We start from the raw sequence: 56,800 nt of genomic DNA on the forward strand, positions 1-56,800 counted from the left end.
CGCGCTAGGCGACGCCGCGTCGCGACCTTTCCCGGAGGCAGCGCCGCATCGTTATCCGCACAGTCGCGGATGATTCCGTCGGCATTAGACCACTAGCGCGCATTCGCCTGCGGTCGCCGTCAGCCTCCCAACGACGTCGCTGTCGAGGGTACCCATGGTTTCGGGTCGACTAGATACGACGACCGAGCTGTTCAACGAGGCGCTCCGCCGCGACCAGCGCGGACGCGCCGTCCGCCGCCGTGGCGTCCGCACCCGATCCGTCCGCTAGCGCGGGATTCTCGCTGAAAATTTGCCCGCCGACCATCACCCCGACAGCGGGATTCTGCGACGCTCCACGCAGCGCGCGGATCAAATCCGGCATATTCGCGACATGTTCCACGTTGCTGACCGTTAGGCCGATAAGTTCGAACCACTGCCGACCGACGATCGCCTTCAGAGCGGCCAGTCCCGCGTCGGGCGCACTCCACGTACGCCATCCAGCGCGCCGGAAGAACTCCTCGATCATCACCAAGCCGAAACTGTGCTGGTCGCCTGGCGGCACGGTGAACAGCACGCGCCGGTCGGCGCGGGTGCGCACACTCGGACATGATGCGCGCACAACCATCTCGTGGACGACCTGCTGCAAGCGCCATAGTCCCATCGTCACGTCGACGAAGTCGCACATATCGTTGTCCCACCACGACCCAAGCGTGCGCGCCGCTGGCGCGAGCAGATCGAGGTAGATTGAGTCGATCGAAACGCCACGTTCGAGAAAGCGCTCGGCATAAGCAACCAGTTCGAAGACTTCCACCATCAGGGTCATGCCGGCAATCGTTTCGGCATCAGCGCGACTGATCGTGGCGGGCACGGTCAATGGCCGCAGTGGCGTCGCTGCGTCGTTTCGGTGCGCAAGCAGGAGGCGTGGAATGATCTCCCCTTCAATCAGCCGCGCCATGCGCATCGGCGAGGCTTCTCGCGCATACGACTGGAAGCCAGAAGGTGTGACTCGCGACGTTTCGTGCACTGACGCCATGTGCGATCGTCCCCTGTTGCGCGGCCCGAGTGCGCCTCTGCTGGCGATCTTCTCCAAGCCAATAAGAGGCTATGAGCATCGCAGCCATTGCGCAACGCGTATGACATCGGAGGGCGTAGATCGACCTCGGCTACCCTGCCAATGCCTTCAGGGGCGAAGCGAAACTACAGACACTTGCCGACATGCTCACACATGCGCTGGCAGGGGGCTCGGCGGCGTCGCTTGGCCGCTTCCGCCCAATTCTCGCCGTCCGGTGGCCAACGATTCTCTCGGCGCCGCCCCGATCGGGCAGCCAAGGATCTCTGCAGGCTATAAAAACCCCGACCCTGCATGATCGCGAAACAGCTCTTGGTTGCGGACATAGTCCGACAGAACCTCCATCGACTTATGGCGACTGACTTCACGCATTTTGAACACGGTGGCCCCCTGTCGAGCAGCCTGAGGCCATCGCATTGAATGCCCCGTAAACAACGCTAGCCGAGAACATTCCACAAACGCAGCCAAGGTCACGCCGCAAGTTGTTGGCGAGACATATTGAGCGGTCGACGTCCGCCACCGGACCCAGCAGCGCAATCCCACAGGAAATCGCCCGAGAACGCGATGTGACTCCATCCTACGGGGGAGATATGGGCCAGCAAGTCATCGGGCACCGGTTCGCCGATTGCGCGGAGGTGGGCGACCGCATCGGCGATATATGTCGAGTTCCAGTAGACGATCGCGGCGATAACGAGGTTCAGTCCCGACGCGCGGAACTGCTGCGCTTCGTGGGTCCGATCGGCAATGCGGCCCTTATTGAACGTGCAGATCGCGCCGGTGAAGGCGTGACGTTGCTCGTCGGCTTGCGCCTTTGCTTTGGCGCGGGCGGCAGAAACGGCTCGATAAACCGCCACTCCTCGTCCGTCAGGTCCGTCGGGCAGCGCTTCGCTCGCTGCTCAAATCCAGCCATCCGACCACGGCTCGCTCGGGTCCCCATCCCAAGCTTGAATCACGCCCGCGCCGCCGCTTCAACCTTTCTCAAACGGTCTCGAAGCAAGTCAATGACGTTCCCGATCAAAATAATTGGTAATCCACCGGCCAAGCCATGTCGTCCTACCATCTCCTGATACAGTAGGCACTACCGAAAGGTGAAGGCCGACTCGCAACGGCAATCAACCACAACTCAGGCGTTAATGCCTCCAGTCGCACTCGCTGAGCGATGCTCATTTTACTTGTCGTTGAATTCGTTAGTAATATTCGTTAACAAAGAATTTGATTTCATAGTTGCGTTCGGTTAGAACACCCAGACACAATAAGGGAGGTAATTATGACAAGGCTCGTTCTCACAACCATGGCGGCGTTGTTGGCTACGGCGGCATCGGCGCAGACGGTGCCGAGCAACACTTCGGGCTCGTACAACACGAACAGGCCGGTCAACGATTCGACCAATGGGTCGTACAACCCTGTCACCAACCAGACAGCGACCGACAACTCAAACAGCGCGAGCGGCTATAACGACAACGCGAACAGTGCCAGCGGCTATAACACCGCGAACACGACGACTGCGACCGATCAGTCGAACCGTGCCAGCGGCTACAACACGACGACCAACACGGACGGGTCAAACCGCGCCAGCGGCTACAACACGACGTCGACCAACACCGACGCGTCGAACCGCTCGCAGAACGGGTTCAACACAACGACCGATGCTTCGAACCGCGCCAGCGGCTACAACAACAATGCCAGCGGCTATAACACCGACAATTCAAATCGTTCGGTGAACACGACGACTAACCGGACGACGAACAACACCGACGCGTCAAATCGGGCGAGCGGCTACAACACCGCGACCGACAACTCGAACCGGGCCAGCGGTTACAACACTGACAACTCGAACAACGCCAGCGGCTACAACACCGATAACAGCAACCGCTCGGTCAGCACGACGAAGACGAGCACGGACGCTTCGAACCGTGCGAGCGGCTACAACACGGCGACCGACAATTCGAACCATCAGAGCGGCTTCAATACCACGACTGATGCTTCAAACCGTGCCAGTGGTTACAACACTGACAACTCTAACCGCCAGACGGGGTTCAATACCACGACTGACAACTCGAACCGAGCCAGCGGTTACAATACCACTGACAACTCGGACCATTCGACCAAAACCAGTCTTTCGAACAGTGGCCGTGGGTCGACCGCCAATGGCGGTTCGGCGAGCTATGTAGACTCGTCGATGACGGGCGGCCAGGCGACGACCAACGCCGCCGGTTCAGCAGCAACGTCGAACCAGTTCGGCGGGGGCTCGGTGGTCGCTTCTTCGACCCTGGCGAGCTATGTGACGGGAAACACCGTCACGTACGGGCTCGGCGGCGGTGAAGGTGGCACAGCCACTCCGGGGACGACCGGCTTCAGCAGCACGGGTACGCCTGGCAGCAGCACGGCCGCAGGCGGCAGTGGAGCCTACGTCAACAACAGCGTCAATTTCTCGGGATCGTCCTTCTCCGGTTTCGCCGGCATCCAGGGCCTGAACGTGAACACTGGCGCAAACGCCTCGCAGAGCGCGGCAGTCAACGTATCGCCGTCGATCGGCACGCTGACCATTCGCTAAGCGCGATGCCTTGGCGGGCGGAGTGGGCAATGGTCCACTCCGCCCGTCGCTACCGCGAGGATCCTTAATATGGTCACGTTGAGACTGATTCTGTTGGCGGGCCTTGGTCTGACCGCGCCCGCGATGGCGCAATTGGGACCGCCTGTTTCAGATGCCGAACTCGGCAAGGTCGCCGGCAAGACCGATATCGCGCAGGCAATCCGCGCGACCAATGCTACGACACTGACCGACAACCAGGTCAACGGCAACTCGATTACCGGCGTTATCTCAATTAGCGATAACGCGCTGTCGAACTTTAATGGCTTGGCGATCATCAGCGCCAACACGGGCAACAACGTCGCGATCAGCTCATCGCTTAACGTCAATGTTTCGGTTCATCCGTAGGTCAACCCTTATTGCCGTGGCAGCGCTGCTCCCGGGCTGCGCCGCCGAGGTCAATTCGGGCGGTACGGCGATGACCTATGGTGGCCAAATCGAGGCGGGGTATCCCGTCCATTCGATGCTCGAGCAGAAATTCACGACCGTCGTTCGGCAGCAATATGATTTTAGCTGTGGGTCGGCGGCGTTGGCAACTCTGCTGCGCTACCACTATGACGAGTCCGTCGACGAGAAAATCGCGTTCGCCGGGATGTGGCGCGACGGCGACAAAGACCAGATCCGCAAGCTCGGCTTCTCGTTGCTCGACATGAAGCGGTTTCTCGCCAGTGTCCACATGAGCGCCGATGGCTACAAGGTGACGCTGGCGCAGGTGGCACACGCGCGGTTGCCCGGCATCGCGTTGATAGATGTCTTTGGTTACAAACATTTCGTCGTGCTCAAGGGGATCGATGGGGCCGCAGTGCTGCTTGGCGACCCCGCCGTGGGTTTGCGGCGAATGTCCGTGGCCGAATTCGCCAAGCACTGGAACGGAGTGCTGTTTGTGATTAACGGTCGCGACGACCTAGCCCACGCCTCGTTCAGTCGCGCGTCTGAACTTGCCTTATCTCCTGGTGGGCGGAATACTCTGTCGATGGAGCCAATCAGCCAGGCAGCACTTGCGCTGACAAGACCGGGACCCGGTGCCATATGAAGCGCGCTGTCTTACTTATTGCGACCCTCTTTGGCGGCACGAGCGCGGAAGCGTATCCGCTTGGCGCGACTATCACCGATTACGAGTTGGCGACGATGCGCGGCGGCATCCGACTTCCCGACGGCACCGATGTTGCGATCGGGGTGGCGATCGAAACACAGGTCAATGGCGTAGTCGCGCTCCGTACTCAGTTCTCGACAAGCCAGCCCGGGGTGCAAGTTTACGCTGGCGGGCTCCCAGCGACGTCCACCGGTGCGGTCGCAGCCGATAGCAGGAGCACCGCGCCCGTCGTCGACTACAGCCGCAATGCCGCGGGTACGCTGATCACGGTGGCTCCAGCGCCGACGTCAGCCGTGCTCAACGTTGGTACCGGCGGCTCGTTGCCGCCGACGGTGGGCACTGCGCTCGCGGTCCAGCCCAATGGTACGCCGGTGACCACGGCGCTTGGCAGCGTCGCGTTGCGCCAGACCAGTGGTGGGTTTACCTCAGAACTTATGGGCAATAACTTCGATGTGCAGCAAATGATCGGGCAGACGACCGGCGCTGTCATTCAAAACACCGGCAACAATCAAGCAATCAGCACCACGACCTGGATCAGTGTCGATTTGCGCGGCATCCCGGTGCCGTCAAACTTGGCATCGACGCTGACCAGTGCCGCTCGCGCCATTGTGGTTCATTAACATGTATCGTCTTCTTATCCCCGCCCTGCTCGCTGGCAGTGCTGCGGGAGCCCAGACCGTTTCCTCTAGCTTAGCGGCGCCGTCGCTTGTTGAGATCCAGGCACTCGAAGCTCAAGTCGACCGTCAGGAGGCCGATCTAGCCTCAACAAAAGCAAGGCTCCATGCACTCGAGGACCAGGTCCTCGGCACCCAGCGTGCACGCGGTGCAGAGGCGCAGCTTGATCCGCCCAAACCTATCCCTGGGGCACCGACGCAAGGCACGGCTTCGCCGCAGCAAACCGCGCAGACCGCGCCTGCGCCCGATCAGTCGCAGCCGGTTGGCCAGGCCCCGGCACCGCGTGAGCGCCAAGCCGAGGTGGCGGTGCTTTCCGAGCAGGGCGGCATCATCACCCGGCGCGGGCGATTCACCGTTGAGCCCGCGTTGGAATACGCTCGCTCAGATCGCAATACGGTCATATTTCGGGGGATCGAAGTACCGACCTCAGTTCTTGTCGGTGTGTTCGACATCAATGAGACGCGCTCCGATATCGTCACTGCGTCGATCGCAGCGCGTTACGGGTTGTCATCGCGCCTTGAGCTGAACGTCCGCGCCCCGTTCGTTTACCGGGCCGACTCGTCGGTCTTGGCTCCTGTTACCACCGGAGGTGGTGGAACCAATGCCGTAACGACCCCGAATGTTGCGGCCCGGGGCCACGACATCGGCGATATCGAGTTTGGTGCGCGTTATCAGATTACAAGCGGGACACGCGGTTTCCCGATCTTGATCGGTGGCCTGCAGGTCGTGTCGCCGACTGGAACCAATCCGTTCACGACACCGCGCGACCCCGGCACTGGCGTCGCGCTCGCCTCGGCAACCGGTGGCGGTTTTTGGGGCGTAACTCCAACGATCACAGCGCTATTGCCGTCGGATCCCGCGGTGCTGTTTGGATCGCTTGGATACACCCATAACTTTGGGCGCGGCTTTGATGGCGTCCAGCTGGCGAACGACGTGTTGGTCGATTATGTTAAGCCGGGCGATGCGGTTCAAGGCAGCGCCGGTATTGGCATCTCGTTAAATCCGCGGGTGGCTGTGTCATTTGGCTATGCCCAAAGTTGGTCGTTTGGCACGCGCACCCAGGGCCGCATTCTCCAGACTAGCTTCAGCACTGGAGCTGTGACTGGCTCGACACCCTACAACCAGACGACGCGCGATCTTCAAATCGGGCGGTTCTTATTCGGCGTCAGCTACCGAACGGCAGCGGCGACAACGATCAACTGGAACGTCGAAGTGGGTGCCACACGCGACGCAGCCGACGTAAGAACGACGCTACGGCTGCCAATTACCTTCGGAAACTGACGCGCTGGTGTCGATCATGCACCCAGAAGCAGCTCGAGCTGGCATTTTGCTCTAGCAAGGACAACGTCAACGTCGGACCGGCTTGTGGCCAAACTTGGTTCTGCAGACGCCCAGTGAGTAAGATAGCTGGCAGGTTGGAGCGATCGGAAATGATCCAACCTGCCAGTCTTGAATCAGGCAGTAACCGCTGTGGAGCGACGCCGTGTGGCAGCGCCGACCATGCCGAAGCCTAGCAGCATCATGGCCCAGGTTGCTGGCTCAGGAACAGCTCCGACTGAAAGGTTGTCGAGTTCAAGAGCCAACTGGCCCGAGCTGAAGCCTACGCGAGTAATCCCGAGATTGCGGTTAAAATCGAGGGTGACGTTACGATTAGTATCTGCTGCACTCTGATCGCCGTTTGCGGGCGGGAACATGCTCCCGGTGATCGTCTGAACGAGAGTGTTTCCGGCGTAGAACGTCAACGTGTTGTAGCTGTCGATCGAACCCCAGTCGGCGTTCAAACGGGTCAATACGCTGCCACCGCCAAGTGCGCCGACGTTGAGGAAGGCGCTGCCCGAAGAACCGGTTCCAGGCACAGCCAGATACTTGGTTTCGTCGCGCACGCCATTGATGACTGGCGCGGCTGCCGTCGCGTCCGTTCCCGACGTGACCTTGTAATTACCGGAAAACCCGGGGGCCGATCCGTTATTGAAGTCGATTAACGTCGTCGACGCGCCTGCTTGCGCGGCCGTGAGTGTGATTGAAGCAACACACGCGGCATAAATAAGACGGTTCATGGCGATGCTATCCCCTTTATGTTTGTCTATCGAGGAATAGCATATCTTAAGGTCACATGAAATAACGCTAACATACGTTAACCAATTAAGATTAGCGCTCGCTCGACCTCGTTGAGGCTCAAGATGATCGACACTATTAAGGGTTTCCGTACCGAAATCCCTCAGAGTAGCGGTAGGGATTTGCCGATTATATCAGTAGTTTAGCAGTCTTCGCGCCTGTGCATTATTGGGACACAGATATACGCTAGCGCCGTCGAAGTCACGCTGCGGGTAACCGAAGCGGCATAAGACCCGTCGCGATCCAGCATCGTGGCGTCCGACCAGACATAGTCGCCGGTGAGATTGATGTGGTCCCATCCCAGCGGCGAGAGCTGCGGGATCAGCGTTTCGTCGATGGCTTGTGGGCGCGGCAACGGTCGGGTTTTCTTAATCTGAGGTGGGCAACTCAAGACGTGATACCACCCGACCATTCAAGTGCGCAACGCGGGTGCGCGATCGAACGTCCGCTTTTCAGACTCAGACACCAGAAGCGGTCGGACTGCTTTCGGCCCCATCAAACGGCCGGGCCGCATATGAAACGTTACAGGACATCTTGGCACAAAGCTTTAGTGTGTTAGATCGCTATTATAGCTAACTCACGCGTCGGTACCCGTCGCTGTCGCGAATACGCGAATGCCGCGGTTCCGGTGGGGAACCGCGGCACTGCATTCAGACCTCAGATTGCAAATTAGGCGAGAACGACCTTCGTCGCGCGACGACGCATAACCGTGCCGATGCCACCGAAGCCGGCGATCATCATCGCCCACGATGCCGGCTCCGGCACTGCACCTCCGACGACCAAATTGTCGATGCGTGCATAGCTATTGAGCGTATTGTTGGCAGTCTCACCGGGTAAAAAGCTGAAGGCAACGCTGGTGACAGCGGCCATGCCGAATGTGAAGGTCTGCAAAGCGCCTGTCATCGGGATTGCGAGCGCGGTGGGCGTGCCGCCGTCAAAGGCAATTCGCAGAGTGCCGCCGAAAATGTCATTGTTAACGTTGCCGAGATCGAGCGAAGTAAAATTGAAGGTGCCGCCGCCATCCTTGGTCAAGGTGTAGGTCGGCCCTTTGTAATTGAAGGTGAGCGTACCGTCGTTGGCGTAGGTGCTATATGCCCATCCGTCCGACTGCGGAAACTCAAATCCTGTGCCGGTGAGCGTAAAGCCTCTCTCCGAGTAGGTCGGGCCAAACAGCATATTTTGTGGTGCCGAATTGAAATCGATTGTGGCGGCGGTGGCGGCAGCAGGCATCGCGGCGATAGCGATGAGGAGGATCAAACGGCTCATATGCGACTTCCTTTTTGTTTCCCCGCCGCCGCACAATCCGCCCATTTTGCGACTGTCCGCTACGCCCGAAGGGTTAGGATCCATTAATAATAGACTCGCCATGTTCCGAAGCCGCTCTATCAAAAGATCACAAGATGAAGCTGAACACTTATCGCCATCGAAGATCTACTAGGCCGAAAACTCTGTAAAATATGTCGGGATTCTTTACACTTATTGTGTGATCATTAAAACCTTGGCAGCCTTAACAACGCCTTAAGATCTGGCACGAAGCTTGCTTGGTCCAACGTGGGGTATCATCCCCGCCGTTTATGAAAAGGTGTGTTATGCGTAAATATCTCGCCACCACCGCACTACTCGTCGTTGCCGGCAGCGCCAATGCAATGACCCTGGTTTCATCGACCAACGGTCCTGACATGGGCCCGGCTGCTAACCAGCATATTATCGCGGACTTTAGCTCTGCCGCTGGGTTGACCGGGTCGTATACACTCGCGACCGGCTCCGTCTCGAGTCAATATGCTGCGCCACTCGGCGATTCGACGCAGTATCTGGCAGTCCTCGCTGGTCAGGTCGCCTCGTTGGCGATCTCGCCCGCTGTGAAGACATTGAGCTTCTATTGGGGATCGATCGACAATTATAATGCGGTGAAATTCTTCTCTGGCGGCACCGAGGTCGGATCGTTCACCGGCAGCCAGGTCCCTCCGGCTCCGGCGGATGGTAGTCAGGGGAATCCCCTGAACAATCGGCGGGTGTTCTTCAGCTTCGACGGTGCCAAGGTCGACACGGTCCAGTTCAGCTCGTCGCAGAACGCCTTCGAACTCGACAACGTCGCTGCTGCGGTTCCCGAACCAGCGACATGGGCTCTCCTAGCTGTCGGATTTGGGCTGGTTGGCGCATCGGTTCGCCGTCGTCACTCGACTGTCGTCGCTGCATGAACAAATACGGGTGCGATTCAGCCGGGTCGCAACCGTATTTTCACCGACGACGCCAGTTTCACGGTCCGCTTAAGGACTGGGAAACGGCGGCGCTTGGGTCTTTGCCGCGAAATATCAGAGTGCGCGACCATCAGAGCAGAAGCGGGTGAAAAAGACTGTTAGCTCTCGCGTTAAGCAATCTGGACAGCAGGGCTTCCACTTTTGCCCGGCTAGCTCAGACCGCTGGTATGAAAACCCAAGGTATTTGAAGCTCTTGTTGTTATTAGGGGATATCTTATGAGTACCTCACCGGTTCCACTGCTCGTCGGCGTTATAGTATTTTTAACCGCAACTGTGGCAACGGCTGCACCAATCAGCTACAATGTCAATCAGATCATCGGTCTTGGCAGCGTTGTCGGGACGATCGAGACGAACGGTTCGTTCGGCACACTGACGCAGTCAGACATCGTGGGGTTCGACCTCGTCGTCAGCGGTCCGGGTGCGTCGGTCGAGTTGACGCAAGCCGATAGCGTTGTTCGTACGACGGGCAGCGACTTCGGTGCCAGCGCCAGCAACCTGTTCTTCGACTATAGCGGCGCTTCTGGCTACTTGTTGTTCCAGCAAAGCAGCTTTGGAACCGGCATGAAATATTATTGCAACGCGAGCGTATTCGACACCTGCTTCGAGGGGGCGAGTGCGGTTCCGGAGGCCTTCAATAACGCATCGGCGCAGGTCGAGCCGCGCACCGGCAACCAAGTGATTGCCAGTGCAGCAGGCATGGTCCCCGAGCCCGCAAGCTGGACGCTTATGATCGGAGGCTTCGGCATGGTCGGCGGGTGCATGCGTCGCCGGTCGACCGCGATCGGCGTCGCCCCCTAAACTGGCAATCGGACAGGTTGCCATAGGGCCGTGGCTGCTATTGGCCGGCGCCACTGTAGTGATCGCATGCCGAGGTCAATGGATCATTATACGCGCGCAATCGTACAAGGTGTCCAATCTCAGAGTGGACTCGGCCGTGTCTGACAGTGGAAGATACCCAGGACACCTTACCGGCGACCGTTCGGCGGCCTCGACACCGCAGGCGCTCGCCGATCGTCGCGAACTTACGTTCATCGCGGTCGAGCGCACACGGATGCCGATGGTTATTGTTGACCCTCGGCAGACCGATAGCCCGATTGTGATGGCAAATGCTGCGTTTCTTGCGACCACGGGTTATCCGATCGATGAGGTGATTGGGCATAATTGCCGCTTCCTCCAGGGGCGCGATACGGATCCAAAAGCGGTCGATGAAATTCGCCGTGCCATTGCGGATCAGTGCACTTTAAGCATCGAGCTGCTGAACTACCGAAAGGACGGATCAAGTTTTTGGAACGAGCTATTTCTCAGCCCCGTTCACGATGATGATGGTCAGCTAATCTACTTCTTTGCCTCACAGCTGGACGTCAGCGAGCGACATCATATGCAAGAACTGCAGGCTAATAAACGCCTCATGCTCCGTGAGATTGAACATCGGGCCAAGAATGCGTTAGCGTTGGTGCAAGGCATCGTCCGCTTAAGCCAAGCCGATACCGTCGAAGAGTTTTCTAATCGGGTTCAGGGCAGGGTAGACGCTTTGTCTAAGGCGCATACCGTTTTGGCGGAAGCGCGCTGGCGCGACGTTCCGCTCGATCGCCTTATTCGTGCTGAAATCGAGCTATTTAGCGCTGGTCAAGTAATCCTCCACGGGCCAGAGATCGCCATTCCGGCGGCACAAGTGCAGCCGCTCGCCCTCGTACTGCATGAAGTCGTATCGAATGCCGCCCATCATGGCGCTCTCTCGACCGACGTCGGAACTTTGTCCATTCGGTGGCAGTCGGATCAAGGTTGGACGTGCATCGAACTCCGTGAAAGCGGAGGGCCTCCCCCGGCGAATGACCGGACGTTTGGCTTCGGTATGAAGATTATGGATAATATTGTGCGGCGTCAGCTCCGCGGCAGCGTCGCCTTCGATTGGCAGCCGGACGGCCTCACCAGCGTGCTGAAACTCCCTGAAATGATGACACCCTGACGATTCCGGTCCGGCCTCCGGTCGGGCTACGCCCTCCCTTCAGCCCGACCCCGGCAAGCCGTCCTCATCCTGATTGACGCGCGTTCTCACCGTAATTGTCACGCAGCATGCCGCAGACACCGACGGGGATCGGGCGTTTGCAATAGGGCCATCTAACTGCGACAAGATTGTGCGATTGGAATAGCGTCGCCGAAATGATCTGCTAAAACAATCGTATGGGCCCCGGTACATTATTGGGACACAGATATACGGTAGCGCCTCAGATTCGCAGGTTCTCAACGCCCAGTTCCCGCCACAGCCAGGCGAAATCGTATGTAGCCATCGGGTCTGCCGGGTCAGCTTTATCGGCTGAGCGATTTTCGAGGAACTTCAACCAGGTGACGAGCCGCCTCCGTCCCGCGGCGGTCCGTGCGGCGGCACGCGGGGTCAAGTCACCAAGCATGCTGACGGGTTCGTCGAGCGTAGCGCGGTAGCTTTTGTCGAGCATGGCATGGACCAGCGCGGTCGTTTCGGCGAGCGGGAACGATGGTAGCCGCGGCGCATCCGGATCATGGTTCGCGCGCATTTGGTCGACGGTCTCGATCTCTGTCAGTGGCACGCCGACAAGGTCGTCGAGCGCGGCCTGGATAAGCGCCGTGCCCCGATCGGCGCGCGACGCCGAGTTGACCGAGAGGATCAACGAGCGGCCTTTCAGCTCGATGTTGCCGAGCACGGTGCGGCCATCGTCCATCGTCACAGACCAAGCGACAGCGTTCTCGGGCTTGCCCTTGAGCGGTCGCTTCGGCGGCAACTCGCCGAGCCAGTTCCAGAATCGAGTGTTTTCTTTCTGGAGTTCGGACGCTGCTTCAAGACGAGCGGCGATATCTTTCTGCGTGATCGACGAGGCGAATGGAAAGCTGACGCGGTGGAACATCACAAGTTCGCCGTCACTGTTGTGAAGGGTTGGCTGCATTTCGCCCATCGCTTTGGGCAAAACGTCGAGCAGCCAGGCGCTTGTGAACAGCGGCGCGAGCCCACGCAGAGTTTCATCGTCGATCGCCAGCTTGGCCTTGGGGCGCTTGCCGGCAGCCTGGGTGAGGGTCGCCAAAAGCGAATCCGACACATCAACCGTGAAAGGCAGGACTGTCCCCGATAACAGGTGCTTGCTACCGTGTGGAACGATCCTGGCAGCGATCCGGTCCCATTGCCTTAGTGACTGAGTGGCGCTGCGCTCGCTGACAAGTACAGGTTCGCCGCCGCGGACTAGGTCGCGCGCGAGCAGCGCCTGGCCGGGCACGACATTGCTGACCTCGTAAAGGCTCATCACTGACGTCTTCAGTGTCCGGATGTAAATCTTGGTCGGTCCCTTCTCTGCCCAACCCCGCCGCTTGAGATAGTCGTCAGCGAGATTGCGATCGCCGGGCGGCAGGGTTCGGGTCAGCAGGTCTTCGAAGGCACAACCGAACAGCGTCATGGACCAATGCTCGCCGAGGATGTCTCCGATGTCCTCGATTTCGACTTCGAACTCCTCCATGGCCACGCCGAAGTGCTCGCTGAGCACCTCGGTCAAATCAGGGTTCCACTCGTCGCGGGCGGCGTATTTCATGATTCCGCTGAGATCATGACCACCCTTCACGCTTTTGCCTCCTGCTCCTGCCGCCGTGCGGCGATGATACGCGACACCGTTGGTTGCGAGACACCGTATAGTCGGGCCATCTCGGCTGCGGACTTTCGCCCAGACATCACGCTGTCGGCGATCTCGGCGCGTTGTTTTTCAGCGAGGATGCGTCGGCGCCCACCAATGCGGCCCTCGGCGCGCGCCTGCGCCAGCCCGGCGCTGGTCCGCTCGCGGATCATCGCGCGTTCGAACTCGGCGAAGCTGCCGACCATCTGCATCATCATGCGGCCAGCGGGTGTCGTCGTGTCGATCGCCTCGGTCAGCGAGCGGAAACCGGCACCGGCAAGCTCGATGCGCTCGATAAGATGCAGCAGGTCCTTGAGCGAACGCGTCAACCGGTCGAGCTTCCACACGACGACGATGTCGCCGGCACGCAGCTGGCTCAGCATTTCGTGCAAGACTGGACGATCCCAGCGACCCCCAGATGCCGCCTCCTCGAAGATACGCCGGCAGCCGGCAGCGGCCAGCGACCGTGCCTGGGCGACGTTCGATTGCTCGTCACCCTTCGACACCCGGGCGTAGCCAATCAGATATGGTTCGGTCATCACACAGGCTCAAGTCGAAGATGCGGTCCGACAGGCTGCTCAACATAAACGTGATCGCCAGTGGTCACGGTGCCACCGGTACAAACAATCGCCATGACACCGGCCTTGCGAACAAGCCGGCCCTCCTCGTCACGATCGAGCATCGCGCTCATCAATCCTGTCGCGAACGCGTCGAGCTGTGCGCACGGATTTCGTAGGCCAGTCACCTCGATGACCGCATCTGGACCAAGCCGAAGGCGCGTGCCTCGCGACATCCGCAGTAGATCGATGCCTTGCGTCGTGATATTCTCACCGATGTCGCCGGGGCGGATCTTGAACCCCAACACCGCTAATTCGTCGAACAGTTCTCGATGAACCAGATGGACTTGGCGCAGATTAGCTTGCGTCGGATCGGCGCGAACTCGCGAGCGATGTTTCACGGTGACGCCGGCATGAGCGTCACCATCCACTCCAATACCGGCAACTAATGTGATCGACCCAGACACGGACTTCGAGAAGCGATGATCGGCTGACCGGGCTACGGCCTCAATCCTACCTTCGATCACCCCGAGCCCCTTTCACAAACGAACGTCTACGCAAGGCCGCAGCCCTAGCAGTCCTCTCGAACTGCCGACCCTTTCATAATCCTCTTTCATAGCGATACCGTAAGGCAAGAGGTTTTTGGAGGGTAAGCGATGCCGGCGCGTGTTTCGATGACCGAACGGCAGCGCACAGCGCTGCTGGCATTGCCCGACACCGAAGTCGATGTCGTTCGCTATCATTCATTGAGTGCCGATGACCTCGCCGCCATCGCCGAGGCCCGGACCCCACAAACCCGTCTAGGCTATGCGCTGCAGCTTTGCTGCCTACGTTACCCCGGTCGCTACCTTCGCCGCGGCGAGCTGCTGCCAGCGGTAATGCTCGATCATATCTCCGAACAGATCGACGTCGATGCCGATGCCATCGCATCGTTCGCGCGGCGCGCGCCGACGCGCTATGAGCAGCTGGCCACGATCAAGCGTCGGCATGATTATCGTGAGCTGACCCGCCCGGTTCGCGCGGCGCTCGCCGCGGATTTGCTGAACGACGCAATCGGCCTGATCGACGGCCGCGTCCTTATCGATCGGCTTGTCTTAAAACTGCGGGCCGAGCGTATCGTTATTCCTGGCGTCACCGTGATCGAACGCATGGCGGCCGAGGCGATGCACGCCGCCAGTCTCATCGTGATCAACGATATCGCCGGCCGCCTTTCGAGCGAACAGCGCAGCGGTCTCGACGCCCTGCTGTCGGAAAAGGAGAACGCCCGCAAAAGCCGACTGTCGTGGCTGCGCGAGCCGTCGGCACGGGTCGGCAGCCGTTCGCTCGCCGAGATCCTCGACAAGCTCGACCTCGTGCGCACAAGCAATGTCGGCACGCTCGACCTGCCGAACAGATACCATCCTCGCCTAGCGCTAATGGCCCGAGAGGGCGTGCGTTATACGGCCCAAGCTTTCCAGCAAATGGGCTCGTCGCGCCGATATGCGGCGCTGGTAGCTACCCTCCATGAACTCGAGGCGGTGCTGACCGACGCCGCGATCATGATGTTCCGCTCGCTCGTCGCCCGCGCCAATCTCAACGCGCGCAAGCGGCTCGAGGCGACAATCGCCGCCTCGGCCGATGGCGGGCGTGCGCGGCTGCTTCGCATCGCTGACGTGCTGGAGACGATGACGAAGGCAGCAAGGACAGGCACCGATATTATCACTGCCGTGACCGCAGTGGCGGCCCTCGACATTATCGACGCCGATGCCGCGCTCATCCGACGGACGATAAAGCCGGGGCGCGTCGACGTAGTCGGCGAACTGGGTGCGGAATACCGGGTGTTCAAGCAAGCCGGCGCACGGTTCGTGGCGAACTTCGTCTTCGAAGGCCGCGCCACGACCTTTACTCTTCGAACCGCTGTCGCTGTGCTAGCCGACCTGGGTGGAGATTGGCGCAAAGCGATGCCGTCGACGGCACCGCTTGGGCACATTGAACGGCGATGGCATCGCTACGTCGTCGATGGCGGCGGCGTCGACCGGGCATACTGGGAACTCGCGACCTATTTCGCGCTGGCGGATGCTCTCACCGCTGGCGACGTCTGGGTACCGACCTCCCGGCTGCATCGCTCGCTCGATGTTCTGCTCGCCGCGCCGGCAGTATTGCCGACACCGGCACGGTTGCCACCGGTGCTGTCCGTGAGTGCCGGCGAGTGGATTGCCGGTGCTGAGGCCGAGCTAGACGCAGCGCTGCTCGAACTCGCAGGCGAACTGTCGAACACTGATCCAGCGCTGTTCGCCGGCGACCGGCTGCGATTCCCGAAAGAGAGCCGCGACGTCGACGATGATCGCGCTAAACAACTGGCGGTCCGCTCGTATGGTCTGATGCCGACGATGCGGATCACCGACGTCCTCGCTAGTGTCAACCGCTGGACCGGATTCGTCAGCCATTTCGGGCATGTCTCTTCGGGGTTGCCGCCGGCAGAGGAGCGTCCATTCCTGGCCGCGATGATCGCCGAGGCAACGAACCTCGGGCTGTCGCGCATGGCGGAGGTCTGTGACGCCGGCTCAAGACGCGCGCTCCTCCGGATGCAGACGTGGCACATGCGCGAGGAGACGTTCCGCGCCGGGCTCGGCTGTCTGACCGACGCCATTCATGCCGAGCCGCTGGCCGCATGGTTTGGCAGTGGTGTTCGCGCGTCGGCCGATGGACAGGCCTTCTACCTCGGCGGCCCCGGCGAAGCGGGCGGTCTGGTCAATGCCCATTATGGCCGCGACCCGATCGTCAAGATCTATACCACGATCACCGATCGCTATGCGCCGCTGCATCAGACCATCATTGCTGGCACTGCCGGCGAAGCGATGCATACTCTCGACGGCCTTTGCGGGCACGCGAGCAGCGTCGATGTCGGCGCGCTGCATGTCGACGGCGGTGGCGTCTCCGACATCGTGTTCGCGGTCATGCACCTGCTCGGCGTCGAGTTCGAGCCGCGCATTCCGCGCCTGTCCGACCGCCGCCTCTATGCGTTCGAGCCACGCGCGCGGTACGGACGCCTCGCCCCGCTGTTCGGCCAGCGGCTCGATCGCAAACTGATCTACGATCACTGGGACGAGATTGCCCCTATCATCGCCGCGATGCGCAACCGGATCGTGACCCCGTCGCTGATCCTCAAGAAGCTGTCGGCATACCGCCAGCAAAATGGCCTGGCTGCGGCGCTGCGTGAGATCGGGCGGGTCCGCCGGACATTGTTCACGCTGCGCTGGTTCGCCGATCCGGCGTTGCGGCGGCTCGTTACCGCCGAACTCAACAAAGGCGAGGCCCGCAATAGCCTCGCGCGCGCGGTCGCTTTCCATCGGCTTGGCCGGTTCTACGACCGGGGCCACGAGAATCAGCAGACTCGAGCTGCAGCACTCAACCTCGTGACGGCGGCGATCATACTGTTCAACTGCCGCTATCTCGACCGCGCTCTCGGCGAGCTGCGATCGCGCGGCCAGACAATCGACGAGACGCTGATCCCGCAGCTCTCGCCGCTGGGATGGGACCACATCAATCTCACCGGCGATTACGTCTGGTCCGATGCCACGATGCTGGACCGCGACGGGTTCATGCCGCTTCGGTCACAAGTAGCGTGACCTCGGACGTCGCTACCGTATATCTGTGTCCCAGTAATGCACAGGGGCGACCTCGTCCATATTGGCTGGGCGTACCGCATGGCGGGGCGCGAGGACCCGACAGCGGCGCCGCTGGTTCGCTTCGAGCACAAGGCAGCGCGCAAGATCCTGGGTGTCCGTCAGCGCCAGGCGCGCGCGATCCGGTTCAAGGGCGACGTCACCGACCTCGACGGGCCGCCGGCGGGGGTGTGCCTCGCGACGCTGCTCAAGGCGTGCCGCAAGGACATGCTCGGCGCGCGCGATCAGGCGTTGCTACTGCTGGCCTACGACACCGGCTGCCGACGCTCGGAACTGGTGGCGATCGAGGTCGACCACATCGATGGGCCCGATGGCGAGGGGGCGGGGACGCTGTTGATCCCGCGGAGCAAGACAGATCGGGAGGGGGAGGGGGCGCTCGCCTATCTGTCGCCGGCGGCGATGAAGGCGATCAAACGCTGGCGCGAGCTGGGGCGTATCGATCGCGGCGCGCTGTTCCGGCGAGTCGAGACCTACTTCGACGGCGGGGTGCGAACCATAGGGGAGGGGGCGCTCCACCCCGGCACGATCGCGATCATCTACAAGCGGCTGGTCCGCGCGGCGTTCGACAAGAAGTTGCTTGGGAGCATAAGCGAGGCCGAGCTCGAGCGCTGGGTCAAGGCGGTCTCGAGCCACTCGATCAGGGTCGGGGTCGCACAGGACAATTTCGCGGCAGGGGAGGGGCTGCCCGCAATCATGCAAGCGTACCGCTGGCGCGATGCCAAGACAGTGATGCGCTACGGCGCGAAACTCGCCGCCAAGAGTGGGGCGAGCGCGCGGCTGGCGAAGCGGTTCTCGGCCGAGTAGTCGCTCTTCTGGACCAACGCGCCGTCAAACTGTCCGACACACCCGCAATGTCATTTTAAAGCGGGGGGCGACATGGCCGCGATGTTCAGTTTTAGACATGTCGAACGGATTTGCTCGCGGCCAAATCGAGTACCCGACCCCACCCATCAGGCGATGTCCGACTAGAACGACGCGATCCTCTTGTCAGAGGACGTTTCTAGGTGCGGGGGGAGCGGGTTTTCTTTGCGCCGCCGGCCCGTGCGGCAGATGCGCGCTGCGCGATTGAGTTCATTCGCCCGAGCCCGATCTTCAAAGCCAAGTTGCGACGCTTTTCGGCATATGCGGGGGCGACCATCGGGTAATTTGCAGGCAGGTTCCACTTGGCGCGGTACGCGTCCGGCGTCATACCGTAGGCATTCATCAGATGTCGTTTAAGCATCTTCAGCTTTCTGCCGTCCTCAAGACAGACAAGATGGTCGGGCTTGATCGACGCGCGGATCGAAACAGCCGGTGTCTGCTGAACGGGTAGCGGTTCGACTTGGGCGCCGAGGCGAGCGAGCGCCGCATAGACGTTCGCGATCATCCCTGGAAGGTCGGAAAGCGCGACATAATTATTGGCGACATGCGCGCTGACGATGCCGGCGGTCAAGGGGAGCAGTTTATTCTTTGAATCAAGATTAATCATGCAAAACTCCTTATTTGAGGCCGACTGCTTGTTAGATGGTGCCAGAACACTATCCTTAGATCATCGCGCGTAAAATATCTAATTTTATGGTCTGCGACTTCTATCAATCATGGAGATTGGTAAGGGGAAATATACTTCCTGATTAATTTACAGCGATTTGGGAGGCGATCGGTCGGTTCTGGCGGAATTCTGGGGAGAACGCCACGCGGGTTTAGAACGCCGAAGAGCATAGCTACCGTTTGTTCGGCCTCGCTGGTCAACAGCTATGCACCCCACCTTTGACCATTTTCCACTTTAATTGGCTGTACGCGCCATCGAGTCAGGCGGCCCGATAAGTCTTTCCTGATTGGCGGTGAAACTCGTCGCATCGGCTTTGCCAGCGAGCGTCACAATGCCCGCTGAGGGGATCGCTGCGGCCGGCGTGACCTTTGAGTTCGGTTCCGCGGTGCGAGGTCGCTACCTATGCTGAAAGTTTGATGGCACAGCGCGCGACGAGCTCGCCCTGATGACGCGCCCGCCAGATCGATCGCGCTGGGCTGACGTTCACCGCGGTCGCCGGCTATCATTGTCGCGCGGCCCGGTTCGGGGTCAGCATGTCGAGTGCGATCCGGTGCATGCGCGGGCGCAGCGTGCGGACACATTTGATCCGGGTCGGAGAGGCGCAGGACAATTTTGCGGCCGGGGAGGGGCTGCCGACAATAATGCATGCGTACAGCTGGCGCGATGCCAAAACGGTGATGCGCTACGAGGCGAAGCTCGCGACGAAAGCGGTGCGAGCGCGCGACTGGCGAAGCGATTTGCGGCCGACAAAGCAGCGCCACCGCGCGACACAATCCTCTTGTGACATCGCCCGGCACTTTTATATATGGCCTATATAGATATCAACCGAGGCAGGCATGGCATCTTCGGCAGCAACGACGAGCCCGACGCGGACGTCGGGTTTCCTGATAAACGTCGATCGCGACGAAAAAAGCCGGTGGAAGCAAGCTGCCGATGCGGCCGGTCTCACCATGGCGGAGTATGTCCGCCGCGCCGTGCGTCAGGCCGACGAGGCGCCTACCGCCGATGAGATTGCAGCGGTCCGCCAGTTGGTGGTCCAGGTGAACGCCGCGGCCGACCGCATCGGAGCACGGCTCGACCGAACGATCGCTCGAGTCGACGATCTTATAGATCCCGCGCGCGAACAGGCCCGCCGCGACGAGATCACGGCTCGTCTCGAGGCAGCTGGCACCTACCTCGATCTCGATGCGCTCGCAGATACGGTTCTATGACCTGGATGGGTGATCTCCTCGACGCAGTCGGCAAAGTGATCAAGCTCGAGGATCGCGTTACCCGGCTCGACGCGTCGGTCGAGAGTTTGACCGGCAAGGTATCGGACACGCGCGATCGGGTAATCCGGCTCGAAGGTTTGATCGAAGGCGCATTGCGCACCCGCACGACCTCTGCAGAGCGGCAACGACTGCCCAAACCGGGCCGCTGATCGATCATTGCCTCCTCCAGTCAGCGAACTGTCCAAGCGCGCGGCAGTGTCGTTCGTTCAGTTGACGGTACGGTCTTGTGAAGTCTAGCGGTGTTTTGGACACCGGCCTGCAGACCGTAGACTGATTGATGGAGATGAGAATGCCTTTGAAGGATTATCTCGACGTTATCGACAATGCCCTCAAGCATGTGTTCGACCGCAAGGCAGTTGATCCGACGAAGGCCCGCCGACCACTGCTCCGCGGGATCGATCGCACACTGGCGCAACTCAAGACTGGCTCGACCGGAACGCCGACCGGCTGGTACCGCGTCAGGAATGGCGTCGTCGCACTGACGGTCAAGGTCGCCGGCGACACGCTCGAGATCAACGGCGAGGCGACCAACCACCTGCCGGCCGAGCACTTCGAGGCATTCCTCGGGAGCATGCGTGCGGCCGTCGAGGCAGGCGAGTTTGACAAGGAGCTGACCAGCAAGGGCCACGGCGACGCCGAGGTACAAATCCCCAAGCGCACACCGGGATCGATCTCGCCCGAAGCCGCGAAGCTGCGCGGGGTCAAGGCAGCGGCCACCCGCAAGGCGAACCGCGAGAAGAAGAAGCCCGTTACATAACGAAAGCCAGCGGCCGCCGGGCCGCGGGTTTGCACAGAACCAGCGCCATCGATAAGCGTATCCATTATGCCCATCGATAAACTGTTCGAGCAGGCGCGTGCGATCGCGGCAATGCTGATCGCGAAGAATCAGACGATCGCCATCGCGGAATCGTCGAGCGGTGGACTAATCTCAGCGGCGCTGCTCGCGGTCCCGGGAGCGTCGGCCTATTATCTCGGCGGCGGCGTGATTTACACGCCGCGAGCACGGCATCGCCTGCTCGACCTCACGCGCGAAGATATGTGCGGCCTGCAGTCAGCAACCGAACCTTATGCTGTATTGCTGGCCGAAACCGTCCGCCAGCAGTTCAGTGCGAGCTGGGGCATCGCGGAGACCGGTGCGGCCGGACCGACCGGAAACCCCTACGGCAATGCCGCCGGCCATTGTTGCTTCGCCGTCGCTGGTGTCACCACCGTGTCGCAGACCCTCGAAACCAGGCGCAGCGACCGACTCAAGAACATGGTCGCCTTCGCCGGTGCGGCGCTCACATTGCTGGAGCAAAGGATGGCGTCGAGCTGATAACGCGAGGATCTTTATACGGCGTGTCAACGTCGCTCGATGAACTCGAGGCTACCATCGCAGACCCCGGTGAGCCGAAGACGGTGACCCGAAGTCACAGACCGTAGAGCGAATTGCCGCCCGCCAGCGGCATGCCTGCGGTCTTTAATCGGTCACCGCCCGCATTTGCAATTCTCAGGCCACGACGACGACCGAGCTGACACGGCGACGCATCGCTGCACCAACAACGCCGAAACCGACGAGCATCAGCGCCCACGCCGCTGGCTCGGGAACGGGTGTACCAACGTTGGTGAACACGAACTGCTCGTCGCCGTAATTGAAGTCGCTTCTGCCCTTCGGGAGATCCTCAAAAGCAACATAAGTGCCAGCCGGGCTGCCGTAGTCACCTCCGGCGTACGGGGCTGAGTAGACATGGTTGGCCCCGTCGCTGTTTCGCGACTTCTGCGAATAAAATGTAGCACCCGTGGTCTGTATGTTGATCAGGAACGTCAGCGCGTCGCCAGCGGTCACATCACCGAAGCTCAGCGCAATACCGAGTGGCGTGGTGTGGTTCTGCAAACCGGAGATGCCTGTATCGACGCCATTGACGAGCAAACCAAGGGTCTCGTTGTACGATGCTCCCGAGCCGGCAAAATACGCTGACAGGTTGTCGCTCGAGGCGGCGGTAAACGTGTAGAGGATCGGGTTCTCGACCCCTGGGGTCGGGTAGACCGGAATAACCGCTTGAGCGGCGGTGGCGACGAAGGCGAGCGCGGCACCGGCAACCACTTGGCAATCAACGACATGACCAACTCCTCGAGCTGCGGACCAGTTCTAGTTCACATTTCGAGGAGCAAAAAACATGCCAGTCAGTGACACCCTTCGACGACCGTCTGCAATCGTCACACCGTGGTTAATAAGTGTAAAATAATCCGACACTTTCAGAGATTATTTATTTAGCGATCGAGTTACGGACTCGATTGATAATGGTGCCCATGGCCGGCCGCCGCCGATGCGTCCGAAACTTTTGGGTTCCGGACGTATCGAATGCAGGAGCCCAATTCGTTGGCCCGCGCGTCAAAGCCGAGCGCGTCAGGCGGTGTTCGGACCTCCTAAGCCGGCTGTGCGTCGAACGACGGCGCAAGCTTGGCGCGGGGGGATCGGGGCTTCTTTGCCGGAACGGCCTCGACCGTTGGAGCGGGCGGGGCCTTGCGACCGAGCCCGATCTTTATCGCCAGGCTGCGACGCTGCTCGGCATACGCCGGCGCGACCATCGGATAGTCTGCGGGCAGGTTCCACTTGGCGCGATAGTCGTCCGGCGTCATCCCATAGCTGGTCAGAAGGTGTCGCTTGAGCATCTTCAGCTTTTTGCCGTCCTCGAGACAGACAATGTAGTCGGGCTTGATGGAAGAACGGATCGAAACCACCGGTTCCTGCCGGATCTTCTCCGGCTCGACCTGTGCTCCAAGGCGAGCCAGCGCTGCATAGACGTTGCCGATCAGCCCCGGGACGTCAGAAAGCGCAACTGAGTTATTGGCGACGTGAGAGCTGACTATGTCGGCCGTCAGGGTCAAAAGTTCATTATTAGACGCAAGATCGTTCACACCAAGTTCCTTGTTTGAGGCCGGCCGCACGTTTCAGCTTACCGGTAATTCGTACTTAGTCTGCCAGTTGCCACATTACCAGATGCTTGACCAAGATCTTCGATCTTACTTGAAAATTATGTCGAGGCAGTTTTGCCCGAGTGCGCTGGCTACTATCGCTGTAGCGAAAGGTCCCGTGGACCAAGGGTGACTGGAGGCTTCGGGTTGGGTCGGTATTCTCACGCCTTGTGAATTGCTCGGAGTGGATTCGTTTGCGTTGACCGACTCGACCGGTTGTCTGTTTGTCCAGCCATGCGGCAAAATCCAGCGTCAGGCGAAGCTATTCGCAGTCGTGGATCAGCGATGGCGCGTATTGCCCTAGGTCAATATGCGTCGACGACTTGACCGTCGGGATGGCCTTACGCCGAGTTAGCGCCAGGCGCGCTGCAATCGATGAAAGCCCCCTTCGCCTCACGGCAGCGCGAAGAAGGAAAAGCGACGATCGGCGGGCACTTAATGGACCTGCCGCTGCGTTAAGACGACCGAGGCGGCGGGAACGGATTGCCCCGCCGCCTCTGAGGATCTGAGAATTACGAGCAGGCTTTACCGTGATCGGCGTGGTCACCGGCGGCCTTTGCAGCGGTCTCGCTCATGTAGGAGCCGGCCTTAGTCTTACCGTAATAGCGGGTCCCCGGGCAGTGGTAGACCTTGGAGCTGGTATTGACCCAGACCTGTCCAGTGCCGCCCCCGGCCGCAGTGGTCATCGTTGTCGTCGTCGATCGCGTCATCGGGGCTGCAGGCGCTGCTGCATTCGCAACTGGGGCGGGAGTTGCAGCGGTCGCCCCCTTGCATGCTGTCTTGTTCGCGTTCCCCGCCTTCGTGCAATCATAATGTCGTACCGTGGTGGCGGCGGTCGTCGTGGTTGCAGGTGCCATCGGCGCAGGTGTGGCCGCCGGCGCTGCAATCGCTGGGGCTGGCACCGAAGCAGTCGCAGCCGGATCTTTGCACACGGCTTTATTGGCGTTGCCGGCCTTCGTGCAGTCGTAGTTGCGCGCCGAGGCCGACGCCCCATGCAGAGCTGCGACTGCAATCAAAGTCGAAGCCAGATATTTCAGATATGGCATCACCTCACTCCCCATGTTGCCGCGCTGTCGAATACGGCAATCGAAGCGTATGGCCCGGACACGCGCAACGTCAATAAGCCGCTAGCATCGAGCGGCACAGCAGCGATCTTGACATTATCCTGCCGTGGAAGGGCATGAAAAAAGGGGCGAGGACTTTTCTTCGCCCCTCTCGAGCGCGGACATTAGCGTCAGGCGGCGACACCGCGCGCGCGACGGCGGGCGGAAAAGCCCACTAAACCGAAGCCGGCAATCATCAGCAACCAAGCCGAAGGCTCGGGTGCTCCGGCTACGACTGAAACGCCGTCAAGCGCGGCGATCGGCGGGAGCCCGTTCGGGGTTCCGATCGAGAGAAACGAAAGCACTTGGCTCGCGCCTCCGGCAGTGAAGGAAAACTTTTCATTGAACCAGCCGCGGAAGCCCTCACTCGGGACCGCAACGACCTCCGTCGCCTGGGTTGCCGAGCCGAAGCCGACAAGCAGTTGCTCGGTGGTCGCACCGGTTCGGTTGCGGAGCTGCGACGCCGCCCACGAGAACGTCACGTCGTATTTCTTGCCGGCGGTCAGTCCGTTGAGGGTCTGGCTTATCTGACCGCGATAGTCGCTGTCGCCGTCAAGAGCGACGAAGTTGCCGCCATTCGGGCTCAGCGTGCTGAAGTTTGGACGAAAATAGCCTTGCGGATCGCCGAACTGGTTGACGGCATTGGTCGTCGTCTGAGTCCCTCCCACGAAATAGAACTGTAGCTGATTGCCGCCAGCGCCCGTCCATCCGGTAACGCCCTGCCCACCGAAACCAGCACCAAACTGAGTGTTGGACGTGTAGCTCGAAGACTCAAATCCGCCATTGGTGACAAGGTTGACCGCCGCGGCGGGCGCTACCGCAGAAGCGGCTATCAAGAGCGCAACAAGATATTTCATAGTTATCCTCCCATCATTCCCATCTTTTGAGTTAATTAGTAAGCAAGGATTATGCCGGACTATTAACCTTTTGGAAACATTTACGTTGGCAACGGGCATCCTCTTTAAAGTGTAAAATTATCCGACACTTTTGGCTCAGGAGTGCCATTCAATGTGCATCGGCTGCTGCGTCTGCAGCGGCACCGTCCGCCGCGCCCGCGCTAAACCATGTCGCCATACAGGCAAGCGATCCGCCCACAGCACTGGACTTCTACACGCGGGTGCTGGGCCAGTGCGAAATGCCCGCGTCGTTTTTCACCACCGCGCCCGCGGGCTGTTGCTGGGCAGCGGCAGGACGCTGCACATCGTGGCGAACGGCATGCCAGGCGCGCCGCTCAATTACCTGGATCATGTCGCTCTGGCCTGCGCCGATTTCGACGCGATGATCGCGCAGCTGGACGCGCGTAGGCGGCGCGGGCCAACATGGACGGCCACCGAGCCCCGCAGGCCCGCCAGACCATGTCAGCCAGATCTTCGACCACGATCCCGACGGCCAAGTAATTGAGCTTAATAACGCGAGGATCGCACACGTACTGGTTGCGATCACCTTCGGCTGCTCTGCGCCCATTTCCGGCCGATCGAGACCGCCGTCGCCCTGCCGAAAAGCGGTCGTTCATTCAGGTGGCTCAGCCGACTTGATGGGGGGAAGCGGTCGGGGTGCTTTAGGGCCCCGATCGCCAGATGCAGACGCTCGTCCAGGTGCCGGGAAAGGGCGCGTGATCGCTTGCTCGGGTCGGAAAGAAGCCCGACCGCTTCGGGTAGTGCTTGGCCCAATCGGACCTTCGTTCATCTGGCTGGGCAGGGTGACTGAATGTCGATTGCTAATGAAAACCGGCGGCGCTTGCGCAAAAGGCGGAAAAGACGATCGGCCTCGTCACCATTGTGGGCGGCGTGCTGATGCAGTTTAGGCTCAACAAAAGACACGCGCGGCTTTGACCGTCACCGGCGATAAAGGGCTCTCGGCCGAGGATGCCGTTGGCCACATTCTCCTGCTTCGTGGCCCGGACTGAGTACGAGATGCATGCCGGGAGTTCGGGTAGCGTGGCCGCGTCAGCCAGCAGCAACGCCGGCGTCGCGAACGTGCATCTCTACGCGCAAGCCCGCCGTAGCGGCCATATTGACCAAGGCGTCGAGGCCGAATAGGTCGGCCTTGCCACGGGTGAGGTCCGAGATCCGCGGCTGGGTCACGCCAAAGACTTTGGCCGCTTGAGACTGGCTTAGATGCGCGCGGGAAATATGCTCCTTGAGCGCCGTCATAAGCGCCGCGCGTAAGTTTGCACTCTCGTTCAGCGCCGGGCTCGCCTCGGCTGGTGCTGACAGCTCCATATCCTTCACCGGGCCTGCTGAAGATTCGCTATTCGCACCGATTTTCAGCGAGAATTGCTCGTGGGCGATCCTGGCGATCTTCGCGGCAAGGCCGATCTTCTCTTCTGCCTTTGCGCGAGCATGATCCGACATGAAAGCGACAAGGCGCTCCAGGCCGTCCTTGTCCGAAATGGTGACAAAATCCTTGTTCTTGTTCACGAAGACTACCGACTTCTTCTTTTCTCTAAGAAGCTCGATGACATTGCTGAGCGTGCCGGTGCTTTTGCAATCCCAGACCATGAGGCCATAGTCGCTGTCGCGCGCCATCTCCAGGTCTTTGGCGGTGAAATAGGCGCGTGTACCCGCTTTAGCCTTCGAGACAACTCTGTGGACCGGCCATTCTGCGACATTGTTCCGGGGCGAGTCGCCGGTGCAATAAACGGTCACCTTTCCCGCCCGGTGCCGCTGTAGGCATTCCTGAATTGAGGTATCGGCGCCATCGGCGTCTCCGACCACGACGTTGAAGTCTGAGGACACGATCTTGTTGATCCTGTCCGCAACTTTCTCATCCAGGCGGCTGATGGATATTGATCCGGCGATGAAGACAGTGGTCATGGCATTACTTCCAAGTGATCGAACCGGCGTAAATGTGATTGATTTTCTTGTACGTGCGCAGCGTTTTGCAGACGGCGTCCATCGTGGCACCCGTGTCGAAAAGATCGTCAAGGAGAAGCGCGTTCCAACACCCTTCGTTAGTGATTGACGGGTTGAGGCTGAATCGTCCCCCCAATGCGGCGTCCTTCGCCTCGCGGCCATGCAGGTTCTTGAGCTGCGGGCTGCCTTCGGGCGCGGGCGCCTTGACGATGATGTCGTCGAACACCGGCGTGTTCGTCAGTTTGCCGAGTTCGTTGGCGATCTCATTGACCGGCTGGCGCGCCCGTACCGTGGAGGCGGGCATTGGGATAATCAGGCCGATCTTGCCGAACACCGGCAGCAAGGTTTGCTGCACTTGGGCCGCGAGCGGCTGAACCTGTTTCCAATCGGCTCGATATTTAAGCTGGTATAGCGCCTCGCCAGGCTCCGAGCGCGTCGTGTCAAATCGAGGGTGGCCGTTTTCGTCGTCGCCCAAATAGACGCTCGACAGCGTATGCTTGTGGAGTGCGTAACCGAGATCCCAACTGCCTTCGAGTTTTCTAATCTGAACCTGCATGACGAAGAGTGTTCCTGAAGGCCTTCAAAGCGCCGTCCACGAGGCCATCCCAGATATATACAAAATCTTGTATAAGGCGCAAGCGTCTCATCGCGGCGTCATTAACGGCATCTGAGGCGATCACATCGCCCTAGTCCCAGCCAGAAGCTTGACCGAATGCATAATGTTGCATAGGGTTGCTTAATTTCACACAATGATGCCCCCGATTTCCTAACTTTGGCCGAGGCCGCCGAGTATGTTGGGGTCTCGAAGGATACGCTTCGACGGTGGGATGCCTCCGACAAGCTCAAGCCGGTGCGCCGGCCGGGAAGCGGCTATCGCTTCTATCGCCGGCCCGACCTTGAGCCCTTCCGCCTCGAGTATCGGCGCGCCGAACAGGCCGTCGACGAGCCCGACCATATGTTTCAGACGCTGACTTCGGACATTGAGGCGAACCCCAAGATCCGCGAGCCGCAGCAGGGCGCCCACCGGGCAGTGCGGACCCACTTCGAAGCCTCGAACGAGCCGGTGATCCTGCAGATTCCTGTCGGCTGCGGAAAGACCGGCGTCATTGCGACATTGCCCTTCGGCGTCGCCAAAGGGCGCGCGCTCGTTATCACACCGAATTTGATGATCCGGTCGGGCGTCGCGGAATCGCTCGACATCAGCAATCCAAAGAATTTCTGGCGGCGGACGGGCGCGCTCCACGACTTTTCCGCAGGGCCGTTTCGTGCCGTCCTGGATGGCGTCGACGCCAATCTCCACGACTGCAACGCGAGCCAGTTCGTCGTGACCAACATCCACCAATTGGCCAGCTCGGCCGATCGCTGGCTCCCGCAGTTTCCGCCGAACTATTTCGACATGATCATGATTGACGAGGGCCACCACAACGTGGCCCCTAGCTGGGCGAAGGTCTTTGATCGTTTCCCGAACGCCAAAGTCGTCAGCCTGACGGCGACGCCGTTCCGGGGTGACGGAACCCGTCCCGTCGGCAAGGTGATCTATCGCTACCCGTTCACCCGGGCGATGGTGAAGGGGTACATCAAGCAAATCCACTCCCGGAATGTCGCGCCGTCAGAGCTTTCCTTCACCTACCGCGACGACACGAAACGGCACACCCTGGAAGAGGTGATGGCGTTGCGGGAACATGCCTGGTTCCGGCGGGGTGTCGCGTTGGCGCCCGAGTGTAACCGCCACATCGTCGATGCCAGCATCAAATATCTGCGGGAGCTGCGAGAGCGCAGTGGTTTCCGCCACCAGATCATCGCCGTCGCGTGTTCTGTCGACCATGCCCGCCAAGTGCGCGGTCTGTATGAGGAACGGGGCCTGAAGGCGGCCGAAATCTACGGTGAAATGGGTCGAGACAAGCAGGACGCCGTTCTTTCCGATCTGCGCAGCGGCAAGCTCGATTGCATCGTGCAGGTGCAGATGCTCGGCGAAGGCTTCGATCATCCGCCCCTGGGCGTCGCGGCCATCTTCCGGCCGTTCGCAAGCTTGTCGCCTTACATCCAGTTCGTCGGGCGCGTGATGCGCGTCGTTCATGAGGCGAAGCCAGACCATCCGGACAACCACGCCTTTCTGGTTGGGCGAACAAACGACCCGTCCGGCCACGGTTGGCGCTGCCGGGAGGTTCCCGAGCGGTTTGGCCATATGTCCCGATTGCCTGGACCGTCGAGGGTCGCGAGATGCTCGTTCTCGAGGTGCTGGTTGGCGGAGCCGCGAACGGCGTACTTGATGCCTTCCACGAAATATCTCCGGCCAAATGGGGCGAGCTGTATGAAGGACATGTCGAGTTTATGGAGGACTACATCGCCATGGCTGGTAGCGTGAAGGCGATCTCAGGAATTAGCTGACGCTCGAAACGCTTACATCGTACAGATCGGAAGGCAGGGTGTCCAGCGACAACAGGTCTGCGGCGTCAGCACCGATGGGACAGATTGAGGCTTTTCGTTAGCGGAGGATTCTGATCTCGTCGCCATGACTGTGAATAGGCGTCGAACCTGGGCCCCACCAATTCTCCGTAAGCAATTGTAGTTGGGCACTTTCTCCTCGTAGAGGGGGTCCCGATCGGCGCCGATCTTGACCCTTCAGTTATAGCGTTTTCCGACATGACCTCAAAGGGTTACGCATTGGAATAAGGGGGGTCATGCTTCGACGCCTATTTACACTAGCCGCGTGAGCTTCTGCTTCCTAGTTCGTCGATAAGCCGCTTTGACACGTCCCAGAGCCTGTCAGCATTGCTCGGGTCGAGCGCGTAGGCAGCATAACCACCGGTGAAGTCCGTCGGACGTCTGGTAACCTGCTCGGCTTCGTTGCAATCCTCGAAGTAGCGGCCGCTAATTCCTTCGAGCAATGGCGATGCCGCCAGCAAGACGGTTGTTGCCGCTCCCTGTTCGGGCGTTTTGCGAAGCGCGAGGGGCGTCCTCAGTCCGCCGGTGTGCTTCTGGAGACCGGTCGCGATTGCGCCGGGATTGAGCGCGTTCGACACGATACCGTCGCTCGCCCACTGACGAGTGATGCCGACAGCCAGCAGCGCCGCAGCCGACTTCGATTGTCCGTAGGCTCCGATCGGCGTGTAGGGCACGAAATCAAAGTCGAGGTCGTCGAAAAGAACCGGTGAGAACAGGTGTCCGCTTGAACTCACGGAGACGACGCGAGCGCCGTTTGCTGCTGCTAGCGAGCGGCGCAGTCCGAGTGCAAGTGCGAAATGCCCGAGATAGTTCGTGCCGAACTGAAGCTCGAAACCCTGCGGCGTACGCTCTAGTTCCGGCACGGCCATGATCCCGGCATTATTGATCATGACGTGGAGCGCGCCGCTCCACTCGTCGACGAACGTAGCCACCGAGCAAAGGTCCGCAACATCGAGCTGCCTGATCTCTATAGCCGGGTTGCCGGTCGACCGGCGCAGATCGTCGACAGCCACACGCGCCATTTCTGGGCGGCGGACCGCGAGCGTGATTTCCGCCCCGGCACTGGCCAAGACGCGGGCGGTCACAAGTCCTATACCGGCCGCGCCGCCGGTGATAACGATCCGCTTTCCGGACGGATCGACTCCGCGCGCCAGCTCCGCGGCGGTTGAGTCAAAGCCGAACGGGGTTTGCAGACGCAGCATGACTTGCTCCTGACGCAACATTGTAGTGGCGGATAGACTTGGCGCCCTGGCCGCTCACACTGCGAGCTTGATGGCATACCGCGCGACGAGTTCGCCTTGGTGCCGCGCGCCGGCGAGATCGATCGCGCTCGGCTGGCGTTCGCCACGGCCGCCGGCGATCGTCGTTGCACCATACGGCGAGCCGCCGACGACCTCGTCGAGCGTCAGCTGGCCCTGATGGCTGTAGGGCAGGCCGACGATGACCATGCCGAAGTGCAGCAAGTTGGTCAGGATCGAGAACAGCGTGGTCTCATTGCCACCGTGCTGCGAGGCGCTGGAGGTGAACGCTGCACCGACCTTGCCGTGCAGTGCGCCACTCAGCCAGAGGCCGCCGGCCTGATCGAGAAACGCCGCCATCTGCGCCGGCATCCGCCCGAAGCGGGTTGGCGCGCCGACGATGATTGCGTCGTATCCGGGCAGATCCTCGATCGTCGCGACCGGAGCCCATTGATCGAGCTTGAAGTGCGCTTCCGCTGCTACGTCGGACGGGATGGTCTCGGGCACGCGCTTAATATGAACGTGTGCACCGGCGTCGCGCGCGCCGCCCGCGACGGCCTCCGCCATGGCCTCGATGTGGCCATAGCTCGAGTAATACAGGACGAGTACCTTGATCATGAGAGATGCTCCTTGTCAGATTGTGAGACCAATTCAGTCGATGCGTCCCCGGCACTGAGTTTGCCGGACCGGTCTTTCACGACCGTGCCTTCGAGGTGACCGACCGCGCGAGCGTCATTCACCGCCAGCTGATGCGTTGATTCTCGCCTCGTCGACACTACTCTGCGGCGGCGCGCTCGATCAGCTTCGCCACCTCGCGCGGGTGCGAGAGCATGACCACATGCGACGCGCCCTCGACCCTGATGCTGGCTTTGGCGCCCGCCCGCTGCGCCATGAAAGCATGAAGAGCGGACGGGATGTTGCGGTCGAGTGAGCCGTAAATGAACCAGGAAGGGATCGTCCGCCACGCCGGTCGGCTTGCCGCCTCTGCGAGGGCAGCGGCGGTGACCGGGCGCTGCGTCGCCGCCATTTGAATCGCCGCCGCCTTCGGTACGTCGGCGGCGAACTGTGCCCGGTACTTGGCCTGGTCGATGTAGAGGTCCTGATCGCCATTGGCCTGCGCGACCGGGTTGGCCATCGCCTGGCTCAAGGTTCCAGTGGGGAACCGCGCGCCGAGACTGGCAGCACTCTCGCCGACGTCGGGAGCGAGCCCCGAGACGAACACCAGACCCGTGACGTTGGCGGTGCCGGCGGCCGCCTCCGAGATGACTTCGCCGCCGTAGGAATGGCCGACGAGGACTACCGGGCCCGCGATCGACTTGGCGATCCGCGCGACGTAGTCTGCGTCACCTGCGAGGCTGCGCAGCGGGTTCGCTACGGCGATGACCCGGTAGCCGTCGGCTTCGAGGTCGGTGATCACCGGGTTCCAGCTCGACGACCCGGCGAATGCGCCGTGAACGAGGACGATGGTCGGCCTGGCCGCCGCGTCCTTGGCGATCGCTGGGGCTGTCGCGTACATCACGCCGCAGAGCAGGGCGGCGGCAATCGAGCCTGTCGTCTTCAAGGTAAAAATCCTGTTTGAGCAGCTATCTAGGGTGATTGACGCAGGGCTTCGGCAAATCCTCACGGGCGCGAGCCGAATATTGCGGTGGGCGGTGCGTAGCCCTGTCCGGCTAGGTTCCTACCGAACGCCGCCTTCCACTAATTGACGAATGTATGGCGCGCCGCAGAGTTGTCGGTTGATCGGCAGTTACCTCGATGGTGCCTCGCTAGCCCCCTCGGCTAGCATGCTCGCGGGGACGGTGATGTCGGCGGTCGCGACGGGTCGCTTGCGGACTTCCTGTTGAGGTCGGGTGCCGCTACCTGAGCCAGGTCCGTCAAGGGCGGTGTCGCCATGGCGGGCTCGACGCCGGCGCTGGCAACCTCATCGTCCAGTCCGCTGCCGGAACTGTAGAAGCCGGTCGCCATCAGGCCGCCGCCAAGGACGATCGATACGAACACGCCGAAGGTCACGGCGAAGGCCATGGTAGCGGTGATCGGACCGTAGCTCGCGAGATAGGCGAGCGCCGCCGGGACGCTGACGACGCCGGCGACGACGAGGTACGCTATCTGACGTCTGAACCGCTTGGCTGCGGATAGTGCGGGGGTCGGCATGGCGCGATCCTCTCGTGTTCGATTAAGTGCTGAGGTTTCGGAGCTCGCCTCGCGCGAGGCCGATCAATGTCCGGAGCGCGAGGCCGGCGATAACAATCGACGCCAGCGCCAGCACTCCGGCCGCGATGAGGTCCGTCGCCAGACCCGGATTGGTGCCGTCAAACCGGATTGCCGCAGTCGCCGAGGCGGCAAGCGGGAAGCTGACCGCCCACCATGAAACCTTGAAGGGGCAGCTTCCGACAAGATTCCGCAGGCGCCCCAACAGGACGGCGAGCATGAACAGGGTCAGCGCAAACAGTGCCTCGGCGAACAGGTCGATGCTCCCGGTCGTCGCGTAATAAGCCGAGAAGCCGACCGCAAACGGGGCGACGAGGATGAGCAGCATCGGATGAAGCGCGCCGGGCAGGGGGGCTTCGAACAACAGTCGGGACAGGATGAGGGTGAACAGCGGTACGGCGAAGAACAGGCCAATCGCGACGCAGGCGACCATCAGCCCGTGCAGCGGCGGCAGTCCCAGCCCCGGCAACGCTAGCGGCACGTCGAGCACGCCGACGACCGGCACGATCCACGCGGGTGTGGCGTGGGCGACCTGCTGGCGTTCGCTCATCCAACGGTCGATCATCAGCCAGGCAAAACCGAGCATAGCGACCGCGCCCGCCGCCCACATGATCTGCGCAACCAGCAACGCGCGCGGCGCGATCACGATCGGGAGAAGCAGCAGGCTGATGATCGCTGTGCCGAACAGGTTGCCCGCGATCGGATGTTCGAACTCGGCGCGCACGGCGTCGGGAGCGGTGACCAGCTTGACCAGGTACGCGAGGCTCAGCACGACGAACGCCGCGACCGCCACGGCGCCGATCGCGTCGGGCACCCAGTGCGGCACGAGGTAGCGCTCGGCGACGAGCTGCCATGCCACGCTCAGTCCCGACAGACCCATGACGGCGCCGAACAGGGAGACCGGAAGATACTCGAGGTAGCGGGACGTTCCACCGCCGGTCGCGCGATTGCAAGTGGTCGGCACCGCTGCAGTGATCCGCTCGGCCACGTCGATCATGTCACAATCCCAATTCGGACAGGCCGGCGTGTCCATCGGGGCGACGGCCCAACGGCCAGTGAAACTTGCGCTCCTCCGATTTGATCGGATGCTCGTTGATGCTGGCGATCCGTCGCCGCATCAGCCCGTCGGGGTCGAACTCCCAGTTCTCGTTGCCATAGGCGCGGATCCAAGTGCCGCTGTCGTCGCGACACTCGTAGGCGAATCGTACCGCGATGCGATCGCCGGTGAACGCCCACAGCTCCTTGATCAGCCGGTAATCGAGTTCGCGCGCCCACTTGCGCGCAAGGAACCCCTCGATCGCCTCGCGCCCGCGTACGAACTCGGCCCGATTCCGCCACTGGCTGTCGACCGTATAGGCCAACGCGACCTTGGCCGGATCGCGGCTGTTCCATCCGTCTTCGGCAAGGCGGACTTTGAGGGCGGCCGAGACTGTGTCGAACGGCGGCGCGGGCGGGCGGATTGGTGCGGTGATCATGACAGGCTCCTACGCAATGAACGGATCGATCAGGCGTGACCCTCGCCGCCGTCGACGAACAGCTCGGAGCCGGTGACGAAGCTCGCTGCGTCGGACGCGAGGAACAGCACAGCCTGGGCGATTTCACCTGGCTGCCCGACGCGTTCCATCGGCACGCCGAGCGCCATCTGGTCGAGGAGGGCCTGCTGCATCGCTGGGTCGCGCCCAGCGAGGCCGCGAAGGCCCGGCGTTGCCGTTGGCCCGGGTACGAGCGTGTTGATCCGGATCCCGCGCCCCTTGAGGTCGATCATCCAGTTGCGAGTGAAGGCATGGACAGCGGCCTTCGACGCCGAATAGACGCTGAAGCCGGCGGTGGCCTTGGCGGCCGCGGTCGAGCCGTTGAGGATTATCGAAGCGCCGCGGGCGAGCAGCGGCAGCGCCATCTGAACGGTGAACAGGACACCTTTGACGTTGCGGTCGAAGGCATCGTGATAGTCGGCTTCGGTGATTGCCCCGATCGGCGACAGCGAACCGCCGCCGGCATTGACGAACAGGACGTCGATGCGACCGAAGGTCTCGTCGATCCGTGCGAACAGTGCCGTGAGCTCGCCGAGGTCAGCCGAATCGATCCGGTAGCCGACCGCGCCAGGCACTGCCGCCACGGCGGCTTCGAGCGCTTCCTGTCGCCGACCGGTGATGACTACCGTCGCGCCCTCGGCGGCTAATAGCTGCGCGGTCGCGAGGCCGATGCCCGACGTTCCGCCTGTGATCAGCGCGATCTTCCCTGTCAAAATGGTCATTCAACCCTCCAGTGAATATCGAAGCGGAGCCGCGAAGGCGGGCGAGCATGTCATGGCGCCGGCGGCGCTAATCGCCGACAGCCCAGCCCGGATCAACGGGCGGAAATCATCCTCGATCTGCCGGTCGATGAGGTGCAGGACGCTCGCGGCGACCTGTAAAAGGTTCGATAAGTCCCCGCCGCTTGCCGGGGCGAAAGGACTGCGCTCGTTCAGTTCGCCCGTCTCGTGCAAGCAACCGATTTCGTGTAACCGCGTCGCCACCGTCATCATCATCGTCGTCATCCCCACAACAAGTTGGCGTTTCGATTTGAAAGACGCGGTCGTCGGACAAATCCGCAGTGCTTTTGTGCTATCCGAAAGAATAAAGTGGGATCGGGGATCCGGGTGGGGCCGATGCAACGACGGACTGCCGTGCTACTCTTCATCGCCGTCGGCGCGCCGGCAGCCGTCAGCGCCAAGGGCGTGGCGCGGATTGATATCGAGCACGGTCGTTTGACTATGGCGCTGACCGCCGTCGGCCGCCAAGCGGGCGTCGATATCCTTTATTCTGAGACGCTGGTCGGCGAGCGGACCGGGATCGCTTTGCACGGGACGATGACCGTTGAGAGCGCGTTGGCGAAGCTGCTTGCGGGTTCGGGACTCGGGTTCCATCGGACCGCCGACGATGCGATCGTCATTAACGCCGCGTCGGACTCGCTCCCGGCAGCCGTAGCGACCCCGATCGAGACCATCCCAGAGATCCTCGTCGTCGGACGCCACGCGCAGAATGGCGATATCGGCCGGACCGAAGGCGATATCCAACCTTATCAGGTGTCGTCGCGGCGAACCATCGAGGACTCGCACAGCGACAGCATCCAGGACTTCACCCGCAAGCGCTTGCCCGCCAACGCCCAGATCGCCAGTCCCGCCCAAGATTTTGTCGGCGGGGCCGGCTCGACGCGGTCCGAGATCAACCTCCGCGGGCTCGGGCCGGCGCAAACGCTGGTGCTGATCGACGGCCGCCGGATGCCCAGCCTGCCGGGGCTGCCGTACGCGTTCGATCAGCCCGATATCAACGGCATCCCAATCGACGCCGTCGATCGGATCGAGACCCTGACCGCCACCGCCGGCGGCATCTATGGCCCCGGCGCGACTTCGGGCGTCGTCAACATCATCCTGCGCCACGACTATCGCGGAGCCGAGATCAGTTTGACCACGGGCCTGACCGCACGCGGCGACGCCCCCGAGGTGCGGCTCGAGGGGCGCATCGGCTTCACCCCTGATCACGGCCAGACCGACGTCACGATCAACGTCAGCGCGACCCGCAGCGGCGAACTCCGCTACGGCGACCGCGATTTTATTGCCCGCGCGCGGCGGCAAAGCTATGCGAACGACCCCGCCGCCTTTCTCGCTAGCCTGCCGGTGGGCAACGCGATCAACGTCTTCGGCAGCGATCGGCTCGTCCTCAAGGCGCAGCTCGGCGGGGCGGCGCTCGGCAGTACAATTACGTCGTTGCCGCTTGGACTGATTGGCGATTCCGCGCAGCGTACGGCGCTGCTCGTCGCGAACGCTGGCGGCATCGACATCTCACTGCCCGACGCAATCGGCGGCGCTCGAGACGACATTGTCAGCCGGCCGCGCGGGCAGGCTATCCTGTTCAACGCCCGGCACCGGTTCGGCAGCTCGGGGATCGAGGCGTTTGCCGACGTCATCGACACGCGCGACGACGGCCGCGCCGACGGCCGCGCCGCGACGCTGACCAACTTCATCGCCGGGACCAATCCGGCTAATCCGTTTCAGCAGGATGTCACACTGACCTTTCCACTGACCGGCGTCGCGGCAACCCAGTCGACCGACATCCACATCCTCCGCTACACGGCCGGCCTGATCGCGCCGCTGCCGCGGCGGTGGCGCGCCAATCTCGAGTATACCGGGGGAATAGCGCAGCGCGTTCAGCGGACTGCGCTCAACGCGCCCGGCGACTATCTCTATCTTGCCTATAGCTATGGACAGCCTTACGGCGGCCAGCAGGCGCTTGATCCGTTTGGCAACTGGGCTGATTTCGTCGCTGCGCTGCAAAGCTATAGTCGCACCACCTTCAGCCTGCTCGACCAGACCAGCCATCTCGGCGACGCCACGTTCCGGCTCGCCGGCCCGCTCCTGACCCTGCCGGGCGGTACGGCGACAGTGACCTTGCAGGCGGAAGATCGCCGCGAACACGTCGGCGCGTCGTCCTATATCTTGTCAGACACGGGGTCGTTCATGCTCGACTTCGGCCTGCCGCGGATTGAGCAGACCACCAGCACCCTCGCCGGCGAAATGCGGATCCCGGTTAGCGGCAGCGGCGGCCTGCTGCGCAATTTCGAGCTTCAACTCGCCGTACGCCGCGACGTCGTCCGGACGATACTGCCCGCGACCGTCACCCTGTTCACGCCCGACCCGCCGCCGTTTGTCACGCGCAATTCGGCGTTCGCCTATACCGTCGGCGCGCGCTTCCAGCCGATCCCCGCGATCACCCTTCGCGCCAGCGCGTCGACCGGCATCCTGCCGCCGTCGATCGCGCAGATCGGGTCGTCGACCTTTTTGGCCTCGCGGTCGGACCCCGATCCGAAACGGGGCGGGCGGCCCGTCGGTAGCGAAGGCGAATTCACGCTGGTTAACGGTGGCTCGGCGTCGCTCCGGCCCGAGCAGGCGCGCAGTCTTTCGGCCGGCATTATTTTCACTCCGTTCGGCGACAGCGGCCTGCGCGCCTCGGCCGACTTCACCCGGATCGACAAGCGCGACGAGATCGGTCCGGTGCCGGGGCTGACGATCGGCGCGCTGCTCGCGGACGACAATTTCTATCCCGGGCGGATCGAGCGGGGCCCGCTGACCGCCGCCGACGCGGCGATGGGGTTTACGGCCGGCCCGGTAACCCGGATCGACCTGACCACGGCCAACATCGCCCGAAGTCGCCTCGATGCGGTTGATCTGACGCTCGACTGGCCGGTTTCACTGCGCCGGTCCGGCGACCTTCGCGTCTACGTGAATGCGACGTTGCAGCCGAGTTATTGGCAGCAAGCAGCGGCCGGCCTGGCGCGACGGCAGCGGATCGGCTACAGCGACGGGCCACTCGAATGGCGCGGTAACGGCGGCGTCGACTGGACGCTGGGAGCGCTCAGACTGGGCCTGAATGGGCAATTCTACGCCTCTTATCTTGTGGCGTCGTCGAGCGGGACGCCCGCATCGAACGCGCAGCTGATCGCCTATCAGGGCAGCGACCGGATTCCGGCGCAGGTGTATTTTGATCTGACCGCCACCTATCACTTCGATCGCGGCGGCCCGGTGCCGCATGGCACACAGGTGCGCTTTGGCGTGCTCGACGTGTTCGATCAGCGCCCGCCGACCGTCACCGACCCGAACACCACGGGCTACAGCTACTACGGCGACCCGCGCCGCCGCCGATTCGAGCTAACGGTCGCCGTACCGTTCGGCGGGTGACGCGGCCCGAGAAGTATTGGGGTGAGGTGAGGGTTTGCGTAGCGACTGCGTCCTTACCTGTGAGTTCACTCCGGAGATCGCCATCCCCCTCGCTCACGCCTCTCGCCTCGTCTGCGAAAGACTCGACCCGTCGCGTGGATTCACGCACTATTGTACGATGGCGGGGGACGTGCAGGGGGCACCGGTGCCGATGAACCCACGGGACGCGGTCGTGTACCGTCCGGCTCTAGTGCGCTTTTTCCGTCGCAAGATGCGCGACGTCAACGACGTCGAAGACCTTGTTCAAGAGGTCTTCGTCCGCATCGCCGCGCGTCAGGGGGGCGAAGTCGACAATTTGGGTGGCTACGTCTTCCAGACCGCCGCCAGCGTCCTCGCCGACCGGCATCGGCGACGGACCGTCCGCCACGCCGACGATCAGGTGCCGTTCGATACCGAACGCCATAGCAGTAGCGATTTCGACGCAGGCCGTGTCGCGGAGAGCCGCGAGACGCTGCGCGCCGTCGTGGCGGCGCTGATGAACCTGCCGGAGCGGACGCGGACAATCTTCGTCCTGCGGCGGCTCGAGGGGCAGAACTACAAGGACATAGCCGTGCAGTTCGGAATTTCAGTCAGCGCTGTCGAAAAGCAGATGGTGCGTGCGGTCAACCACCTGTTGACGTCCCCAGGGTGCACATCGTGATCAGCGAAGTCCTCACGCTCGCCCACCTCCAGTCGCTCGGCCCTACCGGTGCGGCCGCGCTGCTGCTCGTCCGGCAGGATATATTCGACGACGACGGCGACGACATGGTCTTTACCGCGTGGATCGACGCCGATCCGGCCAATGGCGAAGCGTGGGCTCGCGCCTGCCAGCTGTGGGAGCAGACCGCCGATGCGCCCGAGCTTCAAGCGCTGCGTGACCCGCCCGCCGTGGCCGCACCGCAGCCTGTCGCGCCGCGGTGGAGTGCACCTCGCTATGCCATCGCCGCCTCGATCGCGGTCGCTCTCGTCGGCGGGACGACACTGCTGGTCCGGCGGCCCACCGCCCCAGCTGCACCGCAGCTGGCGAGTGCGGAGCCGTCGATGCTACTTGCCACCGCGCACGGCGAGCGGCGCAGCTTCACGTTGCCCGATACAAGCAGCGTCACCCTGAATACCGACACGGTGATGCGCGTCGCGTTCCATCCCGGCGGCGAGCGGCGGCTCGAACTCCTCCGCGGCCAGGCCATTTTCGCGGTGTTCCACGACCGGACGAGGCCGTTCGTCGTCGCGGTCGGGCAGCAAACGGTAACCGCGCTCGGCACCCATTTCGAGGTTCGCGCCGAACCAAACCTGATGCGCGTCGTGCTCGTTGAGGGCAGCGTGGCGGTGCGAGCGGGGCGCGCCGATCGCCCGCCGACGATTCTCAGGCCTGGCGAGGCGCTGACCGCGCGCGGGGACGCCGAGCCGGTCGTCGCGCGCGCCGATCTTGACGCCGTCGGCGACTGGCAGCGCGGCATCGTCACCTTTCACGACACGCCGCTGTCGAGCGCTGCGGCAGAGATCGACCGCTACACTCCTGTACAACTCGTGATCCGCGATCCTAAGGTCGCGGGTTACCGCGTCAGCGGCAGCTTCCACACCGACGACACGGCACGTTTCGCGCGCACTGTCGCCGAGCTGTACCCGGTGCGGGTCATCGCCGCAGGGTCCGACCGCCTCGAGATCGTTGCCGCTCCCCCGAAATAATTCCGGGTCGGGCGTCCGGCCGCTGAGGGTTCCGACCCCGCCTGCGTCTACTCCAACGAGCCCGATGGTCGGGCGCAGGGGATCAGGCCGGTGGCTGGAAACAACGACATTACCGGCCCGATCGTCCCTGAAGCGGGCACTTCGCGACGCGCGGTGCTGGTGGGCGGCGCGGCCCTCGCCGTCGCCGCCACGACCCTCGGCCTGCCCCTTCTTTCGGCCCGCGCCGATGCGCGAAGGGCTTCAACTTTCACGAAAGGACCGACGATGAGCACGATCACGACCAAAGACGGCACCTCGATCTTTTACAAGGACTGGGGAACCGGGCAGCCGATCGTGTTCCACCACGGTTGGCCGCTAAGCGCCGACGACTGGGATGCGCAGATGCTGTTCTTCCTCGGCCACGGCTATCGAGTGATTGCTTACGACCGTCGCGGACATGGGCGATCGACCCAGACCGATCGCGGGACCGACATGGATACCTATGCGGCCGACTGCGCCGCCCTCGTCGAACATCTCGACTTGCGCAGCGCGATCCACGTCGGCCATTCGACCGGCGGCGGCGAAGTCGTCCGCTACGTCGCGCGCCATGGCGGCAGCGGACGCGTCGCGAAGGCAGCGATAATCAGCGCCATCCCGCCGGTCATGCTAAAGTCGGCCCATAATCCCGGCGGCAGCCCGATTGAGGTGTTCGACGGCTACCGCGCAGCGATGTCCAACCGCGCCCAATTCTACCGCGACGTGCCCGAGGGTCCGTTCTACGGCTTCAATCGGCCCGGCGCGAAGGTCTTCCCCGGCGTCATCGACAACTGGTGGCGGCAGGGCATGATCGGCGGCGCGAAGGCGCAGTACGACTGCATCGCCGTCTTCTCCGAGACCGATTTCACCGAGGACCTCAAGACGATCACGGTACCCGTGCTGGTCATGCACAGCGAGGACGACCAGATCGTTCCGTTCTCCGACGCCGGTCCGCTGTCGGCCAGGCTGCTCCGGAAGGCGACGCTCAAGGTCTACAAGGATCTGCCCCACGGCATGCCGACGACGCACGCGGCGATCATCAACGCCGACCTGCTGGCGTTCCTGAAGGGCTGAAGCCGTCCGCCGATCTGGTCGGCGGCCCTCGACCATCGTTTCGAAAGACGCGCCGGCGCGCGGTCGGACCCGCGCGCCCTCGCCCGATCAAGGAGCCACAACATGACCGATTCATTGCTCAGCCGCTGTGCCGGCAAACGCGAATCGTTACCACGCCGCTTCGGCGGACCGGCGGCGCTTCTCCTCCTCGGCATTGGGCTCGTCACCGCCCCCGCATGGGCGGGCAAACCGACCCCTTACGACACGATCAATCAGGCGGCGGCGAGCGGGCCGATCACCGTCCATCGGCTGCGCGGCGGGATTGCGATGCTCGACGGATCGGGCGGCAACATCGGCGTCCTCGTCGCACCGGATGGCTTCTTGATGGTCGACGCGGGCATCGCGGTGTCGGAGCGCAAGATCAAGGCGGCGCTGCGCGATCTGGGCGGCAAGCGGCTTAGGACCGTCATCCTCACCCACTGGCATTGGGATCATAGCGACGGCGACGAGTGGGTCCGCCGCACCGGTGCAAATCTGATCGCCGACCCCGTCGCGATCGTGCGGCTCAAGCAGACCAATACCATCGTCGAATGGGGCCACACCTTCACGCCCGTCGCCCTTTCGGCGTTGCCGAACGAAACGGTTCCGCAAGACCGGACGCTGAACGTGGGTGGCGAGGCGGTGCACATCGGCCACTACCGCGCCGGCCACACCGACGGAGACATCTATGTCCGGTTCGAGCACGCCGACGTCCTCCAGACTGGCGATACCTTTTGGAACGGCGTCTATCCGTTCATCGACTACGTCACCGGCGGCAGCATCGACGGCGCAATCCGCGCGGCTGACGAGAACCTGCGGCTCGCCGGACCGAACACCATCGTCATTCCCGGCCACGGGCCGGTCGGTGACCGCGCTGGCCTGATGGCCTTCCGCAACATGCTCGTCGCGGTTCGTGGGAAGGTAGCGGCGCTGAAGCACGAGGGCAAGTCGCTCGACGCGACCGTCGCTGCCCGCCCGACCGCCGAGTTCGACGCCAAATGGGGCGGGTCGGTCATCGATCCGAACCTGTTCACTGCCCTTGTCTACCGCGGCGTCTGACCCCTCGTCCCCACCCAATCCAGGAGAAAACCAATGTTGACCGATGCCCTTCGTGCTTCGCTCGCCGCCACTGCCCTGTTACTGGCGTCCGCGGCAGCGGCGGCTCCCCGCATCCCAGTGACCGCACAACGGCCGGTGCCCGCGATCCACTACCAATCGGCGGTTATCGACGGGGTCAAGATAGCCTATGTCGAGGCGGGCCCCGCCAACGGCCCGGTGGTCCTGCTGCTCCAGGGCTTTCCGACCTCGTCGCATCAGTTCCGCAACCTCATCCCGTACCTCGCCGATCGCTACCACGTCATCGCGCCCGACTATCCGGGATTCGGCGAGAGCGACGCGCCTGCGCACGACAAGTTCGAGTACAGCTTCGGCCATTATGCGACGCTGGTGGACGGGCTCGTGAGCCAGATCGGCGCGAAGCGGTATGCGATCTACCTGTTCGATTACGGCGCGCCGGTCGGCTTCCGCCTCGCGCTCAAGCACCCCGAGCGCGTCAGCGCGATGATCGTCCAGAACGGCAACGCCTATGTCGAAGGCCTCGGTGCTTTTTGGGATCCGATGAAGGTGGACTGGGCGCACCCAACGCCGGCGACCCGCGAAAAGCTGGCATTCCTCGTGACGCCCGAGACGACCAAGTTCCAATATCAGGACGGAATGGAGGATGGGTCGCGGATCGATCCCGCGAACTGGCGTCACGACCAGCCGCTACTCGACCGGCCTGGCAACAAGGATATCCAGCTCGATCTGTTCCACGACTATGGCAGCAACGTCGCGCTGTATCCGCGGTTTCAGGCATTCTTCCGCCAGTATCAGCCGCCGACGCTGATCGTCTGGGGGAAGAACGACAAGATCTTCCCGGCGGCCGGTGCCGAACCCTATCGCCGCGACCTGCCCAACGCCGAATATCACCTGCTTGATACGGGCCACTTCGCGCTCGAGGACCAGCTGCAGGTGATGGCCCCAATGATCCACGACTTCCTCGACCGCAAGGTGGCGAAGTGAGCGCCGCCCGTACCCTCATCCTGTTCGGGGTCCTCTTGATGCCAGCCTCGCTCGACGCAAAAACTGCCCATGACATCCTCGGCGCACCCGGCGTCGTCCCGCTGACGACGGCTCAGCCGGAACCGAAGCTGATCGTCGATCCGCCGGTGCCGGGGCCGCTGTCGTTCGGGCGCGTGGTCATCGAGTACCGCGCCGAAAACCTGCGCATCGTGCCGGTGTTCGGACCCAAGGCGCTCGAAGTCTCGCCGCGCATCGGCCACATTCACGTCACTGTTGACGACCTGCCGTGGCACTGGGCCGACGCCAGCGGCGAGCCGCTGATCATGAACGGGCTCCCGCCGGGCCGGCACAAGGTGCTGATCGAGTTGGTCAACGCCAACCACGTGCCGTTCACCGGCCAGACGGTCGAGTTCGTCATCCCGGTGCAGTGAGCCGGCCACCGTCACCGTCAGAAAGGACACAATCCATGAACAAGCGCGCACTTGCGGCCATCCTCGCCGCGCTCGCCTCCAGCGCGGCGGCCGCTCCGACCGCCGAGCAAGACTTTCTCGCGGCGAACCGCGTCGCCATGAGCCGGATGATGGCGGGGATGAGCGCGAAGCCTGCCGGCGACGTCGACGCCGATTTTGTCAACATGATGGAGCCTCACCACCAAGGCGCGATCGACATGGCGATGCTCGAACTCCGCTACGGCAAGAACCAGCAACTGCGGCGGATCGCCCAAGGCATAGTCGCAGAGCAGCGCCCCGAGATCGACGCGATGCGGCTGGCCCTCGGCCGTCCGCTGACCACGGCCACATCGGCGGCGAGCAAAGCGCCATGACCGGGCACAGCTACCTTGCGCTCGCCGCGCTGCTGTCCACCGCATCCGCAGCCGTCGCCGGTCAGGCCCCGTTTGCCGCGACCGCGGCTGACGTCCCGATCAGCGGGCATGACCGCGTCTATGCGGCGGAACAGTTCTCGAACACCGTGTCGGTCGTCGATCCGTCGACTAACCGCCTGCTCGGGGTGATCCGCTTGGGCGAGCCGCAGCCGGCGAACTTCAGCCCGCTCTACCGCGGCCAGGTCCTCGTTCACGGCATGGGCTTCTCGCCCGATCGCCGCACCATCGCGGTAGTGTCGATCGGCTCGAACTCGGTGACCTTCATCGACACCGCGACCAATGCGGTGAAGCATACCACCTACATCGGCCGCTCGCCCCACGAGGCGTTCTTTACACCCGACGGGCGCGAGGTCTGGGTTACCGTGCGCGGCGAGGACTATGTCTCGGTGCTCGACGCTGAGTCCTATGCGGAGATCGCCCGGGTCAAGACGCCGGGGGGCCCGGGGATGACGATCTTCTCGCCCGACGGCCAATACGCCTACGTCTGTTCGTCGTTCAATCCAGAGCTCGTCGTCTTCGACGTTCGGACTCGAGCCGAGGTCGGGCGGGTCGCGCAGCCCAGTCCGTTTTGCCCCAACCTCGCCGCGACTCCCGATGGCAGGCAGGTCTGGTACACGCTCAAAGATATCGGCAAGACGGTGGTGATCGATGCCAAACCGCCGTTCGCGACTCTCAAGGTGATCGACACCGGCCCCATCACCAACCACGTCAATTTCGTCGACACGGCACATGGACACTTCGCCTACGTCACGGTCGGCGGTCGGAACGAGGTCCAGGTGTTCCGGCGCGACACCTTTGCCAGGGTCGCGACGGTCGCGGTCGGCAAGCTGCCCCACGGCATCTGGCCATCCGGTGACGGCACCCGCGTCTATGTCGGGCTCGAGAACGACGACCGGCTGGTCGCGATCGACACTGCCAGCAATACGGTCGTCGCGACGATCCCGATCGGCCAGGCGGCTCAGGCTGTGAACTATGTCCCCAACGCCGTTCCCAGCGGCGACGGCATTACTGGGCTCGAGCCGCTCGGGGTCGCCGGCGGGGCGACGCATCTCACACTCGGACGTCCCGGCCGCGGCGGGTCCGAGCCGACCAGCGTAAGCCTGTTCGACCAGGGCCTCGTCCAAATTCTCGAAGCCGCCGTGACCGGACTATCTCCGCGCATGCCGTATATCCTCGGGCTTGCAGCGAATGCCGACGGCAGCGGCAAGGTCGAGCCGCTGGCGAGCTTTGTGACCAATCCCGCGGGGGCCGCAATCGTCAATGCGACCGGACCAATAAGAACTCTGGTTCGACCCGATACGGCGTCGTCGCGTCGCTACCTGGTGATCGTCGCGGGAGCCCCCGGCGGACGCGGGATACCGGTTCAAATCCAGCAGAACTGAATCAGGAGGACGACATGCAGCGCGAAACGATCGACTACAATGGTGATGGCGTCGCAATGCGGGGGGAACTGTTCATCCCCTCTGGGGAAGGACGGCGCGCCGGCGTCCTGGTATTCCCGGAGGCGTTCGGCATCGGCGATCACGTTATCAACCGCGCGGAGCGATTGGCAGAACTTGGCTATGTCGCCTTGGCTTGCGACCTGCACGGCAACGGCCGCTACATCGACGACCTCACCGCGGCGATGAAGGAGCTCGAGCCGCTGTTTGCCGATCCGGGTAAGACTCGCGCGCGGGCAGCGGCGGCGCTCAACGCCCTGACGGCGAGGCCCGAGGTCGACCCGGCAAGGATAGCGGCGATCGGATTTTGTTTTCCGATGCCGCTCGAACTTGCAAGGTCGGGGGCCGATATCAGGACGGTCGTCGGCTTCCACACCGGTCTGCAATCGACGCGACCATTGACGTCGGCCGACGTCATCAAGTCGTCGATCCTAGTCTGCATCGGCGGCGACGACCCATATATTCCGGTGGCTGATCGCGTTGCCTTCGAGGCCGAAATGCGCCTCGCCGAAGCCGACTGGCAGATCGAGGTCTACGGTCGCACGGTCCATAGCTTCACCAACACCGGTGCTGATCGGCGCGGTATGCCCGACACGCTGCGCTACAGCCCCATGTCCGATCGACGGTCGTGGGCAGCTATGCTCGCCCGCTTCGACGAGGTGCTCTCGCCGAGGGGGGGGCGTGATGATCCTGGCGGCAGGATGAGTACATATCCGACAGGGTAGGTGCGCGGCGCCTCGACACGATACCATTTGATCCGTCCGCGCTTGGCGACAGAGGATCTTTGCAAGGTTGTTGTCGCACGTAAGAGGTGCGGCGCACGGCAGCTATTCTGTGCACATCCTCCGAAAGCGGAAGGGCAGCTTTCGGCCCCCTGTTTCAGAGCAAGACTGTCGCCACAGAAAGGACCCCGTTCGAGTGGAGGGCCGAAGCTCCCGACGTAAGCACCGTCAGAGGCATTTTGTCAAAAATTGGGTGGCAGCAGGACTAAGTGTATTATGTAACGTTACGTAGAAGGTTGGCATGATGAGGATAAGAAGTCACCGGCAAGAGACTTACCGCCTCTCCACCAAGTTGGTTGGACAAGCCGTGGTTAACGTCGCGGTGGTGAGCCTCGTCTTGCCGAACTACGACCACAACATCGCGTAACGTCGCATCATCGTCTAATTGCCAGTAATGGCGTGCGATTGCCGGGGCAGGCAAGTTCGGCGAGCGGCCCTCGTCGATTTCCCTCAAATAAAGTGTGTAGCTGGTCACGGCTTCCTCCTCAAAGTAGCCGACGACCCTATGCGCGGTGCGCGACGACATGAGATACAACAATGAAAATCCGGCGAGGAAGATGCCTTGGACGAGTAGGATGACAGCCCGTTCAAACGCGGTCGGCTTGGCGATCTCGATGAAGGTCATCAAGTGCATGCGCTCGTTCTCCGCTTCCTCCATCAAGATGCGGATCCAGCCCTCATCGTCGCGCATCCAGCGTAGACATTTTAGATGGGTGAACATCGCGCCAACCATTCCCGGCACGGCGGCGACGGTTTCCAACACGATCGCGCGGTGACCGTAGCGCTTGGCGAAGAATGTGTCGGCGCAGAACCGCAGCAGCTTGGTGAAACCGAGCGCGAACCGGTCGGAAAACCCATGCGGAATATGATGGACCAAGGGTTCGGCGCTGTGCTCCTCGGCGAGAGCGCGTTCGTCGGGCTGAAGCACGGTATTGACCATATCGGAACTCCTCGTTCTGAAGCTGTTACTGGACGATCGTTGCATCGGAAGCTGAAAGTACGACGAAATTTAATAGCCAATATATTACAGTGGCGTCCGCTGTCAGAGTCGCATGCCGGCGCTTTTTGCTGTCGGGTGAAGACTTGTCACGGCACTAGGCCGTTCTGCCATTCGCGCAAACCAAGATCCCACGGTTGCCAACTCTGGATCGATCGCCTGTCCGACACGAGAGCCAAAATCCACAGCACAATAGAGAATAATGTCGACGATAGTCAGTCTGTCCGGGACAATGAAGCTACGTCCAATCATCTGTTGATCGAGCCAATTTAGTCCGTCGTGGGTCAATGCTATCAGCCCTGACACAGCCTCAGGCAGGATCCGCATCCGGGTCCGATACATTTCGGCCGCTTTTCCATAGTGAAATGCAGCGTAAAGATGTTCGGTGATACCGAGTTCAATTCGACGCTGCCACATGCGTGTTTCGGCGCGTGCCTGAGCAGTGACACCGATGAGAGTTTTCTCAGGAAATATTTCGTCGATGTATTGAAAAATCGCGCCGGTTTCGGCGAGGCACGTTCCGTCGTCCAAGCGAAGGGCTGGCACCTGACCTGCGGGATTGTCATTGGTATAAGGTAGCCGCCTGTTCTCACCGCCATCGACGTCGATATCTTGAACCGGGATTGTCACTCCCTTCTCAAGTAAAAACATGCGTACAGCGCGTGGGTTTGGTCGACCGGCATCATAGAGCAGCATTTCCAGGTCCTCTCCGATTCGAGTGTCTATAACTTTCAAGCAGGCGTCATGTTCGTTCATCCGCTCATTTAAGGTTTTATCTAAACAATCGTGATGCGACATTTTCATTCGAACGCTCCAATCCGTCGTCGGGTGTCGATCGCGCGGATCCGCGCCCACCCGATGAGCAGGGCCGGGGCAACCACCAGACTGTAAGATAGCAGCCGTCCCCATTCGCCGTCTGGACCGTAGGGTTCGGTCGCCATGTGCCATTCGGCATTATCAATCCACGGGAGTGCAGATGCTTCGGCAAACTCGTGGAGCGCATAAATGCCGAGTTGCAACGAGAACAGAACCATGAACACCGCTGTCGCGTTGAAAAAAAGCGTCAGGTCGACTGCCCGCCCATATCGGATCCACGCACTGCCGAGAGCGACCGCGAGCAGCAGGCCACCGATCCCACCGATGATCATCGTTGTCCCATCGACCTGCCCAACAAGGGACGCGATCATGGCAGCTGCCTCGCTTCCCTCGCGACCAATCATCAGCAGCGCGAACAAGAACACGCCCAGCGCCGCACCATTCCCTGTGTGATCCGTCGATAGATCGATGCGCCCGGTTATCGTCGCTTTCATGGTGCGCCCATGACGAAGCAAATGAATGGTGCAGCTGAGTACAAGCGCGACCGCAACGAGCGCCAGCCATCCTTCCCAAAGCGACCCGAGGCCCCCGATGCTTACAAGAAGTGCGCCAAGGATCACGCTGCCAACGATCGCAATCGCAACACCTGACCACAAGGGTCGCATAAGCCGGGTCCGCCCGGTCCGACGCAGATAAGCGGCCGCAACCGCCACAATAAGGAACGCCTCGGTCCCTTCGCGAAATGCGACGATAAGGGTCGCGAACATAGCGGTTCTCCAGTTAGCGAGGGGCGTCGCGGGCATCTTCGATGCTCGACTGCGGCCCGAAGAATTCGAAGCGTACGCGGTCGCTTGCGACACCAATCCGGGCAAGACTGCCAAGCATGGCACGCATGAACCCCGTGGGTCCGCATAGATAAACGTCGGTGTTCTTGTCGGCACATGCTTCTGCCAACTGCTCATCTCCGATGCGGCCGGCAAAGTCGTAGTCGACGCCAATTCGATCATTCGCGCCAGGGTTCTCGTAGAATGTTTGGCGACTGATCCACGGTGCGCGGTCCGCCAATCGTATGGTTTCGCTGTTGAATGCATGGACGCTGCCGTTGATCGCGGCATGCATATAGGCGACCGCTGCGCGTTCTTTCGCCGCGAGCTCGTGAAGCATGCTCACCAACGGGGTTTGGCCGACGCCGCCGCTCAAAAGCACGACGGGTCGTTCTGGAGCGCTGTCCAGCACGAAGTGCCCAGCAGGAGCCGCACACTTAACGGGCGTACCCGGCTGCAGATGGTGCAGAAATTGTGAGCCCATGCCGCGTGGTTCGCGCTTGACCGATATTCGGTATTCGAGCGAACTTGGCGCGTTCGACAGGCTGTAGTGCCGATACAGCGGCCGTTCGGGACTAACTGGCAAACGTAATGTTAGGTATTGACCGGGGCGGTGCGAAAGCACCGGGCCGCCATCTTCGGGAATGAGGTAGAGCGACCGGATGAGGTTACTCTCGTGTTCCGTTCTATAAATCAAAAAAGAACGCAAACCCGTCCAGCCGCCGCTTGCACCGACAATTTTCGCGCTGAGTGCTCGCTCGCGGCCAATGAAGATGTCGGCCAGCATCGCGAACGCCGCCGACCATGCTGAAAGCAGCAAAGATGTCGCCTTATCGTCCAGAACGTCGACCATTGCCTCGATCAGGCAGGCACCAACGGCTCCGTAATGTTCGGGCTCTATACCGAGAGCCACATGTTTGTGGGCGACGCGCTCGATGAGCGGGGTTAGCGCTCCGATATTATCGATATTGTGAGCGAAGCCTGCAACCGCCTCGGCAAGCGCGCGCGGCTGCGTGCCGTCGCGCATATGCGTCGGATCGAACACGGCTTCGATTGCCGGATCTCGGAAGAGCAATTCATACATCCGTTCGACAACGGCGAGGCCATGAAGATCCATCGCCGGCGCGGATGCGCGAACTATTGCCCGTGTTTCAGCGTCTATCATTTGCAGTTCTCAAATTACGCCGGCCGAACTTGCGTTCGACTGATTGGAATGGGGCGTCGCGGCGGCTCCGTCGGCACGGTAAAATTCGACATAGAAGGCGACCGGACCTTGAGGCTCAACGCAATGGAGTTGCTCGGGTACGATCACGCCAGGGGTCGTTTCGCGAGAGAGCAGGACTTCGCTCTGGGCATCCCGATCGAGCACCCGGTAGAGCAGCTTTCCCTCGACCACGTGGATCAGCGCCCAGGCACCTTTCGCGGTCGAATGCGGCCCTCGAAGCTTTTCAGGGAGGGTTGCTTCCGTAAAATCGGGCGTGCGACGTGTCGGCGCAAAACCCAATGGAATACAAGGCATGACAAAATCCTCAGAGTTCAAAATGCAGATGCAGCGGCGGCGCTGCGACGATGTGCGTTGGCCATGCCGAGCTGGAGGCTGGCACCGATCATCTCGGACTTGGCCACGAACAGCGTCGCTGCTGCGGGCGGACAGATTTCGGTCACGGTTCGGGCAAACAGGTGAAGCCAGCGCGCGAAATGCGTCGGCCGAAGGCCTGGGAGCGCAAGATGCGTTGTCATCGGAGTGCCCTTGAAGCGGCCGCTCATGAGCAGCACCGACGACCAGAAGTCGCAGAGCTTGGCGAGATGTTCTTCCCACTGTCCCTGGAGCGCCCGTTCAAAGATCGGACCGAGTGCCGGATCGCGCCGAACATCGACGTAGAAGGCGTGCACGATCCGCGAGATCATGGCTTCGTCAACACCAACTGCGTTGCCTGGACCAAGTCGACCGTGCGCTGCCCGGCGATCGTCTGCGGTAACGACCATCTCAAGCTACCCAGAGAACGACGGCGATGCCGACGATGAGCCAGACGAAGGCGTTCACCAGCATCCGTACCAGACCGCGCCCGTCTTCGTGCATGACGCCCATAGCATTACAGGCGAGATCGCCTGGCGCGAGCAGCGATCGAGCTGATGTGCGGCCAAGCAGAGAGAGGGTGGACACGAGCGACTTGCCTTTGCGAATGAAAGCTATATTCGCGGTATATGTTATCCATCCGACATAAAGCAATACCAAAAATGTATGTTTCAGCTTTTGATGGTGCTCGGCTGTGCGCCTGACGGTCTACAGCGACTATTCGCTGCGCATGTTGATGTACCTCGCGTTGCGGCCCGAACGGCTCGCGACGATTGAGGAAATCGCCAGCGCATATGGTATATCGCGTGCGCACCTGATGAAGGTTGCACACCAGTTGGGCCAGATGGGGTTCGTTAGCACTGTGCGAGGCAAGGGCGGGGGGCTGCGATTGGCTCGCGAGCCGATAACGATCGGGCTGGGCGACGTGGTCCGTCACACCGAACCCGATTTCGCTCTCGTGCCGTGCCTCTCCCCCGGAGATGGCAGCTGCGTGATCCAACCAAGCTGCGTTCTACGTCATGCGATCGAGCAGGCAAGGGACGCGTTTCTGTCAGTTCTAGACTGCTACACGCTGGCCGATCTCACTCGGCCGCGGGGGCCGCTCCTTGGCCTGCTGCAAATCGCTCCTCAACCCGGCGTTGCATCTATTCAGCGCCGCATATCGCCACCGACATAATTGGGCAGATCGGTGAGGTTCGTCGATCAAATTCAGACACAGTGTCGTGATTCCTCTCGATCCTCAGGCTATCTTCTGTCGACCAAGCTGGTCGTCGGGAGTATGATCGGACTACTTTGATCATGGTAGATCTATGTCGCTGAACCCTTCGTCAAATCTTGGTATGGCGTATTTCAACGCACCCGACACCCGGACGATCGTCACGAGTAAGTTAGGCCGCGGCGTCGTTGGCATATCGCGTCTACGCGCTAATCATCCGCTCGGCGTAATCGACTATACCGTTATCGAAGAGGCGATCATGGTTGCTTATCAGCACCAGCCGCTGCGCTGCGATGTCTTTCTCGAAGACCGGCACGTCCCGGTGAGAGGGGCGGGTCCAGCGAAGTTTACAGTCTATGATTATCGTCGGCGCTGGAACTGTGAAATCAAGACCGGCATTGACGCAACCAACTTTTTCGTTCCGCGCACTACGCTCGACGCGCTGAGCGAAGGTGGGCGTGTCGCCGATCTCATCGTACGACCTGGCGAGGTCCTAGATGACCCGGTAGTCCGCGGATTAGCAGCAGCTCTCGAGAGCGCCTTTGCCGCGCCCGAACGAACCAACCCGCTGTTTCTTGATCACCTCGGCTGGGCATTCGCGGCGCATTGTGCGACCTTCCTCGAGCCGCAACGCGCGACCGGAATCGCCAATGGGAAGCTTTCGGTTCGACAGGAACGTCTAGCGAAAGAGATGATTTCCGCTCGGCTCAATGGCGACATCACCGTCACCGATCTAGCGGCTGCGTGCGGCCTGTCGATCGCCCATTTCTCCCGCGCGTTCCGCCGGTCGACCGACGTGCCGCCGCATCGCTGGCTGATGATGCGACGAATTGACCGCGCTCGCCACCTTTTGCAGACGACGCAGGCGTCGCTCGCCGACATCGCGCTCGAATGCGGGTTCAGTGATCAGGTTCATCTAACGCACGCCTTCACGCGTAATGTCGGCGCGCCGCCGGGTGCGTGGCGCCGCGGCAGCTGTGATTGAGTTATGACGCCGGATTTGAACAATCTGCGCAACGTTCAAACAAGACCCGGCTCGCAGCCATGTAGTACCCTCGTCGGCAAGAGATTCAGGGGAGCGCTACAATGGCAACGACCACACGATTGGTTCTACCACTGCTAATAGTAGGCCTGGTGATTGGGTCTGCCGCCCGCGCGCAGGACGACCTGCCAGCCCATCTCGTCGCCGACCTGCACACCGCATTCGGCAACAATCATGCTCGCGCGGTCCATGCTAAGGGCGTCGTGTTGTTCGGCAGCTTCACACCCGATCCCGCCGCGCGAACACTGTCGAAGGCAACGGTGTTCGCGCGACCGACGAATGTAACGGTGCGCTTTTCCGACTTCACCGGTATCCCAACGATTCCCGACAATATCGGAGATGCCGATCCGCGCGGTTTTGCGGTCAAGTTCGGTCCCGTCGACAACCCTGCAATGGACATCGTCGCGCACAGCTTCAACGGCTTCCCGGTGCGGACTGGGGTCGAGTTCGGCGAATTGATGCGAGCGATCGGCGCAAGCAGTCCCGGCGCTGCGAAACCGACCGCGCTCGACCGCTTCCTCGGCGCGCACCCGGCAGCGGCTACCTTCCTTAAGACGCAGAAGCCGCCACCGGCGAGCTATGCCACCGCCGCCTACTTTGGGGTCAATACCTTCACATTTATCGACGCGAAGGGGCACAAGACCGCTGTGCGCTACCGCTTCATCCCACTTGCAGGGGAGCACTATCTCGATGCTACCGCCAGCAAAGCGGCAGGTCCGAACTATCTTGCTCCCGAGATCGGCCGCCGCGTCGCCACTGGACCGGTGCGGTTCACGTGGCTCGCGCAAGTCGCGGGTGCGGGCGACAAGCTCGACGACTCAACAGTCGCGTGGCCCGACACGCGCCGTTTGGTCCAGCTTGGTGTAATCACCATTAACCGTTCATCGACCGACCAGGCCGGCGACAGCAAGCGGCTGATGTTCCTGCCAGGTACATTGCCCGACGGCATCGTTCCCGCTGATCCGATGATCGACATCCGCACGGCCGCCTATCCGGTCTCGTTCTCCGAACGCCAGTGATTTTGATCCGAAGCCAAGCTGGACGTCGTCGTATGACCGTGTTGCCAAACAGGAGAGCCCGATGCCCGCTGCGGCCCCAGACCTGTCGCTTATCGTGCCTACAGCTGCAGAGGGTTTCGACCTTGCCATCCTCCTATCCCGACTAGCGGTAAAAGCGATGCAGGGTGACGACGCCGTTCGCGGTGTACTCCGCGAAAACTATGCCCACGACGCCGGGCTACTCACTTCAGCGAGTCATGTCGTCGCCACCCATTTCGCGACGATCGCGGCAGCAAATGGCTATTGGCGCTAAGCCGTCAGAGCCGCCGAGGCAGAATTGCCGTCTATAATCGATCGTACCTGCTTTGGCGCGGGCGTCAGCACATATGGTGGAGCCGACAGAAATTCGACAGCCGCGCCGAAAATGCGAATGTCCCCTTCCCACATCGAAATTTGGAAGGTCTCGGCCTCAGGCTAATCTGAGATATGTCCCCTTTGCCCATCGGTCCGCCCGGAAGCGGCCTGTCCGCTGACGGCCCCCAACCATGCCGAAATCGAGATCTGAACGAGCGGCGACTTTCGGAGAGTGCCCGGGCGTGGCTGGATGTCCGCGTTTGGGTTAAGCCGTCGACATCAGGGCCTAGTGTCGATCCGGTCTGTTCGACCGCGTCGGCGACATCGCCCAGGCGGGCGGCGTCTCGTCGCCAAGCTCCCACTGGTCCGGTTGGCTGTCCGGCTGCCAGTAGCGCAAGCGTAGTGTTCGCCTAAGCCACCAGGCGAAAGGTACCTGCAGTAGCGCGAAGACCAATCCACAGACGGCGGCCGGGTAGGCCCCGGCATCTTGGAAGGGAACGAGCCGCAGGACGACCGCCAAAGCGAACGCCAGGATGGCCGCGTATGCTGCTAGCAGGGTGACGCCGACATAGTAGAACAGGCAGATGGTCCAGAACCGACGCGCTCGGAAGCCGGCGACGAGCACGACCAACAGCAGGAATGTCCATCCGACGATCCACGGTATCGCCACGATCAGAACCGTCACCCCGTCAGGAAGCAGGGGTTGCGCCGTCAAGACGGCCGCCATCGGCACACCTGCAGTGAGGCCAAGCCAGCCAACGACGCCGAGCGAAGTGCCGCGTGGGGCGAAGCCGGGCGGGCGCTGCCGCCGGCCCCGCGTGGGCAATGCCTCTCCTGTCATTCAGGCGCGATCCGCGCGTGACCGCTGACGCGCATTTCGAAGCGCACGTCTTTGGGCATTCCGCCTTTGGGGGCAAGCGACCTCCGGTATTCTTCGTCGCGCTCGCGCTGGCTAGTTGACAGCGCTAGCGCGGGTGGTGCCCCCATAAGCAAGCCGGTGCTCCCGAGGCTCGCTCCGGGAACAACGGCAAGATCCTTGGCAACAGTGAGCCGGATGCGCGCGTGCGCCTCCGCCGCCGCCCGCGCCTGCGTCTCGACCGCGCGCTCGAACGCCGCCACTTTTCGGGTCCGTCGCTGGACCGGCCCCGCGTGCCTTTCGGGATGTGCGATCTTGGCGACGCGTGCTCGCGCTGCTTCGGCGTTGCGCGCCGCTTCGGCTGACGCAGCCGTCGCCTCGCGTGACTCGTTCCCGAGCTTGCCGACCTCGCTCAGTGCGCGGGCACCGCCGACCGCCACGTCCGGCAGCAACATGACCGTCGCGCCGATACGCAGCCATTGCACGGTCGAGTTGCTCTCGAAGTTCTCTGCCCGCGCCTCAGCACCGGACACCTCGAAGCCAAAGACAGTCGCATCGATGCCGGCAAGGACCAACGAACCGGTAAAGGCAGCGCCGCCTGTGATGAGGCCTGCAGTGCCAATGATGACGGCTCCGCCGGCAAGTTCGGGAAGCGCGGCAACGACGAAGATCGCACCCCCCACAACCCCCACAACGTCGAGTGCGACCCCGATGCCGTCCGCCAGTAATTTATGGCGGATCAGAAATTGGTGAACAGGTAGCCAGATATGGCGCTCAATCGCACTATCGACGACCTGCGCCATCGCAAGATTTGCCTGTGACTGCTGGATTTGCGCTTCACCGCTGATCTCCATCGCGTGCCAGAAGGCGGCCTTGAGTTTTCCCCACGTGCCGCTTGGGCTTGCCGGTGGCGGTAGTGGCGCTGCGATGTGCTGAGCCAAGACATTCAGCCAAAGCCACTCGCTTCCCGTAGCTGGCTTGCGGACGACCCCGATACTGCGACCGTCCGAGAAGCTGATCCCACAGGCCAGGCCAACGCTCGCGTCGGCAAATGCCGTCAGACGACGTCGGGCATCCTCGAAATCAGCATAAGGGTACCAGAACCCGCCCATCAGTCGCTTCTCATCCTATACGAACGTCGGCCGCCGGCTCGGCTCGCCGGCCGGCGACCTTCGGCAACACCGGGTCGAGGGTCAAGC

The 56,800-nt window shown here is 61.9% G+C and carries 59 protein-coding genes and 3 pseudogenes; 30 read left to right on the plus strand and 32 right to left on the minus strand.

Annotation, left to right across the window (positions count from 1 at the left end):
* Positions 1-169 precede the first annotated feature (169 nt).
* Entirely contained in the window at positions 170-934 is a 765-nt protein-coding gene (locus KZX46_RS00855) for a B12-binding domain-containing protein (protein WP_219774094.1), read from the minus strand.
* 584 nt (positions 935-1,518) lie between these two features.
* Positions 1,519-1,872 (minus strand): annotated as a pseudogene (locus KZX46_RS00860) (Tn3 family transposase); the annotation flags it as partial.
* A 443-nt stretch (positions 1,873-2,315) separates the two neighbouring features.
* Between KZX46_RS00860 and KZX46_RS00865 the strand changes: the two are divergent.
* The 5 genes from KZX46_RS00865 to KZX46_RS00885 all read left to right on the plus strand — a co-directional run bounded on the left by KZX46_RS00865 (position 2,316) and on the right by KZX46_RS00885 (position 6,687).
* Positions 2,316-3,602 (plus strand): hypothetical protein, encoded by a 1,287-nt coding sequence (locus KZX46_RS00865; protein WP_219774095.1) that lies wholly within the window; start codon positions 2,316-2,318, stop codon positions 3,600-3,602.
* A 69-nt stretch (positions 3,603-3,671) separates the two neighbouring features.
* A complete protein-coding gene (locus KZX46_RS00870) occupies positions 3,672-3,986 on the plus strand; it encodes a hypothetical protein (RefSeq protein WP_219774063.1) in 315 nt (104 codons plus the stop codon).
* 16 nt (positions 3,987-4,002) lie between these two features.
* Positions 4,003-4,671, plus strand: a complete 669-nt coding sequence (locus KZX46_RS00875) for a C39 family peptidase (RefSeq protein ID WP_226895869.1) — start codon at positions 4,003-4,005, stop codon at positions 4,669-4,671.
* A complete protein-coding gene (locus KZX46_RS00880) occupies positions 4,668-5,351 on the plus strand; it encodes a hypothetical protein (RefSeq protein WP_219774096.1) in 684 nt (227 codons plus the stop codon). Before KZX46_RS00875 ends, KZX46_RS00880 begins: the two co-directional genes overlap by 4 nt.
* Positions 5,338-6,687, plus strand: coding sequence for a hypothetical protein (locus tag KZX46_RS00885; protein ID WP_219774061.1), 1,350 nt, complete (start codon positions 5,338-5,340; stop codon positions 6,685-6,687). The genes KZX46_RS00880 and KZX46_RS00885 overlap by 14 nt, the downstream gene beginning before the upstream one ends.
* A 173-nt stretch (positions 6,688-6,860) precedes the next feature.
* On the opposite strand, the gene KZX46_RS00890 is transcribed toward KZX46_RS00885, so the two are convergent.
* Both KZX46_RS00890 and KZX46_RS00895 read right to left on the minus strand, forming a co-directional pair.
* Positions 6,861-7,463: a PEPxxWA-CTERM sorting domain-containing protein gene (locus tag KZX46_RS00890; RefSeq protein ID WP_219774060.1), complete on the minus strand. Its 603-nt coding sequence runs from the start codon at positions 7,461-7,463 to the stop codon at positions 6,861-6,863.
* A gap of 727 nt (positions 7,464-8,190) precedes the next feature.
* Positions 8,191-8,787 (minus strand): PEPxxWA-CTERM sorting domain-containing protein, encoded by a 597-nt coding sequence (locus tag KZX46_RS00895; RefSeq protein ID WP_219774097.1) that lies wholly within the window; start codon positions 8,785-8,787, stop codon positions 8,191-8,193.
* A gap of 323 nt (positions 8,788-9,110) precedes the next feature.
* On the opposite strand from KZX46_RS00895, the gene KZX46_RS00900 reads away from it, so the two are divergent.
* The 3 genes from KZX46_RS00900 (at position 9,111) to KZX46_RS00910 (ending at position 11,745) form a co-directional block, all read left to right on the plus strand.
* Positions 9,111-9,719, plus strand: a complete 609-nt coding sequence (locus tag KZX46_RS00900) for a PEPxxWA-CTERM sorting domain-containing protein (RefSeq protein WP_219774098.1) — start codon at positions 9,111-9,113, stop codon at positions 9,717-9,719.
* A gap of 276 nt (positions 9,720-9,995) precedes the next feature.
* Positions 9,996-10,577, plus strand: a complete 582-nt coding sequence (locus KZX46_RS00905) for a PEPxxWA-CTERM sorting domain-containing protein (RefSeq protein ID WP_219774099.1) — start codon at positions 9,996-9,998, stop codon at positions 10,575-10,577.
* A gap of 136 nt (positions 10,578-10,713) precedes the next feature.
* Positions 10,714-11,745: a PAS domain-containing protein gene (locus tag KZX46_RS00910; protein WP_219774100.1), complete on the plus strand. Its 1,032-nt coding sequence runs from the start codon at positions 10,714-10,716 to the stop codon at positions 11,743-11,745.
* 259 nt (positions 11,746-12,004) lie between these two features.
* Here KZX46_RS00910 and KZX46_RS00915 read toward each other — a convergent pair whose 3' ends face one another.
* Genes KZX46_RS00915 through KZX46_RS00925 form a run of 3 tightly spaced genes read right to left on the minus strand, consistent with a single transcriptional unit; the run spans position 12,005 to position 14,489 of the window.
* A complete protein-coding gene (locus tag KZX46_RS00915; RefSeq protein ID WP_219774101.1) occupies positions 12,005-13,360 on the minus strand; it encodes a hypothetical protein in 1,356 nt (451 codons plus the stop codon).
* Positions 13,357-13,947, minus strand: coding sequence for a recombinase family protein (locus KZX46_RS00920; protein ID WP_219774102.1), 591 nt, complete (start codon positions 13,945-13,947; stop codon positions 13,357-13,359). The genes KZX46_RS00915 and KZX46_RS00920 overlap by 4 nt, the downstream gene beginning before the upstream one ends.
* Positions 13,947-14,489 (minus strand): MOSC domain-containing protein, encoded by a 543-nt coding sequence (locus KZX46_RS00925; protein WP_219774207.1) that lies wholly within the window; start codon positions 14,487-14,489, stop codon positions 13,947-13,949. The genes KZX46_RS00920 and KZX46_RS00925 overlap by 1 nt, the downstream gene beginning before the upstream one ends.
* Before the next feature lie 150 nt (positions 14,490-14,639).
* On the opposite strand from KZX46_RS00925, the gene KZX46_RS00930 reads away from it, so the two are divergent.
* Both KZX46_RS00930 and KZX46_RS00935 read left to right on the plus strand, forming a co-directional pair.
* On the plus strand, positions 14,640-17,573 hold the full coding sequence (locus tag KZX46_RS00930; RefSeq protein WP_219774103.1) for a Tn3 family transposase: 2,934 nt from the start codon (positions 14,640-14,642) through the stop codon (positions 17,571-17,573).
* Between the two features lie 51 nt (positions 17,574-17,624).
* A pseudogene (locus tag KZX46_RS00935) lies at positions 17,625-18,434 on the plus strand (tyrosine-type recombinase/integrase); the annotation flags it as partial.
* 196 nt (positions 18,435-18,630) lie between these two features.
* On the opposite strand, the gene KZX46_RS00940 reads toward KZX46_RS00935, so the two are convergent.
* Positions 18,631-19,098, minus strand: a complete 468-nt coding sequence (locus tag KZX46_RS00940; RefSeq protein WP_219774105.1) for a MucR family transcriptional regulator — start codon at positions 19,096-19,098, stop codon at positions 18,631-18,633.
* 626 nt (positions 19,099-19,724) lie between these two features.
* Here KZX46_RS00940 and KZX46_RS22610 point away from each other — a divergent pair.
* From KZX46_RS22610 to KZX46_RS00960, 5 genes and pseudogenes are all read left to right on the plus strand, one after another.
* Positions 19,725-19,942 (plus strand): annotated as a pseudogene (locus KZX46_RS22610) (hypothetical protein); the annotation flags it as partial.
* A gap of 52 nt (positions 19,943-19,994) precedes the next feature.
* Positions 19,995-20,369, plus strand: coding sequence for a hypothetical protein (locus tag KZX46_RS00945; RefSeq protein WP_219774106.1), 375 nt, complete (start codon positions 19,995-19,997; stop codon positions 20,367-20,369).
* Positions 20,370-20,404: 35 nt separating this feature from the next.
* A complete protein-coding gene (locus KZX46_RS00950) occupies positions 20,405-20,578 on the plus strand; it encodes a hypothetical protein (protein ID WP_219774107.1) in 174 nt (57 codons plus the stop codon).
* A gap of 140 nt (positions 20,579-20,718) precedes the next feature.
* Positions 20,719-21,186: a hypothetical protein gene (locus KZX46_RS00955; RefSeq protein ID WP_219774108.1), complete on the plus strand. Its 468-nt coding sequence runs from the start codon at positions 20,719-20,721 to the stop codon at positions 21,184-21,186.
* Positions 21,187-21,258: 72 nt separating this feature from the next.
* On the plus strand, positions 21,259-21,744 hold the full coding sequence (locus KZX46_RS00960; protein WP_370647444.1) for a CinA family protein: 486 nt from the start codon (positions 21,259-21,261) through the stop codon (positions 21,742-21,744).
* A 174-nt stretch (positions 21,745-21,918) separates the two neighbouring features.
* Here the strand turns inward: KZX46_RS00960 and KZX46_RS00965 are convergent, their stop codons facing one another.
* The 7 genes from KZX46_RS00965 to KZX46_RS01000 form a co-directional block, all read right to left on the minus strand.
* Entirely contained in the window at positions 21,919-22,512 is a 594-nt protein-coding gene (locus KZX46_RS00965; RefSeq protein ID WP_226895876.1) for a PEPxxWA-CTERM sorting domain-containing protein, read from the minus strand.
* Between the two features lie 323 nt (positions 22,513-22,835).
* Positions 22,836-23,327: a MucR family transcriptional regulator gene (locus tag KZX46_RS00970; protein WP_219774110.1), complete on the minus strand. Its 492-nt coding sequence runs from the start codon at positions 23,325-23,327 to the stop codon at positions 22,836-22,838.
* 569 nt (positions 23,328-23,896) lie between these two features.
* Positions 23,897-24,430, minus strand: coding sequence for a hypothetical protein (locus tag KZX46_RS00975; RefSeq protein WP_226895877.1), 534 nt, complete (start codon positions 24,428-24,430; stop codon positions 23,897-23,899).
* A 188-nt stretch (positions 24,431-24,618) separates the two neighbouring features.
* Positions 24,619-25,344 (minus strand): PEPxxWA-CTERM sorting domain-containing protein, encoded by a 726-nt coding sequence (locus KZX46_RS00980; RefSeq protein WP_219774111.1) that lies wholly within the window; start codon positions 25,342-25,344, stop codon positions 24,619-24,621.
* A 250-nt stretch (positions 25,345-25,594) separates the two neighbouring features.
* Positions 25,595-25,930 carry a hypothetical protein gene (locus KZX46_RS00985; RefSeq protein WP_219774112.1) on the minus strand — a complete coding sequence of 112 codons (336 nt, stop codon included), beginning with the start codon at positions 25,928-25,930 and terminating at the stop codon, positions 25,595-25,597.
* 503 nt (positions 25,931-26,433) lie between these two features.
* Positions 26,434-27,303, minus strand: a complete 870-nt coding sequence (locus tag KZX46_RS22615; protein ID WP_226895878.1) for a helix-turn-helix domain-containing protein — start codon at positions 27,301-27,303, stop codon at positions 26,434-26,436.
* Between the two features lie 4 nt (positions 27,304-27,307).
* The gene (locus KZX46_RS01000; RefSeq protein ID WP_219774113.1) at positions 27,308-27,898 is read right to left on the minus strand and encodes a ComF family protein; all 591 of its coding nucleotides are present in this window, start codon (positions 27,896-27,898) and stop codon (positions 27,308-27,310) included.
* 216 nt (positions 27,899-28,114) lie between these two features.
* On the opposite strand from KZX46_RS01000, the gene KZX46_RS01005 reads away from it, so the two are divergent.
* A complete protein-coding gene (locus KZX46_RS01005) occupies positions 28,115-29,707 on the plus strand; it encodes a DEAD/DEAH box helicase (protein WP_219774114.1) in 1,593 nt (530 codons plus the stop codon).
* 337 nt (positions 29,708-30,044) lie between these two features.
* Here KZX46_RS01005 and KZX46_RS01010 read toward each other — a convergent pair whose 3' ends face one another.
* The 8 genes from KZX46_RS01010 to KZX46_RS01045 all read right to left on the minus strand — a co-directional run bounded on the left by KZX46_RS01010 (position 30,045) and on the right by KZX46_RS01045 (position 35,760).
* Positions 30,045-30,989 carry an SDR family NAD(P)-dependent oxidoreductase gene (locus KZX46_RS01010; RefSeq protein ID WP_216711106.1) on the minus strand — a complete coding sequence of 315 codons (945 nt, stop codon included), beginning with the start codon at positions 30,987-30,989 and terminating at the stop codon, positions 30,045-30,047.
* Positions 30,990-31,043: 54 nt separating this feature from the next.
* Positions 31,044-31,643, minus strand: coding sequence for an NAD(P)H:quinone oxidoreductase (gene wrbA, locus KZX46_RS01015; protein WP_219774115.1), 600 nt, complete (start codon positions 31,641-31,643; stop codon positions 31,044-31,046).
* 157 nt (positions 31,644-31,800) lie between these two features.
* Entirely contained in the window at positions 31,801-32,595 is a 795-nt protein-coding gene (locus KZX46_RS01020) for an alpha/beta fold hydrolase (protein ID WP_370647445.1), read from the minus strand.
* Positions 32,596-32,804: 209 nt separating this feature from the next.
* Positions 32,805-33,176 (minus strand): hypothetical protein, encoded by a 372-nt coding sequence (locus KZX46_RS01025; protein WP_216711104.1) that lies wholly within the window; start codon positions 33,174-33,176, stop codon positions 32,805-32,807.
* A gap of 22 nt (positions 33,177-33,198) precedes the next feature.
* Positions 33,199-34,230 (minus strand): SLAC1 anion channel family protein, encoded by a 1,032-nt coding sequence (locus KZX46_RS01030; protein ID WP_216711103.1) that lies wholly within the window; start codon positions 34,228-34,230, stop codon positions 33,199-33,201.
* Between the two features lies 1 nt (position 34,231).
* Complete coding sequence (locus tag KZX46_RS01035; RefSeq protein ID WP_216711102.1) at positions 34,232-34,708, minus strand: nuclear transport factor 2 family protein; 477 nt, start codon at positions 34,706-34,708, stop codon at positions 34,232-34,234.
* 29 nt (positions 34,709-34,737) lie between these two features.
* Positions 34,738-35,487, minus strand: coding sequence for an SDR family oxidoreductase (locus KZX46_RS01040; protein WP_216711101.1), 750 nt, complete (start codon positions 35,485-35,487; stop codon positions 34,738-34,740).
* On the minus strand, positions 35,488-35,760 hold the full coding sequence (locus KZX46_RS01045; RefSeq protein ID WP_216711100.1) for a hypothetical protein: 273 nt from the start codon (positions 35,758-35,760) through the stop codon (positions 35,488-35,490).
* Positions 35,761-35,898: 138 nt separating this feature from the next.
* On the opposite strand from KZX46_RS01045, the gene KZX46_RS01050 reads away from it, so the two are divergent.
* The 10 genes from KZX46_RS01050 to KZX46_RS01095 all read left to right on the plus strand — a co-directional run bounded on the left by KZX46_RS01050 (position 35,899) and on the right by KZX46_RS01095 (position 46,865).
* Complete coding sequence (locus tag KZX46_RS01050) at positions 35,899-38,946, plus strand: TonB-dependent receptor (RefSeq protein WP_219774116.1); 3,048 nt, start codon at positions 35,899-35,901, stop codon at positions 38,944-38,946.
* 190 nt (positions 38,947-39,136) lie between these two features.
* A complete protein-coding gene (locus KZX46_RS01055) occupies positions 39,137-39,625 on the plus strand; it encodes an RNA polymerase sigma factor (RefSeq protein WP_216711098.1) in 489 nt (162 codons plus the stop codon).
* Positions 39,622-40,650 carry a FecR family protein gene (locus tag KZX46_RS01060; protein WP_216711097.1) on the plus strand — a complete coding sequence of 343 codons (1,029 nt, stop codon included), beginning with the start codon at positions 39,622-39,624 and terminating at the stop codon, positions 40,648-40,650. The genes KZX46_RS01055 and KZX46_RS01060 overlap by 4 nt, the downstream gene beginning before the upstream one ends.
* A 264-nt stretch (positions 40,651-40,914) precedes the next feature.
* The gene (locus tag KZX46_RS01065) at positions 40,915-41,739 is read left to right on the plus strand and encodes an alpha/beta fold hydrolase (RefSeq protein WP_216711133.1); all 825 of its coding nucleotides are present in this window, start codon (positions 40,915-40,917) and stop codon (positions 41,737-41,739) included.
* A 102-nt stretch (positions 41,740-41,841) separates the two neighbouring features.
* Complete coding sequence (locus KZX46_RS01070; RefSeq protein ID WP_216711096.1) at positions 41,842-42,816, plus strand: MBL fold metallo-hydrolase; 975 nt, start codon at positions 41,842-41,844, stop codon at positions 42,814-42,816.
* Between the two features lie 33 nt (positions 42,817-42,849).
* Complete coding sequence (locus tag KZX46_RS01075) at positions 42,850-43,818, plus strand: alpha/beta fold hydrolase (protein WP_219774117.1); 969 nt, start codon at positions 42,850-42,852, stop codon at positions 43,816-43,818.
* Between the two features lie 38 nt (positions 43,819-43,856).
* Positions 43,857-44,249 (plus strand): DUF6130 family protein, encoded by a 393-nt coding sequence (locus KZX46_RS01080; RefSeq protein WP_219774211.1) that lies wholly within the window; start codon positions 43,857-43,859, stop codon positions 44,247-44,249.
* 35 nt (positions 44,250-44,284) lie between these two features.
* Positions 44,285-44,641, plus strand: a complete 357-nt coding sequence (locus tag KZX46_RS01085; RefSeq protein WP_216711094.1) for a DUF305 domain-containing protein — start codon at positions 44,285-44,287, stop codon at positions 44,639-44,641.
* The gene (locus KZX46_RS01090; protein WP_216711093.1) at positions 44,638-46,083 is read left to right on the plus strand and encodes a YncE family protein; all 1,446 of its coding nucleotides are present in this window, start codon (positions 44,638-44,640) and stop codon (positions 46,081-46,083) included. The genes KZX46_RS01085 and KZX46_RS01090 overlap by 4 nt, the downstream gene beginning before the upstream one ends.
* Before the next feature lie 14 nt (positions 46,084-46,097).
* Positions 46,098-46,865, plus strand: a complete 768-nt coding sequence (locus KZX46_RS01095; protein ID WP_219774118.1) for a dienelactone hydrolase family protein — start codon at positions 46,098-46,100, stop codon at positions 46,863-46,865.
* Between the two features lie 271 nt (positions 46,866-47,136).
* Here the strand turns inward: KZX46_RS01095 and KZX46_RS01100 are convergent, their stop codons facing one another.
* From KZX46_RS01100 to KZX46_RS01130, 7 genes are all read right to left on the minus strand, one after another.
* A complete protein-coding gene (locus tag KZX46_RS01100; RefSeq protein WP_216711091.1) occupies positions 47,137-47,862 on the minus strand; it encodes an alternative oxidase in 726 nt (241 codons plus the stop codon).
* 102 nt (positions 47,863-47,964) lie between these two features.
* A complete protein-coding gene (locus KZX46_RS01105; RefSeq protein WP_370647434.1) occupies positions 47,965-48,723 on the minus strand; it encodes a glutathione S-transferase family protein in 759 nt (252 codons plus the stop codon).
* Positions 48,720-49,538: an FTR1 family protein gene (locus KZX46_RS01110; RefSeq protein WP_370647435.1), complete on the minus strand. Its 819-nt coding sequence runs from the start codon at positions 49,536-49,538 to the stop codon at positions 48,720-48,722. The genes KZX46_RS01105 and KZX46_RS01110 overlap by 4 nt, the downstream gene beginning before the upstream one ends.
* Positions 49,516-50,724: an NO-inducible flavohemoprotein gene (hmpA, locus tag KZX46_RS01115; protein WP_216711088.1), complete on the minus strand. Its 1,209-nt coding sequence runs from the start codon at positions 50,722-50,724 to the stop codon at positions 49,516-49,518. The genes KZX46_RS01110 and hmpA overlap by 23 nt, the downstream gene beginning before the upstream one ends.
* Positions 50,725-50,733: 9 nt before the next feature.
* Positions 50,734-51,099, minus strand: a complete 366-nt coding sequence (locus tag KZX46_RS01120; RefSeq protein ID WP_226895879.1) for a DUF1971 domain-containing protein — start codon at positions 51,097-51,099, stop codon at positions 50,734-50,736.
* The gene (locus KZX46_RS01125; RefSeq protein WP_226895880.1) at positions 51,096-51,467 is read right to left on the minus strand and encodes a group III truncated hemoglobin; all 372 of its coding nucleotides are present in this window, start codon (positions 51,465-51,467) and stop codon (positions 51,096-51,098) included. Before KZX46_RS01125 ends, KZX46_RS01120 begins: the two co-directional genes overlap by 4 nt.
* A 79-nt stretch (positions 51,468-51,546) precedes the next feature.
* A complete protein-coding gene (locus KZX46_RS01130) occupies positions 51,547-51,723 on the minus strand; it encodes a hypothetical protein (protein ID WP_216711086.1) in 177 nt (58 codons plus the stop codon).
* A 106-nt stretch (positions 51,724-51,829) separates the two neighbouring features.
* On the opposite strand from KZX46_RS01130, the gene KZX46_RS01135 reads away from it, so the two are divergent.
* The 4 genes from KZX46_RS01135 to KZX46_RS01150 all read left to right on the plus strand — a co-directional run bounded on the left by KZX46_RS01135 (position 51,830) and on the right by KZX46_RS01150 (position 54,704).
* A complete protein-coding gene (locus KZX46_RS01135) occupies positions 51,830-52,312 on the plus strand; it encodes an Rrf2 family transcriptional regulator (RefSeq protein WP_216711085.1) in 483 nt (160 codons plus the stop codon).
* 298 nt (positions 52,313-52,610) lie between these two features.
* Positions 52,611-53,336: a helix-turn-helix domain-containing protein gene (locus KZX46_RS01140; RefSeq protein WP_216711084.1), complete on the plus strand. Its 726-nt coding sequence runs from the start codon at positions 52,611-52,613 to the stop codon at positions 53,334-53,336.
* 149 nt (positions 53,337-53,485) lie between these two features.
* Positions 53,486-54,412 carry a catalase family peroxidase gene (locus tag KZX46_RS01145; RefSeq protein ID WP_216711083.1) on the plus strand — a complete coding sequence of 309 codons (927 nt, stop codon included), beginning with the start codon at positions 53,486-53,488 and terminating at the stop codon, positions 54,410-54,412.
* A gap of 61 nt (positions 54,413-54,473) precedes the next feature.
* Positions 54,474-54,704, plus strand: coding sequence for a hexameric tyrosine-coordinated heme protein (locus tag KZX46_RS01150; protein WP_216711082.1), 231 nt, complete (start codon positions 54,474-54,476; stop codon positions 54,702-54,704).
* A 327-nt stretch (positions 54,705-55,031) separates the two neighbouring features.
* On the opposite strand, the gene KZX46_RS01155 is transcribed toward KZX46_RS01150, so the two are convergent.
* Both KZX46_RS01155 and KZX46_RS01160 read right to left on the minus strand, forming a co-directional pair.
* The gene (locus KZX46_RS01155) at positions 55,032-55,472 is read right to left on the minus strand and encodes a hypothetical protein (RefSeq protein ID WP_216711081.1); all 441 of its coding nucleotides are present in this window, start codon (positions 55,470-55,472) and stop codon (positions 55,032-55,034) included.
* A 110-nt stretch (positions 55,473-55,582) separates the two neighbouring features.
* Positions 55,583-56,713 carry a hypothetical protein gene (locus tag KZX46_RS01160; RefSeq protein ID WP_219774121.1) on the minus strand — a complete coding sequence of 377 codons (1,131 nt, stop codon included), beginning with the start codon at positions 56,711-56,713 and terminating at the stop codon, positions 55,583-55,585.
* Positions 56,714-56,800: the final 87 nt, after the last annotated feature.

It is taken from the genome of Polymorphobacter sp. PAMC 29334 (genome assembly GCF_019431245.1).
In the GTDB taxonomy this organism is placed as follows: Bacteria; Pseudomonadota; Alphaproteobacteria; order Sphingomonadales; family Sphingomonadaceae; genus Polymorphobacter_B; species Polymorphobacter_B megasporae.

Coding starts and splice junctions, on each gene's coding strand:
- KZX46_RS01090 (WP_216711093.1), top strand. CDS start 44,638: ATGACCGGGCACAGCTACCTTGCGCTCGCCGCGCTGCTGTCCACCGCA.
- KZX46_RS01040 (WP_216711101.1), bottom strand. CDS start 35,487: ATGACCATTTTGACAGGGAAGATCGCGCTGATCACAGGCGGAACGTCG.
- KZX46_RS01100 (WP_216711091.1), bottom strand. CDS start 47,862: ATGGTCAATACCGTGCTTCAGCCCGACGAACGCGCTCTCGCCGAGGAG.
- KZX46_RS00930 (WP_219774103.1), top strand. CDS start 14,640: ATGACCGAACGGCAGCGCACAGCGCTGCTGGCATTGCCCGACACCGAA.
- KZX46_RS01000 (WP_219774113.1), bottom strand. CDS start 27,898: ATGCAGGTTCAGATTAGAAAACTCGAAGGCAGTTGGGATCTCGGTTAC.
- KZX46_RS00865 (WP_219774095.1), top strand. CDS start 2,316: ATGACAAGGCTCGTTCTCACAACCATGGCGGCGTTGTTGGCTACGGCG.
- KZX46_RS01010 (WP_216711106.1), bottom strand. CDS start 30,989: ATGCTGCGTCTGCAAACCCCGTTCGGCTTTGACTCAACCGCCGCGGAG.
- KZX46_RS00855 (WP_219774094.1), bottom strand. CDS start 934: ATGGCGCGGCTGATTGAAGGGGAGATCATTCCACGCCTCCTGCTTGCG.
- KZX46_RS01155 (WP_216711081.1), bottom strand. CDS start 55,472: ATGGCGGCCGTCTTGACGGCGCAACCCCTGCTTCCTGACGGGGTGACG.
- KZX46_RS01140 (WP_216711084.1), top strand. CDS start 52,611: ATGGTTGCTTATCAGCACCAGCCGCTGCGCTGCGATGTCTTTCTCGAA.
- KZX46_RS01080 (WP_219774211.1), top strand. CDS start 43,857: ATGCCAGCCTCGCTCGACGCAAAAACTGCCCATGACATCCTCGGCGCA.
- KZX46_RS01065 (WP_216711133.1), top strand. CDS start 40,915: ATGAGCACGATCACGACCAAAGACGGCACCTCGATCTTTTACAAGGAC.
- KZX46_RS01025 (WP_216711104.1), bottom strand. CDS start 33,176: ATGCCGACCCCCGCACTATCCGCAGCCAAGCGGTTCAGACGTCAGATA.
- KZX46_RS00880 (WP_219774096.1), top strand. CDS start 4,668: ATGAAGCGCGCTGTCTTACTTATTGCGACCCTCTTTGGCGGCACGAGC.
- KZX46_RS01030 (WP_216711103.1), bottom strand. CDS start 34,230: ATGATCGACGTGGCCGAGCGGATCACTGCAGCGGTGCCGACCACTTGC.
- KZX46_RS00870 (WP_219774063.1), top strand. CDS start 3,672: ATGGTCACGTTGAGACTGATTCTGTTGGCGGGCCTTGGTCTGACCGCG.
- KZX46_RS00945 (WP_219774106.1), top strand. CDS start 19,995: ATGGCATCTTCGGCAGCAACGACGAGCCCGACGCGGACGTCGGGTTTC.
- KZX46_RS01160 (WP_219774121.1), bottom strand. CDS start 56,713: ATGGGCGGGTTCTGGTACCCTTATGCTGATTTCGAGGATGCCCGACGT.
- KZX46_RS01085 (WP_216711094.1), top strand. CDS start 44,285: ATGAACAAGCGCGCACTTGCGGCCATCCTCGCCGCGCTCGCCTCCAGC.
- KZX46_RS00920 (WP_219774102.1), bottom strand. CDS start 13,947: ATGACCGAACCATATCTGATTGGCTACGCCCGGGTGTCGAAGGGTGAC.
- KZX46_RS01105 (WP_370647434.1), bottom strand. CDS start 48,723: ATGAAAATGTCGCATCACGATTGTTTAGATAAAACCTTAAATGAGCGG.
- KZX46_RS01095 (WP_219774118.1), top strand. CDS start 46,098: ATGCAGCGCGAAACGATCGACTACAATGGTGATGGCGTCGCAATGCGG.
- KZX46_RS00905 (WP_219774099.1), top strand. CDS start 9,996: ATGAGTACCTCACCGGTTCCACTGCTCGTCGGCGTTATAGTATTTTTA.
- wrbA (WP_219774115.1), bottom strand. CDS start 31,643: ATGATCAAGGTACTCGTCCTGTATTACTCGAGCTATGGCCACATCGAG.
- KZX46_RS00890 (WP_219774060.1), bottom strand. CDS start 7,463: ATGAACCGTCTTATTTATGCCGCGTGTGTTGCTTCAATCACACTCACG.
- KZX46_RS00940 (WP_219774105.1), bottom strand. CDS start 19,098: ATGATTAATCTTGATTCAAAGAATAAACTGCTCCCCTTGACCGCCGGC.
- KZX46_RS00900 (WP_219774098.1), top strand. CDS start 9,111: ATGCGTAAATATCTCGCCACCACCGCACTACTCGTCGTTGCCGGCAGC.
- KZX46_RS01150 (WP_216711082.1), top strand. CDS start 54,474: ATGCCCGCTGCGGCCCCAGACCTGTCGCTTATCGTGCCTACAGCTGCA.
- KZX46_RS22615 (WP_226895878.1), bottom strand. CDS start 27,303: ATGACCACTGTCTTCATCGCCGGATCAATATCCATCAGCCGCCTGGAT.
- KZX46_RS00975 (WP_226895877.1), bottom strand. CDS start 24,430: ATGCCATATCTGAAATATCTGGCTTCGACTTTGATTGCAGTCGCAGCT.
- KZX46_RS00955 (WP_219774108.1), top strand. CDS start 20,719: ATGCCTTTGAAGGATTATCTCGACGTTATCGACAATGCCCTCAAGCAT.
- KZX46_RS00980 (WP_219774111.1), bottom strand. CDS start 25,344: ATGAAATATCTTGTTGCGCTCTTGATAGCCGCTTCTGCGGTAGCGCCC.
- KZX46_RS01035 (WP_216711102.1), bottom strand. CDS start 34,708: ATGATCACCGCACCAATCCGCCCGCCCGCGCCGCCGTTCGACACAGTC.
- KZX46_RS01045 (WP_216711100.1), bottom strand. CDS start 35,760: ATGATGATGACGGTGGCGACGCGGTTACACGAAATCGGTTGCTTGCAC.
- KZX46_RS01110 (WP_370647435.1), bottom strand. CDS start 49,538: ATGCCCGCGACGCCCCTCGCTAACTGGAGAACCGCTATGTTCGCGACC.
- KZX46_RS01075 (WP_219774117.1), top strand. CDS start 42,850: ATGTTGACCGATGCCCTTCGTGCTTCGCTCGCCGCCACTGCCCTGTTA.
- KZX46_RS01125 (WP_226895880.1), bottom strand. CDS start 51,467: ATGATCTCGCGGATCGTGCACGCCTTCTACGTCGATGTTCGGCGCGAT.
- KZX46_RS01055 (WP_216711098.1), top strand. CDS start 39,137: ATGAACCCACGGGACGCGGTCGTGTACCGTCCGGCTCTAGTGCGCTTT.
- KZX46_RS01070 (WP_216711096.1), top strand. CDS start 41,842: ATGACCGATTCATTGCTCAGCCGCTGTGCCGGCAAACGCGAATCGTTA.
- KZX46_RS00895 (WP_219774097.1), bottom strand. CDS start 8,787: ATGAGCCGTTTGATCCTCCTCATCGCTATCGCCGCGATGCCTGCTGCC.
- hmpA (WP_216711088.1), bottom strand. CDS start 50,724: ATGATAGACGCTGAAACACGGGCAATAGTTCGCGCATCCGCGCCGGCG.